Annotated in this window: 36 protein-coding genes, 1 tRNA gene and 7 pseudogenes; 29 read left to right on the plus strand and 15 right to left on the minus strand. The window is 36.8% G+C overall.

What is annotated here, in order from left to right:
• On the plus strand, window positions 1-597 hold a 597-nt coding region (locus ACFIMW_RS06155; protein WP_375608515.1), incomplete at its 5' end, for a toprim domain-containing protein.
• The gene (locus ACFIMW_RS06160; protein ID WP_375608514.1) at window positions 594-860 is read left to right on the plus strand and encodes a hypothetical protein; all 267 of its coding nucleotides are present in this window, start codon (window positions 594-596) and stop codon (window positions 858-860) included. The genes ACFIMW_RS06155 and ACFIMW_RS06160, both read left to right, overlap by 4 nt.
• 723 nt (window positions 861-1,583) lie before the next feature.
• Here ACFIMW_RS06160 and ACFIMW_RS06165 read toward each other — a convergent pair.
• The 5 genes and pseudogenes from ACFIMW_RS06165 to ACFIMW_RS06185 all read right to left on the minus strand — a co-directional run bounded on the left by ACFIMW_RS06165 (window position 1,584) and on the right by ACFIMW_RS06185 (window position 8,631).
• The gene (locus ACFIMW_RS06165; RefSeq protein ID WP_375608517.1) at window positions 1,584-2,174 is read right to left on the minus strand and encodes a DNA-3-methyladenine glycosylase I; all 591 of its coding nucleotides are present in this window, start codon (window positions 2,172-2,174) and stop codon (window positions 1,584-1,586) included.
• 8 nt (window positions 2,175-2,182) lie between these two features.
• A pseudogene (locus tag ACFIMW_RS06170) lies at window positions 2,183-2,412 on the minus strand (Arm DNA-binding domain-containing protein); the annotation flags it as partial.
• Between the two features lie 178 nt (window positions 2,413-2,590).
• On the minus strand, window positions 2,591-4,021 hold the full coding sequence (xseA, locus tag ACFIMW_RS06175) for an exodeoxyribonuclease VII large subunit (protein WP_375608513.1): 1,431 nt from the start codon (window positions 4,019-4,021) through the stop codon (window positions 2,591-2,593).
• Between the two features lie 461 nt (window positions 4,022-4,482).
• Window positions 4,483-6,114, minus strand: a complete 1,632-nt coding sequence (locus ACFIMW_RS06180) for an ABC transporter substrate-binding protein (RefSeq protein WP_375607284.1) — start codon at window positions 6,112-6,114, stop codon at window positions 4,483-4,485.
• A gap of 891 nt (window positions 6,115-7,005) precedes the next feature.
• Window positions 7,006-8,631 (minus strand): ABC transporter substrate-binding protein, encoded by a 1,626-nt coding sequence (locus ACFIMW_RS06185; protein ID WP_375617366.1) that lies wholly within the window; start codon window positions 8,629-8,631, stop codon window positions 7,006-7,008.
• Between the two features lie 1,087 nt (window positions 8,632-9,718).
• Here ACFIMW_RS06185 and ACFIMW_RS06190 point away from each other — a divergent pair.
• A complete protein-coding gene (locus ACFIMW_RS06190; protein ID WP_375607286.1) occupies window positions 9,719-10,003 on the plus strand; it encodes a DUF6460 domain-containing protein in 285 nt (94 codons plus the stop codon).
• 22 nt (window positions 10,004-10,025) lie between these two features.
• On the opposite strand, the gene ACFIMW_RS06195 is transcribed toward ACFIMW_RS06190, so the two are convergent.
• The 3 genes from ACFIMW_RS06195 to ACFIMW_RS06205 form a co-directional block, all read right to left on the minus strand.
• Window positions 10,026-10,835 (minus strand): TIGR02186 family protein, encoded by an 810-nt coding sequence (locus ACFIMW_RS06195; RefSeq protein ID WP_375608511.1) that lies wholly within the window; start codon window positions 10,833-10,835, stop codon window positions 10,026-10,028.
• 2 nt (window positions 10,836-10,837) lie between these two features.
• A complete protein-coding gene (locus tag ACFIMW_RS06200; protein WP_375607288.1) occupies window positions 10,838-11,758 on the minus strand; it encodes a sulfite exporter TauE/SafE family protein in 921 nt (306 codons plus the stop codon).
• A 182-nt stretch (window positions 11,759-11,940) separates the two neighbouring features.
• On the minus strand, window positions 11,941-12,756 hold the full coding sequence (locus ACFIMW_RS06205) for a hypothetical protein (RefSeq protein WP_375608510.1): 816 nt from the start codon (window positions 12,754-12,756) through the stop codon (window positions 11,941-11,943).
• Window positions 12,757-13,269: 513 nt separating this feature from the next.
• On the opposite strand from ACFIMW_RS06205, the gene ACFIMW_RS06210 reads away from it, so the two are divergent.
• From ACFIMW_RS06210 to ACFIMW_RS06240, 7 genes are all read left to right on the plus strand, one after another.
• Window positions 13,270-14,016, plus strand: coding sequence for an electron transfer flavoprotein subunit beta/FixA family protein (locus tag ACFIMW_RS06210; protein ID WP_375607290.1), 747 nt, complete (start codon window positions 13,270-13,272; stop codon window positions 14,014-14,016).
• Between the two features lie 51 nt (window positions 14,017-14,067).
• Window positions 14,068-14,988: an electron transfer flavoprotein subunit alpha/FixB family protein gene (locus tag ACFIMW_RS06215; RefSeq protein ID WP_375608509.1), complete on the plus strand. Its 921-nt coding sequence runs from the start codon at window positions 14,068-14,070 to the stop codon at window positions 14,986-14,988.
• A 3-nt stretch (window positions 14,989-14,991) separates the two neighbouring features.
• On the plus strand, window positions 14,992-16,653 hold the full coding sequence (locus ACFIMW_RS06220) for a 4Fe-4S dicluster domain-containing protein (protein ID WP_375608508.1): 1,662 nt from the start codon (window positions 14,992-14,994) through the stop codon (window positions 16,651-16,653).
• Window positions 16,654-18,756: 2,103 nt separating this feature from the next.
• Window positions 18,757-19,644 carry a 16S rRNA (cytidine(1402)-2'-O)-methyltransferase gene (gene rsmI, locus ACFIMW_RS06225; protein WP_375607293.1) on the plus strand — a complete coding sequence of 296 codons (888 nt, stop codon included), beginning with the start codon at window positions 18,757-18,759 and terminating at the stop codon, window positions 19,642-19,644.
• A gap of 10 nt (window positions 19,645-19,654) precedes the next feature.
• On the plus strand, window positions 19,655-20,023 hold the full coding sequence (locus ACFIMW_RS06230; RefSeq protein ID WP_375607304.1) for a YraN family protein: 369 nt from the start codon (window positions 19,655-19,657) through the stop codon (window positions 20,021-20,023).
• 105 nt (window positions 20,024-20,128) lie between these two features.
• Window positions 20,129-20,374, plus strand: coding sequence for a hypothetical protein (locus ACFIMW_RS06235; protein WP_375607294.1), 246 nt, complete (start codon window positions 20,129-20,131; stop codon window positions 20,372-20,374).
• Between the two features lie 55 nt (window positions 20,375-20,429).
• Window positions 20,430-21,221 (plus strand): pyrroline-5-carboxylate reductase, encoded by a 792-nt coding sequence (locus tag ACFIMW_RS06240; RefSeq protein WP_375608507.1) that lies wholly within the window; start codon window positions 20,430-20,432, stop codon window positions 21,219-21,221.
• Between the two features lie 481 nt (window positions 21,222-21,702).
• Here ACFIMW_RS06240 and ACFIMW_RS06245 read toward each other — a convergent pair whose 3' ends face one another.
• Window positions 21,703-22,764 carry an Mrp/NBP35 family ATP-binding protein gene (locus ACFIMW_RS06245; RefSeq protein ID WP_375608506.1) on the minus strand — a complete coding sequence of 354 codons (1,062 nt, stop codon included), beginning with the start codon at window positions 22,762-22,764 and terminating at the stop codon, window positions 21,703-21,705.
• A gap of 584 nt (window positions 22,765-23,348) precedes the next feature.
• Between ACFIMW_RS06245 and rpmH the strand changes: the two genes are divergently transcribed.
• The 9 genes and pseudogenes from rpmH (at window position 23,349) to ACFIMW_RS06290 (ending at window position 30,811) form a co-directional block, all read left to right on the plus strand.
• Window positions 23,349-23,483 (plus strand): 50S ribosomal protein L34, encoded by a 135-nt coding sequence (gene rpmH, locus ACFIMW_RS06250; protein WP_005864709.1) that lies wholly within the window; start codon window positions 23,349-23,351, stop codon window positions 23,481-23,483.
• Window positions 23,484-23,600: 117 nt separating this feature from the next.
• Window positions 23,601-23,990, plus strand: coding sequence for a ribonuclease P protein component (gene rnpA, locus ACFIMW_RS06255; protein WP_375608505.1), 390 nt, complete (start codon window positions 23,601-23,603; stop codon window positions 23,988-23,990).
• On the plus strand, window positions 23,980-25,815 hold the full coding sequence (yidC, locus tag ACFIMW_RS06260) for a membrane protein insertase YidC (protein WP_375608504.1): 1,836 nt from the start codon (window positions 23,980-23,982) through the stop codon (window positions 25,813-25,815). Before rnpA ends, yidC begins: the two co-directional genes overlap by 11 nt.
• Window positions 25,815-26,459 carry a ribosome biogenesis GTP-binding protein YihA/YsxC gene (gene yihA / locus ACFIMW_RS06265; protein WP_375608503.1) on the plus strand — a complete coding sequence of 215 codons (645 nt, stop codon included), beginning with the start codon at window positions 25,815-25,817 and terminating at the stop codon, window positions 26,457-26,459. The genes yidC and yihA overlap by 1 nt, the downstream gene beginning before the upstream one ends.
• 144 nt (window positions 26,460-26,603) lie before the next feature.
• On the plus strand, window positions 26,604-27,296 hold the full coding sequence (locus ACFIMW_RS06270) for a glutathione S-transferase family protein (protein ID WP_375608502.1): 693 nt from the start codon (window positions 26,604-26,606) through the stop codon (window positions 27,294-27,296).
• Window positions 27,297-27,848: 552 nt separating this feature from the next.
• A pseudogene (locus ACFIMW_RS06275) lies at window positions 27,849-28,029 on the plus strand (integrase); the annotation flags it as partial.
• Window positions 28,030-29,145: 1,116 nt separating this feature from the next.
• Entirely contained in the window at window positions 29,146-29,958 is an 813-nt protein-coding gene (gene dapB / locus ACFIMW_RS06280) for a 4-hydroxy-tetrahydrodipicolinate reductase (RefSeq protein WP_375608501.1), read from the plus strand.
• 28 nt (window positions 29,959-29,986) lie between these two features.
• Window positions 29,987-30,607: a 2,3-bisphosphoglycerate-dependent phosphoglycerate mutase gene (locus tag ACFIMW_RS06285; RefSeq protein WP_375608500.1), complete on the plus strand. Its 621-nt coding sequence runs from the start codon at window positions 29,987-29,989 to the stop codon at window positions 30,605-30,607.
• 119 nt (window positions 30,608-30,726) lie between these two features.
• Window positions 30,727-30,811 (plus strand) — tRNA-Leu (locus ACFIMW_RS06290).
• Window positions 30,812-30,914: 103 nt separating this feature from the next.
• Here ACFIMW_RS06290 and ACFIMW_RS06295 read toward each other — a convergent pair.
• Both ACFIMW_RS06295 and ACFIMW_RS06300 read right to left on the minus strand, forming a co-directional pair.
• A pseudogene (locus ACFIMW_RS06295) lies at window positions 30,915-31,112 on the minus strand (helix-turn-helix transcriptional regulator).
• Between the two features lie 244 nt (window positions 31,113-31,356).
• Window positions 31,357-31,701, minus strand: coding sequence for a DUF488 family protein (locus ACFIMW_RS06300; protein ID WP_375614133.1), 345 nt, complete (start codon window positions 31,699-31,701; stop codon window positions 31,357-31,359).
• A gap of 165 nt (window positions 31,702-31,866) precedes the next feature.
• Here ACFIMW_RS06300 and ACFIMW_RS06305 point away from each other — a divergent pair.
• The 6 genes and pseudogenes from ACFIMW_RS06305 to ACFIMW_RS06330 form a co-directional block, all read left to right on the plus strand.
• Window positions 31,867-32,721: pseudogene (locus ACFIMW_RS06305) on the plus strand (tyrosine-type recombinase/integrase); the annotation flags it as partial.
• A gap of 255 nt (window positions 32,722-32,976) precedes the next feature.
• Window positions 32,977-33,738 (plus strand): hypothetical protein, encoded by a 762-nt coding sequence (locus ACFIMW_RS06310; RefSeq protein WP_375608498.1) that lies wholly within the window; start codon window positions 32,977-32,979, stop codon window positions 33,736-33,738.
• Window positions 33,728-34,105 carry a hypothetical protein gene (locus tag ACFIMW_RS06315; RefSeq protein ID WP_375608497.1) on the plus strand — a complete coding sequence of 126 codons (378 nt, stop codon included), beginning with the start codon at window positions 33,728-33,730 and terminating at the stop codon, window positions 34,103-34,105. Before ACFIMW_RS06310 ends, ACFIMW_RS06315 begins: the two co-directional genes overlap by 11 nt.
• Window positions 34,078-34,509, plus strand: coding sequence for a hypothetical protein (locus ACFIMW_RS06320; RefSeq protein ID WP_375608496.1), 432 nt, complete (start codon window positions 34,078-34,080; stop codon window positions 34,507-34,509). Before ACFIMW_RS06315 ends, ACFIMW_RS06320 begins: the two co-directional genes overlap by 28 nt.
• A gap of 529 nt (window positions 34,510-35,038) precedes the next feature.
• Window positions 35,039-35,548: pseudogene (locus ACFIMW_RS06325) on the plus strand (autotransporter outer membrane beta-barrel domain-containing protein); the annotation flags it as partial.
• Between the two features lie 1,080 nt (window positions 35,549-36,628).
• Window positions 36,629-39,591, plus strand: a pseudogene (locus tag ACFIMW_RS06330) (autotransporter outer membrane beta-barrel domain-containing protein).
• 1,628 nt (window positions 39,592-41,219) lie between these two features.
• On the opposite strand, the pseudogene ACFIMW_RS06335 reads toward ACFIMW_RS06330, so the two are convergent.
• A pseudogene (locus ACFIMW_RS06335) lies at window positions 41,220-41,856 on the minus strand (integrase); the annotation flags it as partial.
• A gap of 1,194 nt (window positions 41,857-43,050) precedes the next feature.
• Between ACFIMW_RS06335 and ACFIMW_RS06340 the strand changes: the two are divergent.
• The 4 genes from ACFIMW_RS06340 to ACFIMW_RS06355 all read left to right on the plus strand — a co-directional run bounded on the left by ACFIMW_RS06340 (window position 43,051) and on the right by ACFIMW_RS06355 (window position 53,820).
• Window positions 43,051-45,504: an autotransporter outer membrane beta-barrel domain-containing protein gene (locus ACFIMW_RS06340; RefSeq protein ID WP_375608495.1), complete on the plus strand. Its 2,454-nt coding sequence runs from the start codon at window positions 43,051-43,053 to the stop codon at window positions 45,502-45,504.
• Window positions 45,505-46,027: 523 nt separating this feature from the next.
• Window positions 46,028-48,451, plus strand: a complete 2,424-nt coding sequence (locus tag ACFIMW_RS06345; protein WP_375608494.1) for an autotransporter outer membrane beta-barrel domain-containing protein — start codon at window positions 46,028-46,030, stop codon at window positions 48,449-48,451.
• A 145-nt stretch (window positions 48,452-48,596) separates the two neighbouring features.
• Complete coding sequence (locus tag ACFIMW_RS06350; protein ID WP_375608493.1) at window positions 48,597-50,543, plus strand: autotransporter outer membrane beta-barrel domain-containing protein; 1,947 nt, start codon at window positions 48,597-48,599, stop codon at window positions 50,541-50,543.
• A 136-nt stretch (window positions 50,544-50,679) separates the two neighbouring features.
• Window positions 50,680-53,820 carry an autotransporter outer membrane beta-barrel domain-containing protein gene (locus tag ACFIMW_RS06355; RefSeq protein ID WP_375608492.1) on the plus strand — a complete coding sequence of 1,047 codons (3,141 nt, stop codon included), beginning with the start codon at window positions 50,680-50,682 and terminating at the stop codon, window positions 53,818-53,820.
• Between the two features lie 919 nt (window positions 53,821-54,739).
• Here ACFIMW_RS06355 and ACFIMW_RS06360 read toward each other — a convergent pair.
• The 3 genes from ACFIMW_RS06360 to ACFIMW_RS06370 form a co-directional block, all read right to left on the minus strand.
• Window positions 54,740-55,144 carry a flagellar protein FlgN gene (locus tag ACFIMW_RS06360; RefSeq protein ID WP_375608491.1) on the minus strand — a complete coding sequence of 135 codons (405 nt, stop codon included), beginning with the start codon at window positions 55,142-55,144 and terminating at the stop codon, window positions 54,740-54,742.
• Window positions 55,145-57,076: 1,932 nt separating this feature from the next.
• On the minus strand, window positions 57,077-57,196 hold the full coding sequence (locus tag ACFIMW_RS06365) for a hypothetical protein (protein ID WP_375608490.1): 120 nt from the start codon (window positions 57,194-57,196) through the stop codon (window positions 57,077-57,079).
• A 125-nt stretch (window positions 57,197-57,321) separates the two neighbouring features.
• Window positions 57,322-57,591 carry an EexN family lipoprotein gene (locus tag ACFIMW_RS06370; protein WP_375608489.1) on the minus strand — a complete coding sequence of 90 codons (270 nt, stop codon included), beginning with the start codon at window positions 57,589-57,591 and terminating at the stop codon, window positions 57,322-57,324.
• Between the last annotated feature and the right edge of the window lie 80 nt (window positions 57,592-57,671).

The raw sequence follows: 57,671 nt of genomic DNA on the forward strand, positions 1-57,671 counted from the left end.
GCAGAGAAAGCAAAAGTAATTTGGCAACAAAGCCAACCAATCAAAAATACTTTAGCAGAAACCTATTTACGCATGCGGAGGATCACATGTGATTTGCCTGCTGATTTACGCTTTCATAGCAAATGTCCACACCCCTCTGGGGGTACATTGCCCGCGTTGATTGCTCTTGTTAAGGGGGCTGGCTCTTTTGCCATTCATAGAACCTTTTTAAAAGACAATGGCTGCAAAACAGATCAAAAACCAGCAAAAGCCATGTTGGGATCTGTCACTGGTAGTGCTGTGCATTTAAGTCAAGCCAATCCAAAACATCTGGTCATTTGTGAGGGCATTGAAACCGGTCTGGCTCTACTGTCTGGGTTGTTATCAGAGCCCGTGAATTTATGGGCGTCCCTTTCAACCCATGGCATGATGCATGTGAATTTACCTCCTACAAAAGCCCGTCTCACCATTGCAATGGATGGAGATGATGCGGAGCGTAAAGCAGGTTTTAACCTCGCTGCGCGTGCCTATAGACAAGGCTTTGAGGTCTTTATGATGCAAGCCCCCTACGGTCTAGATTTCAATGATTTTTTGATACTGAAAGGTATAAATAAATGAGAGAGAATAAAAATAATATTGTAGAGAACAACAATCAAAATGTTTCATTTAATGATAACGATAATGTTTCTTTAAATGATAAGACTTGTTTAAAAGCTATTCCTAGTGAAATGAAGTTTTTTGAACCAACATCACTTTCTTCATCACACATATCAAAATATATTATATCAAAAACTTCCAAAATCAAAGAGCACCGTTACTCTTTAAGCCATATTGCGCCATTTTACCTTTTAAACAAGAAAAAGTACGCAAAACCCTCTTAACAAGACAGTGTATTTCATTTGGCATTTTCTAAGGTATGCAATTGTATAATATATCTTGTACATTGACCACGTTTCACTTAACGGTAAATCCATTGAGCACCCCCATCTTTACGCTTATGGAGTAACAAGCCGGCACCATCATTAATATTTGCCAGCTCGTGGGTATTGCGACAGCCCTTGACACTAGAGAGGGTTCATAAGAGCCATTTTTATCCTTTCTTTTACAGTTTTTACCAACACGCCAGCCCCGCTTGTAATGTGCAAGCAAGTGATTTGATTGATTCAACATAAACAACTTTGAAATGAAAGAATTCTACGATATTCGAGACTCTCATTCAACATACAAAACAATGAATTATCATTATAAATCAATTCGTTGTATAAAGGTACCCCCTCTATCCACTATTTTTAAGAGAAAACACCAAATATTCATCATATCCAACAATGGTCTTACGACAATTAATCTTGAACAGACAAGACATCACCATTATCTAACTCGAAATACATGATAATTAGATATCACTTCTTTTTGCATCTGTTTTTTCATCTTCAAAATTATCGCTTTGTCGTTTTGATTGCCAACAACCGTAAAAAATCATCAATCTTGTATAAGTTTGTATATTTCAATTATCTTATACAATGGAGTGCATAATCTGTACATTTATTAAATAATTCAATTATTAGCCTATTGATCATTGCTTTCACGAACGCGACTTTACCAATTTATCGACAAAAACATCCTTCAAGATGATCATTGACAATCCCTACGGACTGCATAAAAGCATAACAAATCGTTGGACCAATAAATGTCCAACCACGTTTCTTCAAGTCTTGAGAAAGACGAAGAGAAGCAGGTGTTATGGGATGAGCCAACAGTGTTTGAAAGTCTATCTTTTCATAATGTTCTGATTGTGGTGGCTGAAAAGACCAAAAATAGTCGGACAAACTCCCCCACTCTATTATAATTTCTTGTGCTCTAAGTGCATTATTAAGTACTGATCGAATTTTTCCTTGATGGCGAACAATATCTTTGTTCTGCATCAACATTTGCACCTTTAACTCATCATAATGAGCAATTTTTTCAAAATCAAAATGATCAAATGCAATGCGAAAAGAAGAGCGTTTTTTTAAAATTGTCAACCAAGAAAGTCCAGCTTGAAAACCTTCAAGACAAATTTTTTCAAACAAACAAATATCCTCTACAACAGGCTTTCCCCATTCATTATCATGATAAGCACAATAAAGTGGATCAGTTCCGGCCCATGCGCAACGAATTTTTCCATCCACTCCCTTAAGAAGACCTTCCGCAAGCATGGCACTCACCGTAAAACAGAACGCCACCCAGTTGCACATTCACGGGCTCGTTTAAAAAAAACATCTCTCAAAGAGCACCCACTTCCATTTCACGGCGTCGATCATGAATGGTATAACGATAAAACCATTGAGCGCCCCCATCTTTACGTTTGTGAAGAAGCAAGCCAGCACCATCATTATATTTGCCATCCCCCAATAGTGCAACAGACCTTGCATTAAAACGGTTCATAAGAGCCATTTTTAGTCCTTTCTTGTACAGTTTTTACCCTCATGGGGCCCCATGTAATGTGCAAGCAAGTGGTTTTGATTGATTCAAGATACACATATTTGCAATGAGAGAATCATACGTTATTCGGAGCTCTAATTCAATATGAATAGTGCTAAATTATCTAATATAAATCAATATGTTGTTGTATTCAAAAGAGGGTTCCTTGATCATCGCTAGACGATTTTATTTGCTTGTGTTTTGAACGTTTAGCAGAAACAGGCTCTTGTGTTGCAACACTGATATCACCATCAAAAAAACGTAAATTTATTTGCCCCGTTTCAGGAATCTGTACCAACCGTTTGATGGGCTTATTCTCTTTCCCCAAAGCCAAAACAAAGCCGCGCTCCAAAATATTCTGATACGAAGTGCTTCTTAAAAGCCTAGAGGCTACCTCTAACCCAGCCCGTTGTTTTTCAACATTGCGCACAAAAGCACGCTGAAGACGTGCAGTATATTCCTTCATATTGTGTTCTGCTTTTTCAGTATTAAGTAAACGCAGTGAAAAACGCACACCAAATGCATAAAAAGAAAAACGTTTTTTATCATAGCTTACACAAAGAGCACGCTGCAAACGACCTGAAATTTCATCAAAACCTCGCCGTGGTAGAGCAAAAAGTTGATCAGCAGTCGGAAGAGCTCTTAGAGTAGCACGCAGTTTTTGTCGATAAAAATCAAAATAACGCGCAAGTCCCGTACGCAAACGTGCACCAAGCGATACCACTAGCACCTCGAGATCAAGCTTAACAGGAACAGCCCGCTCTGCTGCGGCTGTGGGAGTTGGAGCGCGCCAATCAGCCACATAATCAATCAAGGTCCAATCCGTTTCATGCCCAACAGCAGAAATAACAGGAAGAGAAGAGTTATAAACAGCACGAACAACGGCTTCGTCATTAAATCCCCACAAATCTTCTAAACTTCCCCCTCCCCGCGCAACAATAAGAAGATCAGGCTTAGGAACAACGCCTCCTAAAGGCAACGCATTAAAACCTTCAACAGCAACAGCCACTTCCCTCCCACTTGTTTCCCCCTGAACACGTACAGGCCAAACCAAAACATGCAAAGGAAAACGATCGGATATACGGTGAATAATATCACGAATAACAGCACCTGTTGGTGATGTTACAACGCCTATAATTCGGGGCATATAAGGCAAAGTTTTTTTCTTTGCTTCATCAAATAAGCCTTCTTCTAAAAACTTTTTCTTACGATTTTCAAGAAGTGTCATCAAAGCACCAACCCCTGTTGGTTCAAGAGCTTCAATGACAATTTGATATTTTGATGATCCTGGATACGTCGTAAGTTTACCAACAGCGACCACTTCCATCCCTTCTTCAGGAGGAAATTTGAGCTTTTCCATCACTCCACGCCAAATAACAGCTTCCAACCGCGCCTTATCATCTTTTAAAGCAAAATAAGCATGTCCTGAAGCATGAGCACCACGGTAACCTGATATCTCCCCACGCACCCGTACATAACCAAACTTCTCCTCAACAACACGCTTTAAAGCCCCTGCTATTTCGGAAACAGTAAATTCCGCAACATTCGTTGCACTTATTTTTTCATCAAATAAATTTGCCATTTTTCAATTCACAGAAATTGAAATATTAAGTCTTAACATTCACACAAACACATTTTTAATTTTAATGAAATTAACCTCCTCCCAACATCTCAAAGGATGGAGATTTCTACCAATCCACCGGACTAGCTTCTCACGGGGCAAGTTCCACTTGCTGACCACTCATGCGGTTTCCTGCATAGGTGCAACAGCCCAAACCCTGCCCTGTACTGATCACGGTATCTAAAAACACTTAATATGTAAAGCTTTTCATGCCTTATATCACCGCTCTAAACAACAGTGTTTTATGGCGTGATAGGATAAAAGAGCTCTTTAAATAGCGTATCTTGAAATTACATTCTATACACAACATATCAATGCGTTACCGATAAGCTTCAACGTTTTGCAAAATTCTTACCCCCCATACAAAACGCTGAAGTTATCATGATTTCATTCTTGTTGTATTTTACAGCATTAAAATCCACTTATTTTTCAATTGCACTATAAAAAATACGTGGAGCACTATTCCAAACCCATTTTTTGACATCAGGTGTCATCGCTATCGTATGATACGTCTGATAAATAAAAGCATAGGGTCCTTTCTGCATAAATTCACGTTGCAAATCAGCATACATTTGCGCCCGTTTTTGTGGATCTTTTTCAAATAAAGCATCCTGAACCTTTTGATTCATCGTTTCATCCAAATACCCATGGCACCAACTAGGATAGGCGGTATTTTTTGCCTCAAACCGATTATCCGGATTGTAAATAAGACGTGAAGCCATTGTATGAGGATCAGCAGAATCATTATTCCATCCGAAAAAAATCGTATCAAAAGCACGTGCAGAGAGTTTTGAAAATAATTGCGTCCCCACAAAACGTTCAATTTTAAAGCGCACTCCCACTTTTTTTGCATTATCTTGGAGAGACTGAGCAATAGGCAAAGCAAAAGGATAAGGAGATGCCCCTGCAAAAATATTGGCCTCAAAACCATCTGGGTAACCAGCCTCAGTTAACAGCTGCTTTGCTTTTTGCAGATCAAGTTTAAAGGGTTGTCCTTCTTTTTCGTCCAAAGCTCCAAGATTACCAAGAGGAATAAAGCTTGCCCGTGGAACACCAACATCTTTAAGAAGCGTCTTACCGAGTCCTTCATAGTCAATAAGATAATGCATCGCCAAACGCACTTTTTCATTAGCAAAAATTGGATTCGTCACATTAAATCCCCATATGATTACAGATGGCTCTAATACTCTTGCAACTTTAATATCCGTTGTAGCTTGGAGATCTGCTAAATCCTCTGGCAACAAATTACGTGCAACATCGATATCGTGTTTTTGCAACAATAAACGTTGTGTTCCAGGCTCCGCAACATGGCGAATTAAAATCTTATTTAATTTAGGTGCCTCACCCCAATAATTGGAGCTTGCACGCAACAAAATCCCTTCTCCAGGACGCCAGCTACTTATCTGATAAGGACCAACACAGGCAGAATGGCTTGCCAAATACCGATTTCCCAGATCACCATCTTGTTCATGTTTCATAATTGTCTCTCGATCCAACAAGGCAAGAGTACGACTAGTGGCAAAATGGCTAAGAATGAGCTCTGCTGGATAAGGTTTATCAAATTTCATCACCACCGTTTTCTCATCCGGTGCTTGAAAAGCCTCATCAACATTTTGTTCTGTAATACCATATTCATTAAATGTCGCCGCAGTAGCCATCTTCAATTTAACAACCCGCTTCATGCTCCAAACAAGATCATAAGCATTAGCAGAACGACCATCGTTGAACTTCAAACCATCACGCAAATGAAAAGTGATCACCGTTTTCTGATCATCACTTAAAACATCCCAGCTTTTGGCCAAAGAAGGAATAACTTTAGCTGCATTATCTTTAGCGGGGTCAACTAAATTATCACAAACATTGACAAGAACTTCATTCCCATAACGATCATTGATTTGCGCTGGATCAAATGTACTAATTGAATCGAGATTCCACCCCATCACAAGAGTATCAGCGGGTGTTTTTGCTGGAACCTGTTGTACAACCATCCCCAGTGCTATAAAAGCAGAAACCAGAGAGCTGCTCCTTTTCAATATTTTTCTTTTCAAGCTCATAGACTTTTCCTTTTAAAGTTTATTGTATAAATTTTCCACGCAACACAAACATATTTAAATAATAAAATGAGACGATACATAAACGCCTCAAACAAAGTATTCAAACTTTCAAATACCACTACTTACCAATCACTCCTCCTGCCCACCCTTATAAGCTAAACCAAAACGTGCAATGGCAAACACTTTTGCTATACAATAAACGCTTACCAGTAACAGAGCCTATTCATGAGAGCATAATGCTACGATTAAAGACTAACAAACCTCTATTGTTTTTCTCTCTTGTTAAACAAGTTTCCCCTTGTTTTTTCTGACGTTTTTTTAATGTCATCAAAGCACCCCCTGTTGGTTCAAGTGTTTTAATAATAAAAAGCCTTCATCATAATTTAACGTTTCGATCAAACAGAAAAATTCATCAATTTGCCAAGTACAACGACTTTTATTCCTTCTTCAAAAGGAAACTTGCAATTTCTCATCACTCCCCGTAAAATAACACCCTCCAATTGGCATCTTACCATCTTTCAAAGTAAGAAACATAGACACCATAAAAACTGATATTCCTCGTACCTTCTCCATAATAAAACTTTTATTCACCATTGCAAAGTCTTTGCTTCTTCAGCAATGCTAAAATTCCGCGACATTTGTTGCACTGATTTTTGAGCAAATAAATTTACCACTTTTCACTTCACAGAAGTTGAAATATTCAGTTTTAACATCCATACCAACACATCTTTAATGAAAATGACACATCCCTTTTAAAATAGAAATATTCAACAACATATCCAATCATTCCCCATGATCTCCAGCGTATTACAAAGTTCTTGAACACTATGCAAAACGCTGAAGTTATTATGATTTCATTTTTGTTGTATTTTACAATATTTAAAGACACACTTATTTTTCAATTTTACTATAAAAAATTTGTGGCGCACTATTCCAAACCCACTTTTTGATATCAGGTGTCATCGCGATAACGCTATATTTTTGAAAGATAAACGCATAAGGTCCTTTTTGCATCAGTTCACGTTGTAAATCAGCATAAAGTTGCGCTCGTTTTTGCGGATCTTTTTGAAATAACGCCTCTTCAACTTTTTGATTCATCTTGGCATCAAAATACCCATGCTGCCAACTAGGATAGGCGGTATTTTTTGCCTCAAACCGATTATCAGGGTTATAAACAAGACGTGAAGCCATTGTATGGGGATCCGCAGAATCGTTATTCCATCCGACAAAAATCGTATCAAAAGCCCGAGCATAAAGTTTGGAAAACAACTGTGTACCTGCCAAACGCTCAATTTTAAGACGCACCCCTGCCTGTGCGGCACTATCTTGAAGTGACTGAGCAACCAACAGCCTATAAGGAGCATTTGAGACAAGAAAATTTGCCTCAAATCCGTTCGGATAACCGGCCTCTGCTAAAAGCTGCTTGGCTTTTGCAACATCAAATGTAAAGGGTTGTCCTTCTTTTTCATCCAGAGCCCCAAAGTTACCAAGAGGAATAAAACTTGCCCGTGGAACACCAATCCCTTTGAGAAGATTCTTGCCAAGACCTTCATAGTCAATAAGATAACGCATCGCCAAGCGTACTTTTTCCTTAGCAAAAATGGGATTTGTCATGTTAAATCCCCAATACATCATGGATGGCTCTAACACTTCTTCGATTTTAACATCTGTTGTTTTTTGCAGATCAGCAAGATCTTCAGGGGACAAATCACGAGCAACATCAATATCGTGCTTTTGCAACAATAAACGTTGTGTTCCAGGCTCCATAACATGACGAATGAGAATCTGCTTCAATTTAGGCGCCTCGCCCCAATAATGGGAACTCGCACGTAACAAAAGAGCTTCTCCAGGGCGCCAACTGCTTAACTGATAAGGACCAACACAAGCAGCATGACTCTTCAAATACTGATTTCCCAGATCGCCATCTTTTTCGTGCTTCATAATTGTCTTACGATCAAGCAAAGCTGTTGCTGGACTTGCAACAATATTATTAAGAATAAGCTCTGCTGGATAAGGCTTATCAAATTTCATCACCACTGTTTTTTCATCAGGGGCTTGCAAAGCATCATCAACATTTTGCTCTGTAATTCCATATTCATTAAAAATTGCCGCATTGGTCATCTTCAATTTGACAATCCGCTTCATACCCCAAACAAGATCATTGGCATTGGCTGATCTGCCATCATTAAACTTCAAACTATCACGCAAATGAAAAGTAATCACCGTACTGTGATCATCCCCTGAAACATCCCAATGTGTAGCTAATGCCGGAACCATTTTAGCAGGATCATCCGTTGCGGTACTGACCAAACTATCACAAACATTGCGGACAATTTCACTTCCATAAACATCACTAAGTTGAGCGGGATCAAATGTACTAATTGAATCAATATTCCAAGCCATCACAAGGGTGTCAGCAGGAGTTTTTGCTGAAACCTGTTGTGCAACCATCCCCAGTGCTATAAAAGCAGAAACAAGAGAGCTGCTATTCTTTAATATTTTTTTCTTCAAGTTCATAGACTTTTCCTTTTAAAGTTTATTATATAAATTTCCCACACAACAAGCACATGCTTAATAATAAGGTTAGATGATCCATAAGCGCCTCAAACAAAGTATTAAAACCTTCAAACAACACCACTTACCAACCACGCCTTCTGCCCATACCTATAAGCCAAGACAAACCAAAACACGCAACAACAAACACTCTGACATACAATGCCCCCCATAACAGAGCTTATTCATGATGTCATAACGCCTACGATTGAAGACTATAAAACCACTATTTTCTCTCTTTTGTTGGGCAAGTGCGTCTCTTCTTTCCTCTCGTCTTTTTATGCCATCAAAAGACTCTTCCTCGTTAGCTTAAGCGCCTTAATAACAAAGAGCTCTAATAACAATTTGACATTTTAACAAAACAGAAAAATTCACCCATCAACCGACATGATCTCCTCCCCCTACAAGAGGAATTTTGAATTTTTCCATAATCCTCTGCCAAATAACAGCTTTTAAATTACATTTTATTTCTAAATAAAAGGAGCATGGGCTCCCCCCTGATATTCCTTTACACACCCGCACATAACAAAACTTTTTCCCACATCGTATTTTAAATACCTTTGCTCCTCTAACAACACTTACTTCATTGCTTACATTTTTTCAGCAAAAAATATCTTTTCAATGCACTAAGGTTGAAATACCTAAATATAATACCTATATAAGCATACCCTTATCAGAATAGATAGTCTTTTTTTAAGTAAAATGCCTTGAAATATTATTTCAATACACAACAATAATAAATCCGTTATAAAATCTTCAATAGACTAGAACTCTTATCCTAATACGAAATATCGAAACGCTACAAGAACTCCCCTACAAGTTCTCAGAAACGAAAGGATATCTCTTCATTTAATGAAAAAAGCGCCATGAAAATATCGCAAAAAAGGCAAGAGAACGCGCGTATATTTTAAAGCACTGATATTACACCAGTACTAAGGTAATAAACTCCAAAAAAGTAAGAAAAAATAAAAAATCTTTCTCCTTTATAACAAAGACATCACTGTACTATGATGATACAATGAAAAAACAAGATATTTGAAAGTATATTAAAATGAACCGAAAGAAAAAATTGTCAGATTCTTTTCGTGCTTTTCTTGGAGGCACATTAAGCCACCATGTTAGTTTAAAATTGCTCATCCTTTCATTTTTTATTGGCATCATAATGAATTTTTTGGGATGGACACCCAAAAGTCTCATACAGAAAATTATAGATTTTTTTCAGTCTCTATGGGCAACAGGATTTATAACGCTCACAAACTTCTTTCATATCACCATGACGGGAGCGATTGTTGTTGTGCCTATCTTTCTTATCTTACGCATTTTTCATAAAAAATAAAAGCCTCAACATTTTCCTTGCGCTAGTCTTTTCGAAAAATCAAACGACATAAAAATCCTGTGGTAACAGCAATGATCACCGCAACAATAGCATATAAGAAACGATACTTATGTGCTGCGTAAAAAATTGTATAAGCGATATGTGCTTTAACAATTTCAAGAGTCGTTGTTGTACTATCAATAAACTGACCATCACGAAAAAGATAAGCACGAACCTTATAATGTCCAACAGGAATATTGGTTGGTAAACGAAAATGTGCAGTAAAAAGCGTGTCAGAACCAAAACGAACACCCCCTACTTCCTCATAATAAAGGCTTTTGGCTTTTTGCAGTTTTATAAGTTCATCGCGAAAGATCTGTATTTTTTTCTGATCTTTTTCATCCGTCTGCAATGGCAAATAAAGTAATCCTAACCCCAAGCGTTTATAATCTTCAACACTCGTAATATCGTCAATTTCACGTGTTGTGACCATAGAGTAAAAAAGAGGAACCTTTTTAAAAATAAGAGAATCTGTATTAACCCAAACACCGGCATTACGTTTTTTTTCTCGCATCACCATTGTCCGATCTTGTCCCTCCAAGCTCACAACAACATCATAACGGTTTTGTCGAGCATATAACGGATCAATATTTTCCAAAACACCAGCAATATAAAGATCACGACCAGCAAAATTTGCATCCACAGTAATCGTATTTGTTGTTACGATAATTTGAACAGTTTCGTGATCAACTTGATCAACGAATGTCGCTGTCGTCCCAACATGTGACCATGTAGAAAAAGAAACAAAACAAAAGCAACTTGTAATGATGCATAAAGAAAATAATCTACCCATTTTTATCTCATAAGAATATCCAGAGAGAAAAGATTATCGGGGCGTATAAATAATTGAAAAGCAAGACGCATACACACAATCAACACCAAAAACGCAAGTGCCATACGCAATTGTTCCGCCTTTAACTTCCGTCCAGCCCGTGTTCCATATTGCGCACCAATACTTCCTCCCAGCATTAATAAAAAAGCCAGGACAATATCAACGGACTGATGAGTCATACTTTGTAAAACTGTCGTGAAAGAAGACACAAATGTGATCTGAAAAAGTGAAGTTCCAATCACCACATTGGTTGGAACACGCAGAAGGTAAATCAATGCTGGTACCATAAAGAACCCCCCACCAATTCCCATAATAGAAGACAACAACCCTACAATGAGACCAATCCCTAAAACTGGAATAATGCTGACATAGATCATAGATGTCCGAAAACGCATTTTTAACGGTAAGCGATGAATCCAGTTATGTCGACCAGCAAGACGAATATTGGCTTTTCCTGCCTTACGCTTGCGCATCATATCATACCAACTTTCAACAATCATCAAGCTTCCTACACTTCCAAGAAGAATCACATAAAGAAGAGAAATCATTAAGTCTAATTGACCTAATTTTTTCAAAACAGAGAAAATCTGAATCCCGATTAAAGATCCCCCCCCTCCTCCAATCGCCAAAAGAATACCAAGTTTGATATCGAGCGTACGTCTTCTAAAATGGGTAATCGCTCCTGTTACAGATGACGCAATCATCTGATTTGCACCTGTTCCAACAGCAATAGCAGGAGGGATATTATAAAAAATCAATAAAGGAGTGATAAGAAAACCGCCCCCAATTCCAAAAAGACCAGAAAAAAAACCAGCAACGACTCCCATACCAATCAAAATCAGCATATTGAGAGACATTTCAGCAATTGGTAAATAAATACTCACTTACAGAACCTTCAAGATAATCTGAGGCTTTTTAACAATTGAGAGAATCTTTCTCCAATTATCCTCTTTTCCAATAATCTCTGTTGCGTGTTTAAAAGGATAATTTTAATTGCTATACAACTTTCGCATAATCCACGAATGCGCAATACATTTCATATCTATTAACATCAACATCATAAAAACTAAAAAAAACGCGCTCCTTTTAAAACGCTGTAAAGACATAACGTTATCGCTACCATAAATGCAACGGTTAAAAAACAAAGAACACTTTTTTTTACCAAATGAGATAAAAACGAAACACTCTCTTGAGACTGCGCCTTTAAAGAAGAAAAATCGTTCTCAATGCCACGATTAGGTGCCTGAATACCCATATCCTTTTTTTCTATCGAAGCACACTCTACGGCTCCCTCAACCTTTTTAAAAGAAGGCTTCATAGTATCACTTGGCAAAGAGCCTTTATTTTCTTTCTGCGCCACATTTTTAACATTTGTTTGGAGTGGAATTATACCGTTTTGTCTCGAAAAATTTTGAACCTTTTGAAGTGATAAGCGTTCTTTATTTCCCTCATATTCCATATGAGCAAGTTTTTGTACAACAGAATCAGGTGATTTTGAACGAGACACCGGTCGTGTTACCGCTGCTTCTTCTAAGCTCTTTTTTTCACTCTGTAAACTTTGAACAATTGTTTTAATCTGCTCTAAAGATTCGAAAAGCTTTTTTTCTCTTTGACGACGGATATAATATTCAGCCAAAATGGCCCGACTAATATCATCTAAGTAAGATTTAAAATGCTCTTCTAAAGCCCCCTGCTCTATCAAAGAACGGGAAGAATGCTTCATTTGCATTTGTGCATGAACAGTGCGTAATTTTTGAGCAATATCCGACATCGTTACATCCATAGGCGCATCCGTTCTCTCCTTCTGTTCAATAAAAGAAGAGAATTTATCATTCCTAACCTGATTGATCGGCTGGTTGATCGTATGACCCTTCGTATTCACAAACGCTTACCCCTCATTAACCTTTTTGAAAAGAATCGCACAAATGATGAATAAAGTGTGCTCTATTTTAGTAAATAGAGCTTTAAGAACGCCCAAAAACTTTTTTGTTAGAAATATTTCGCCCCAATCTTTATTTAAAATATTTGAAAGAAAAATCTCTATTTTTTTGTCCTCAAGATTTGAAGAGCAAAATCATTCCCCCATTTTTATTTTTTTCACTTAATTTTTTCATTGCCTAAAGCCCCTGATGCGCCATCATAAACAGAGCATATAAAATGAAAAAAATATTCTCATAAGACAGAGTGATTTTTTTACTTTTTATTCAAGCAAATAAGGCAATTATGGCAATGCAGAAGATATGAAGATTGAAAATGACAACAAGAAAGTACAAGTAAACGTAAAAAAAGCTTATATGAAAGAAAACACAAGTTATAAATAAGACTTCATTCTAAACAATTTTGTTTCTTATGACTATTGCTATAAACTTGTAATCATACAACAAAGAGGATCATCATGAAAATAATTGTCGCTATCAAACGTGTTGTTGATTATAACATCAAAATACGTGTCAAACCCGATAGCACAGGCGTTGATCTGTCTCACGTAAAAATGTCTATGAATCCTTTTGATGAGATAGCCGTAGAGGAAGCAATTCGCCAGAAAGAATCCGGTAAAGTTTCAGAAGTTATTCTTGTTTCAATCGGACCAGAAGCAGCCCAAGAAACTCTACGAACAGGACTTGCAATGGGGGCTGATCGCGCACTTCTTGTCACCACGGATCAAACACTTGAACCCTTAGCAATTGCTAAGATTCTCAAAGCCATAGTTGATGAAGAAAAACCTGATATGGTCTTTTTAGGAAAACAAGCGATTGATGACGATAGCAACCAAACAGGACAAATGCTCGCCGCTCTTCTTGGGTGGGGACAGGCAACTTTTGCCTCACATTTTAACATAGAAAATGGGCATGCTACAGTTATTCGTGAAGTTGATAATGGAACACAAACCCTTTCTCTTCCCCTTCCCATGGTTATGACCGCCGATCTACGGCTCAATGAACCGCGCTACACCTCTCTCCCTAATATTATGAAAGCAAAAAAGAAAACCATTGAACAAAAAGCGCTGACTGATCTTGGCATCGATACGAAAGCACGCTTAACAATTTTAAGCGTTGAAGAACCCAAACCCCGTCAATCCGGTATTAAAGTAGCTAATGTAGGAGAGCTTGTCAGTGCGCTAAAACAAAAGAACTGCATTTAATATTCTCTCCACTAGAGTAAAAGCAACACTTACATAAAAGGGTAAAAACTTATGGCAATTCTTTTACTGGCCGATCATAATACAGAAGAAACAGCAAAAGTACTCACCGCTGCACGCGTACTCAGTAATGATATCGATATTCTGGTTTGCGGAGAAAAAATTCAAACGATAGCGGAAAACAGTGCTAAACTTGATGGTGTGCGGCAAGTTCTTATTGCAAAAGCAGACTATTTAGCCCATCAACTTGCCGAGCCTATGGCAGATACAATTCTCACGTTAGCAAATGATTATGATGTGATCATGGCAGCATCCAACAGTACTGGGAAAAATGTGATGCCGCGCGTAGCAGCTCTTCTTGATCTTATGCAAATTTCAGATATTACCGCCATTCTTTCACCCGATACCTTCAAACGACCAATTTATGCAGGCAATGCATTTGAAACTGTACGAACCAATGATTATAAAAAAATTATAACAGTTCGCACCGCTTCTTTCACCCCAACGCCTTCCCAAAATAATTCTGCTCCCATTAAAACAATAACACCAGCTCCCAATCCAAATCTTTCTTCTTTCGTAAAAGCAGAGACAAACAAAAGTGATCGTCCTGATCTCACCTCAGCCCGTGTTATTATATCAGGCGGGCGTGGTCTTGGTTCTCAAGAGAAATTTATGGCCCTGCTTCTTCCTCTTGCAAACAAATTAAATGCTGCTTTAGGTGCCAGCCGCGCAGCAGTGGATGCAGGCTATGCTCCCAATGATTGGCAAATTGGACAAACAGGAAAGGTCGTTGCCCCTGAACTCTATATCGCCGTTGGCATTTCCGGTGCAATCCAGCATTTAGCCGGTATAATGGATGCACAAATTATTGTTGCCATTAATAACGATGAAGAAGCTCCCATCATGCAAATTGCCGATTACACCCTTGTAGGTGATCTCCACCAAATTATTCCAGAATTGGAGAAAGCTTTATAAGCCATGAAAACACCTCTACATGACCAACGTGAAAGTATGAAGTTTGACATAGTCATTGTCGGAGCAGGACCTGCAGGGCTTTCTGCCGCAATTCGTTTGAAACAAATTAATCCTGAGCTTTCTGTCACAATTGTTGAAAAAGGGACCGAAGTTGGTGCCCATATTCTCTCTGGCGCAGTTATTGACCCCATTGGTATCGATACACTCTTACCAGAATGGCGAAATGACAATGATCATCCCTTCACGACCCCTGTTACCCATGACCAGTTTTTTTTTCTAAAGCCTCAAAAAGCTACAATATTTCCCAATATTCTGCATCCCAAAATCTTATCAAATGACGGATGTTATATCGTTTCGCTTGGAAACGTTTGCCGCTGGTTAAGCAAAAAAGCTGAAGCATTGGGTGTTGAAATCTATCCTGGTTTTGCCGTAACACAGATTATCCAAAACGATAACAAAGCGATTATTGGTGTTCTCACCGGTGATATGGGGCTTAACAAAGATGGAACTCCTGGAAAAAATTATATGCCTGGTATGGCTTTATTGGCAAAATATACTTTAATTGCGGAAGGAGCACGCGGCTCAATTGCAAAACAACTGATACAACATTTCAACCTTAGCAAAAATCGTGAACCACAAAAATTTGGTCTTGGTCTCAAAGAGCTCTGGGAAATTGATCCCAACAAACACCAACGCGGTTTAGTACAACATTTCACAGGTTGGCCCTTAGACAATAATACCGGTGGTGGTGGCTTTATTTATCACCAAGAAAACAATATCATTTCTGTCGGTTTTGTTGTGCACTTAGATTACAAAAATCCTTATCTTTCTCCCTTTGAAGAATTTCAACGTTTTAAAACACATCCAAAACTCTATAAAATCTTTAAAGGTGCAAAGCGTCTTTCCTATGGTGCACGTGTTATCAGCGAAGGAGGTTGGCAATCTGTACCAAAACTCACCTTTCCTGGTGGGGCACTTATTGGCTGCTCTGCTGGATTTGTCAATGTTCCTCGTATCAAAGGATCACACAATGCCATCTTATCTGGCATATTAGCTGCCGATAAAATCGCTACCGCTCTTGCTCAAGGGCGTGCCCATGATGAGGTTAAAGAAATCGAAGAACAATGGCGAAAAGGGCTCATTGGCAAAGATCTTTATAAAGTGCGAAATGCCAAACCGCTCTGGGCAAAATATGGGACAAAATATGGAATTAAACTTGCTGGTTTTGATATGTGGTGGCAACAACTGTTCGGATTTTCCTTATTTAAAACACTCTCCCATGGAAAGGAAGATTATGCATGCCTTGAACCAGCAGAAAAATTTCAACCCATTTCTTACCCAAAACCAGATGGCGTTATAACCTTTGATCGCCTTTCAAGTGTTGCCCTTTCCAATACGCATCATGAAGAAAATCAACCTTGCCATTTAAAAATAGCCTCATTAAAAAAGCAAAAGGACTCTGAATATGCAATCTACGGAGGACCTTCCACAAACTATTGCCCCGCCGCTGTCTACGAGTGGCTAGAGGATAATGATCATCTGACTTATATGATAAACGCTTCAAATTGCATACATTGTAAAACATGCGACATCAAAGATCCGAACCAAAATATCACTTGGATCTGTCCGCAAGGCAATGAAGGCCCCTTCTATCCCAATATGTAATTTCCCAATGTATAATCATTGTTCATTCTCCTAAAATTGAAATATACAAAACGCAATGGATAAAAATATTTCCCTCAGATCAGAAATCTATCAATTACCTTCCTGCATACGTTCTTTCACAATGTAAAAAGAACTCTATTCTCAATATAAAAGACTCTCTCCACCGTATAACTTTTTTCAATAGAAAAACATAACATATTTTTATAAAAAATTTTTTATCTTAATAACAAAACAAGAATGAAGATATCTTAACCATTCTGCTATAAAAATACAGACACTACTCTCAACAGTCTGTACAAAGACAAAGCTGTAGCTCCACTTTGCTCCCTCCCCCATGATTCAAAATGTTTTTAGCCTCCTCATAAGAAAACTCAATCGTTTCAAAAAGCCAAGAATAAAACCCATGGAGATATGCTTCGAGTTTGTTTTATCTCCTATCCTTTGCCAAACAATTTTCACTAAAGAAAACCACGGATGAATGTAGAAAAAATAAAATATTGCATACACAGAGCATGCTTATTTAATCACTCTCAATATGTTTCTACTGATAAAGACATCCCAAAATCTGAGTATCACATCAACTTTTTACGCTCAAATCAAGGGGGGCTATACATTGTCTTGCATCTAACCTTTACAGATGTAATGCAAAGAATGTGTAAAAACACCATAAGAATAAAAAGCCATAAGCGCTATCATTATTGGAAATAATATCTGACAAAGCCCAAATGTCTTTCCAATTCATGACCATTCTATTACGCGTTTTATAGTGTATTTTCTTTATAAAGCTTGTACTTTCGCTGTAACTTGTAAATCAACATCCAAATCGAACACAAGCGGCATATATGTAAAGAAAGATAAAGGTGAATGAAAGCGAGTCATTCCAGCTTTTGTATCCTGAGCAAAAATCTTGCATATTCTATTTGAGTAATTCCTGAAACGAAAAGACTGCTTCATTGAGTAAGAATATGAAGTCTGAAAGGAAGAAATTCGTTTCCATCTTTATCATCATCTTTGTCATGCGGTTTTACGACTTTCAAAAACATAACACTATCTTTTAAAAAGAGAGATCACATATTGTCCCTGCTTTTATGACCTGCATTTTTTATAGGAGCATATCCTTCAAAAAAATAAAACGCCTAAAATTAAAACAGACTTGTGTTGTTTATTTATGGATTTATTTTTAAAAGATAGCTCTCAAGACATATCGAACAATTCTTTCGTGACAAATCTTGAGAAAAATATCACGTATTCTCGTCAATGAATAGTTCCATAACGCAATAAAAAGTATAAACCGGCAGCATCACTTTCTTTGCTAACTCCAATGTTGCGATAGCCTTTGCTTTAAGAGAGCTCAAAAAGGCATTTTACTCCTTTTTTACTCGTCTTTAACGACACACAAATCCTCCTTGTGATGCACATAAATGATTTTGATTCATTGATGATAAAAGGCGTTAAAATGAGATAATTTTACGATATTTAAGGCGCCTACTCTATAGGCAAAAAATAATAAATTATCCATTATAAATCAAATAATTAAGATAAAAATAAATCTTAAAAGTTTTTAAGATATTCTTTATATCTGTTAAGGGAGAAGAGAATAGGACAAAATGAAATATTTTTCTAAGAAAGGCTTATATTTGATCAATAACGATATAGCGAGTTGTTTGTGTTTTAAAAGGATCTGCTTACGTTTACTCAGAAGAACAGTTTGAATATCAATGGAGTATTTGAAAGATGGGCGTTATGGAAATAATCGAGAAAGTTTAGCTTGTAAAAGAGCACAACCAAGCGTGAAATATAGGCACAGGTAAAATTGTTTTTTGTTCTCGAAGGAAAAACTTTATAGAAAATTATAGAGCTGATAAGATATTGGCTACATCTGGAATCTGTTTTTTTGAAAAAGATCATGCTGAAAAACAGATGATAATGTTAGTGAATATGAAGGTAAAACTATTGTATTGTGGGAGTATCAACTATTCGAGCAAAGTAAGCCTTTGTAATGATAAAAAATGTACTGGTAAAAAATGAACAAAAATGGCTTATAAAGCTTATGAGTATGAATAAAAATCTTGTGTGAGGGGAATTTGATGAAAAGAAAAGAGCATGTGTGAAAGAGCATATTTTATAGGTGCGCATGCTTATTCTGCCCCCGTTATAGAACCAGGGCTTTATCTTGTAGCAACGCCTATCGGAAATCTTGCAGATATTACGCTTCGTGCTTTGCAAGTGCTTGCAGGAATTGATATTTTAGCGTGTGAAGATACGCGGGTAACACGTGTTTTGTTGCAACGTTATGGTATTCAGAAAAAAACTTTTCTCTATCATGAACATAATGCGCAAAAAGCGGGTCCGAAGCTCTTAGCCGCTTTGGCAGAAAACAAAACGGTAGCGCTTGTTTCCGATGCGGGAACGCCACTTATTTCTGATCCCGGATTTCGATTGGTAGAAAAGGCACGTAAAGCTGGTCATAAAATTATTCCGATCCCTGGAGCATCAGCTCTTTTAGCCGCTCTTATACCGACAGGGCTTCCTACGGATAGCTTTTTCTTTGCAGGTTTTTTGAGTGCACGCAAGCGACAGCGTCAAAAACGATTGGAACAATTAAAAGAGATTCCAGCGACTTTGATTTTTTATGAATCACCGCATCGTCTTGTTGAAACTTTACAGGATATGGTCACGCTTTTTTCGGCTGATCGACCTGCCGCAATTTGTCGTGAATTAACAAAAAAATTTGAAACAGTGGATGCTTCCAATTTGGGGAATTTGTTGGAATCTTACAAAAAACAATCACATATTCGTGGAGAAATTGTTGTACTTGTTGGAGAATCATCATCTTCTTTAAACGTAATGAGTGATCAAGAAGTTGATGAAATGTTATTAGAACTCTCGCGGACACATTCTGCTGCTCAGGCAGCAGCTTTGGTTGCAAAAAAGACCGGTTTTAAAAAGCAGGAACTTTTTCAGCGGTTAAATTTTTTAAAAAATGCATAAAATTAAGACTATACAAAAAAAACAGAGACAAAAGTCTTTTTATCGAGGAGTTCGTGCAGAAAAATTGGCAGCATGGTGGTTGCGTTGCAAAGGGTTTCACATTGCCGAAATGCGTTTTAAAACAAAATGTGGTGAAATTGATTTAATTGCACGACGTGGAAATTTGGTTTTAATCGTTGAAGTCAAAGCGCGTTCAACATTAGCCGAAGCAATGGAAGCAGTTTCTCGAATAAATGAAAAGCGAATTGAGGCAGCAGCCGATATTTGGCTAGCACGGCAAAAGGATTATGCCTTTTTGTCTGTACGTTTTGATTTGATTGCAGTTTTACCTTGGCGTTGGCCACAGCATATCCCCGCATTTTTTACATCTAATAAATAAGAGGAGGCACCAATTTTAACCATACCCAATAAAAAACGTTTCGTTTTTATATGCATATGCGTTAAAAAGTGTGTAACAATTTGAGCACTATATAAGGAGCGAAATATGGATGATTATGAAAAGTTTGCAACAGGTTTGCTCATTGTTTTTGGAGCGCTAATTATTGGTGGTTTAATGGCAATGCATATTGTTCTTATGAATAAACCAGGTTTTTTATTTGCATTAGCCGCAGCTATTGTTGGTTGGTTTTCTGCTTTTGCTGTTCTATTTGACAAACCAAAAGTCTATTTGGGCTTGATTATTCTTGCTATTTTATGTGTTGCTTCCTCAATTAGCATCTATGTTAGTTAAAACACATAAACTGTTAATTGAGATTCCTTTTAAAATATAAAAATGAGGAAGAGAAATGAAACTTGGCTTTTTGGGAACGGGCACAATCAGTGCTTCAATGGTCAATGGCCTCATGACAAGCACCTTTGACGTTTCTTCCATTATTGTTTCACCTCGCAATGCACAAACAGCAGAGCATCTTTCATGCACATATGATAAGGTTATGATTGCTGAAAATAACCAAATGTTGCTCGATGTGAGTGATTACGTTTTTCTTTGCTTGCCTAACCAAATTGCAGAAAACGTTTTGCGTTCTCTTCGCTTTCGTCCAGAACAGCTGGTTATTTCCGTACTTGCTATGGCAAAAGCAGCAGAAGTAGAAGAATGGATCAACCATAAAGTTTATCGTGCTGTTCCTCTACCTTTTGTTGCAGAGTGTAAAAATTTGACACCAATTTATCCCGATCATCCCTTTTTACGCGCTCTATTTGATGCATTGGGGGGTACATTGGTGCTGGATAAGGAAGAGCAGTTTAATCTTTTTATGACTGCTGGTTCACTTATGGGCATATATTTTAATTTTATAGAAACAGCCCATCAATGGTTTATAACACAGGGGTTAAAACAACAGCAATCAGCAGAATTTCTTACCATGATGTTTGGTAATCTTACAGATGAAATGCGTAAAATTATAGCAACGGATTGTGCTACATCTCTCGATTTTGTACTCCTTGAAAAAGAGTTTTCAACAAAGGGGGGAACAAATGAATTTTTGTCAAATTGTTTTTCTCATCAAGGGGGAAGACGTGCTTTAACAACAGCTATTGAAGCTACTTTTCAAAAAATAAATGCTTCTAAAAAGGCTTGACCAGCATTTTTTATCCTCTCAATAAGAGAAAGTTATTGATATTTTCATTGAGTTTTTCTTGAATATGGTTTGATAACATTACCTGCTATACATATTTCAAGAGCAAGATAAATGGGCTTTTTAAACACCCATCCCTTTAATTTAAGTAGATAGGGATAAATTTTCCGATTAATCTTCAAGATGCTTTTATCGCAAAAAAGTGATTGTTAAATATTTTTTACAACCTTTTACCATTTCCCTAAATTATTTTTATTTTCTATCTTCTTCTTTTCGCACCAATGCCAATATTTTTCCACCTCACTGCTCCAGCCGCTCCGATTGAGTTCCCCTTCAGATTACCCAAGTGCATGGCTCATTTTTTGTTTGTTTCACCTCTCGTACTCCACTCAAGCATTAAGGTTCCCTCTTTTCCTTACAAAAAAGCAACATTTTTCTGTCTTTCGTGATTGCATTTTACAAATTCTTTTAAATAAACATATATTCAAAAGAGTTGATTTTTTATTTGATCAACAATTGTACGATACAGTTTAGCAAGCTCTTCACTAGACTTAGCAACAAAAATAGGGACGCCCTCATCTGAAGACAATCGTAAAGCTGGATCAAGCGGTATTTCTGCTAAGAAAGGGACCTCTCGACGTTCTGCTTCTGCCCGTGCACCACCATAGCCAAAAATATCGTAGCGTTTTCCTGTATCAGGAGCGATAAAACAACTCATATTCTCAATGAGTCCTAAAATAGGAACATTGACTTTCATGAACATTTCTATCGCTTTACGCGCATCAACTAAAGCAAGATCCTGAGGTGTAGAAACAACCAACGCACCCGTTAATTGTACCTGTTGCGCAAGCGTTAATTGTGCATCCCCTGTACCTGGCGGCATATCAACGACTAAAACGTCCAAAGGCCCCCATACAACATCTCGTAACAATTGCGTTACAGCTGCCATAACCATAGGACCACGCCATACCACCGGCTTTTCTTCCTCCACCAAAAATCCCATCGACATCAATTTAAGTCCAAATTTTTCAAGAGGTTGAATCTTTTTTTCTCCAATAAGCTGTGGTTTTTGATTAACAAGTCCTGTCAAACGTGGCAACGAAGGACCATAAATATCAGCATCCATCACCCCCGTCTTGAAACCAGAATCTTGTAAAGCTAAGGCGATATTTATTGCCATCGTAGATTTCCCGACCCCTCCTTTTCCAGAAGCAACAGCAATCACATGCCTCACACCTTCTATGGGCATTTTGATCGGTAAGAGATTTGCTCTCCGACTAGGTGCTGTCTTTGTTATTTTTTCTGCTGTAAGTGTAACAACAGCAGATTTCACTCCCTCCAAAGCACATACCACCTTTTCAGCAGAACGACGCAATGATTCCCATTTTTGCACACCTCCATCAGGAACTGTAATGGAAAAGAAAACCTTACCATCAGCAATCAATATTTCTGAAAGAAGACCCAACGACACAATATCGCTTTCAAGATCTGGTCCTTTGACTGTACGTAATACGTTGCGGACAGCCTCACTTGTGATAAGATCCATGTTCTTTCCTCTCTATAAAAATACCAGCAAATATAAGCATAAGAACGAAAAATACTTACAAGGTTCATCACCTGATAATTTTCTACTTTACTCAGCATTATAAAGTATACATCTCTTATCTCTTTAAAAATATGAAACCATCCTTAAAATAAAGAAGCTCAAACATAAAATCTGCTATAAAATCCTATCAATCACATTTGTGCTACAACCACTTTAATGAATATTCTGATAAAAATTTTGTAAAAACAAAAACTGAAAAAAACTCTTAATCTTAAAGGATATTTTAAATTGAGCATACAGTAATCAGTCACACCTTCTTTAATTCTTTAAGGCCCTAGCCATTTATGTTCTGTAGATTCAATCGTTATTTTCTAACACTCCTACAGTATTGTAAAAAAGCGTTACAAATAGTTATAAGGTGTTTTGTATTCTTTCAAGAGAGAGAAAAACAATCTAAGATTGACTTTTTTTATATTTTTCCTTATGGGTTAACAGCCGTATGATAGGATAAAATTGTTTATCTCGCGCATAACTACTCATAAAACGAAGATTAAGAAGGGCCGCACTCCGCGGTATTTAAATAAATGAAACGTACTTACCAACCCTCTAAACTTGTCCGTAAACGCCGCCATGGGTTTCGTGCACGCATGGCCACAGCTGGAGGACGTAAAGTTATTGCTGCAAGACGTGCTCGTGGACGTAAACGGCTTTCTGCTTAACCATTTAAATTTTCACAACCGTTGAGGATTGCTCATCGTTTCTTCGTTGTGAAACTTTTATTATGAACCTACAATGTCTGCTTGCAGGCATTTAATGAAATTGCGAAATATTCTTTTATGAAGAAAAAACATCCCTGCCGTATTCGCAAAAGAGCAGACTTTTTGGCTGTCCGTACAGGAGAAAAACGACGTGGTCCTTTATTTTTGCTCGAAGTTAAATCTCGTGAACAAACAACAGAAAGAAAAGATTCTCTTTTTGCACGTGTAGGCTTCACTGTTACTCGTAAAAACGGTAATGCTGTGAAACGTAATCGTATTAAAAGGCGCTTGCGTGAGGCCGTGAGAGTTGGTGTAACAAACCACATGGAAGCAGGAACAGACTATGTCATTGTAGCGTACCGTGATGTGTTACATGCACCTTTTACATCCTTGATTAGTGAATTAAATCGGCGAATAAAACCAAAAATAAAACATCAGCAACAACAAGGGTGTACGGATGGAATATAACCGCAATTTCTTTATCGCTATTGGCTTATCTTTCGTAGTGCTCATCGCATGGCAATTTCTTCATGTTGCTCCCAAACAAGCAAAGTTACAAAAACAACAAATCATCGCACAGCAATTGTCAAAACAACAATCAGCCCTTTCTACTACCACGACAGATTTTTCTGATGATATCTCAACGTATCAAGCTACATCTATCATCGAACAGCCCATGACACCTGAAATCCGGAAAGCTGTATTGGACAAAACAGAGCGTATTACGATCAAAACCAATGAATTGGAAGGCTCTATTAATCTTGTTGGTGCACAATTTGATGATCTTCACCTCAAAAAATATCGTTTAACAGTCGACAAAAAATCACCGGAAATCGATTTGCTAAATCCTAAAGGCTTCAAAACAACCTATCTTGCTGAGTTTGGTTTTACCAGCGCATCTTTGCCAGCAAAGGCTTTGCCACAATCTGATACACAATGGAAAATAGAGGGAAACAACACAACCCTGACCCCTTCAACACCCATCACTTTAATTTATAATAATGGGCAGGGACAAATCTTCCGGCGGACCCTTTCTGTTGATAATCATTTCATGTTTACCATTGAGGATTCTATCAGCAATGAAAGTGATCAACCAATACATCTCTCGTCCTATGCCCGCGTTGCACGTGCAGCACCACCAGAACATACAAATGCAACCTATTTACTTCATGAAGGTATGATAGGTATTGCAGGAGATTCGCTCAAAACTGAAAAATATAAAACCTTAGCAGAGCTTGACCCAAATCCTGATAATGGGCAAAAAAGCATGACTTTTTCCAAAGTAACAGGAGGTTGGATTGGTATTACCGATAAATATTGGGCTGTAGCAGTTATTCCCCCGCAAAATAAAGAATATACAAGCCGTTTTATTTATTTTGATCGTTTGCAAACGCATTATCAGTCTGACTTGCTAGGGTCGCTTTTAACGATTGCCCCAAATGAAACAAAAACTGTTACAAATCGTCTTTTTGCTGGTGCAAAACAAGTTGAAATTATTAATAATTATCAAAATGACCTAAAAATTAAAAAGTTTGCTCTTTTAATTGATTGGGGCTGGTTTGATTTCATCACCAAACCAATGTTTGCCCTCATTGATATTCTTTATAAGCAAACAGGAAATTTTGGTATCGCCATCCTTCTTGTCACAGTGCTCTTAAAAACACTTCTTTTCCCTCTAGCCAATAAATCTTATAAATCTATGGCGCGTATGAAACTTATACAACCGCGGTTGTTAGAAATAAAAGAAAAATATCCCGATGACCGAACCAAGCAGCAACAGGCAATAATAGATCTGTATAAAACTGAAAAAATTAATCCTCTTGCCGGTTGTTGGCCGATGTTGGTTCAATTTCCAATATTCTTTGCTCTTTATAAAGTTCTCTATATCACCATTGAAATGCGCCATGCACCTTTCTTTGGCTGGATTCAAGATTTAGCGGCACCTGATCCAACATCTCTTTTTAACTTGTTTGGTCTCTTGCCATACACAACGCCAACATTTCTTATGATTGGTGCATGGCCTTTGATTATGGGAATAACGATGTTTTTACAAATGCGTATGAATCCCGCTCCTCAAGACCAAACTCAAGCGATAATCTTCACATGGATGCCTGTCATCTTTACTTTTATGCTCGCCTCTTTTCCTGTTGGTCTTGTCATCTATTGGGCATGGAACAATATACTATCAATAATCCAGCAAAGTATCATGATGACACGCCAAGGTGTCAAAATTGAACTTTTTGATAATCTGAAATCCATGTGGAGAAAATCACCCAAAAAAGAAGTGCATTAATGACAAGAGATTCTTCCCTTTCTGGAATTTTTTCTCGCAATTGGATTTTTATTCGTGGTGTACCAGCAATACACTTTCTTCCCCCTGAAGGACCACCAGAAATTGCATTTGCAGGACGTTCCAATGTTGGAAAATCATCTTTAATCAACGCGCTCGTCCAACAAAAAAGCTTAGCACGTACCTCAAACACACCAGGACGGACTCAAGAGCTTAATTATTTTGTACCCGATGGTTTCAGTGGGCAGCTAGGAGATCTTCCCCCTCTAGCATTAGTAGATATGCCTGGCTATGGCTTCGCTGCTGCTCCTAAAAATCTGGTTGATGCGTGGACAAATTTGATTTTTAGTTATTTACGGGGACGCACAACGCTAAAACGTGTGTATATCCTGATTGATTCACGCCACGGAATTAAAAATAATGATGAAGAGGTTCTTGCTCTTCTTGATAAAGCCGCTGTTTCTTATCAAATTGTTTTGACAAAAAGTGATAAAATCAAATCAAAAGCCTTAGAAAAATTAATTATGATCACACAAACAAAGCTTCTCAAGCGCCCAGCAGCTTACCCTGAGCTTCTTGTAACCTCTTCAGAAAAAGCTCTCGGTTTGGAAGAATTACGTGCTGCCATTTTGCAAACCATCGCATAAGAGAATGTATTCCTATTATTAATAATTTATTAATCATAATTACTAGCTGCTGCTAATGATCTTGTACTTCTCGTCAAGCATCTTTATAAATAAAAAGCCATTACTTGAAAGAATTCCCATCAACTATATTTGATAATGTAAATTATGCTGACACTTTTTCACTCTCCCCTATCCACTGCCTCACGCTTTATACGCCTCATTCTCGGGGAATATGGTCTAAATACGCAACTGATTGAAGAATATGAATGGGCTAGGAGGCACGAATTTCTAGCCCTCAATCCTGCTGGTTATGTTCCTGTTTTTCTTGATGAACACGAAGTTCCATTATCAGGTCCTCTTGTTATCTGCGAATATTTAGACGAAACACATGGAAGTTTACGACAAGAAAATAAGCTCTTTCCGGAAAATCCTTTAGAGCGTGCGGAAGTACGCCGTCTCAATGATTGGTTCTTAAATAAATTCGAAAATGAAGCAACGCGCCATATCGTACGAGAACGAATCCACAAACGTGAAATGCCACTTGCCATTGGCGGTGGTGCTCCTAATTCACAAATTTTACGCAATGCGCGTGCCAATATTTTACCCCATATGAACTATCTCAATTGGCTTTGTGCCTCTCGCGATAGCTTAGTGGGTTCTACCTTGTCCTATGCAGACCTAGCAGCCGCAGCCTCTATTTCTGTACTTGACTTTCTAGGAGAAATTGACTGGGAACAATCTCCTGCTGCCAAAGACTGGTATATGCGAATTAAATCACGTCCTTCTTTTCGTTCTCTTTTAACAGATCGCGTCCGCGGAATCGTTGCAAGTACTCACTATGCTGATCTTGATTTCTAACCACCTTTCACCAACAAAAGTAAAAGCGATATTTTATCTAAAGGATACTTCTAGGTTTATAAATTTTTATGCATATGTACAAACAATGCAATAATACATTGATTTATAGTCTTACTTGAAAAGAGAATAAGACGCCACCATGATATTTTCTCAGTTCAAAACTCCTTATAATGCATCAAAAAAAATCACTTTCTCGTCCTGTTACATAAAAAATCAGCACAAGGAAAAAAAGGATTTTTAAATACTCTAGTTAAAAACAAGAGCTGTAGCACCATTGCAAGTGTGGTCAGTAACATAACAATACTTAGGCATGCTATTCTCTATTCTGCTCAATATATGAAAAAGTGCATTGCATAGCATGCCTATTATTTACTCTATAAAGCGTTGATTTATAATCATAATTCTCTGTCTTGTATGTTGAATTAGAATCCCGAATATCATAGGATTCTCTCATCCCAAACCTGTTCCATGTTGAATCAATCAAAACTATTCGCTTGCACGTTACAAGCGGGGTTAGCGTGTAGATAAAAAACTATTAAGAAAGGACTAAAAATGCCTCTTATGAACCGTCTTAATGCAAAATCTGTTGCAACATTGGAAGCTGGCAAAATGTGTGATGATGCCGGCTTGTTATTTCATAAGCGTAAAGATGGGAATGCTCAATGGATTTACCGTTATACTATTCACGGGCGATCACCGTAAAATGGGCTTGAGAGTGTTGAGAGATGTTTCTTGCTCTATATTGATCTCCTCCCCACACCTAAAAGAACGGATATTCCTACCAGCCACCGGACTATCAACAATCCAGCTTCTCACGGGCAAATTCCACCTCCTGACCACTCATGCGGTTCACTTCATAGGCTCTACAGGCAAGTCCTACCCCTGAACACTGATCACGATATCTAAAAAACACTTAATATGTAAAGCTTTTCATACCTTATATCACCGCTCTAAACAACAGGGTTGTAGGGCATAATAGGATAAAAAAACCGCCATGCGTCTTTACAACATAACAATTTTTTTAACTGACTTCCTTAAAAGGCAAAGAATCCGATTAACTCCCGTGTATAAACAATTCGACTTCTTATTGATCTCTTGTTTTTGCCCCCTTTTATGTGATTTTATTTATAAGATAACAGATTAATCTACAATATAAATAATCGCTTTTTTAACTTGAATCATGAACCTCAAATACTTTTTTCCCATTACCCGCCTCACATTTGCATCAATCAAAATCTTTTTCTTATGCGTTGCAAATGGGATTAGCGTATGGAAAAAATATTAAAGAAAAAATAAAATAAAAATACCGATGAATTGTTTCAAATGCCAAGAGCTGTTGCTACATTGAAGGCTAGCAAAGTACATGATAGTGCCTATTTTCTCTTTTATGAAGCATAAAGACCGTAGTGCAGAATAGACTTTATATTATTCATGGAAGCTCTCTCATTATACTCTTCACAAGCACTATCATAAAATGAGTTTAGAAGCATTGAGACACATTTTTTTAAAGCAAGCGCATAAATTGACAACATAAGCATATTTATTTTAGGGTATCTTGTTTGCATGAGGGACGTGCCCCCATTAAAGAACGCGAGATACAAAAGCGTAAAGTAATGCGTAATCTCCATTAGAGCTTTATAAGCAAGCCTTACCTAGAAATATCCACCACGCGTTGTAACAAAAAATATCTCTCTATAAATTTATAAATCTTATATCACGGTCGTGTTTTTACAGCACAAAAAATAAATTAAAGTAGAAAAATTTTTTTCTATAAACAAAAAGAACCGTTGGAAAGAAAGTAAGAATTTGCCTATACTACGCGCAGTCAAAGTATCATAAGGAGACAAAAATGCGCCTTACAGTTGTTGGTGCGAATGGGAGAATGGGGCGTGAACTCATTACAGTAATCGAGCATAGGAAAGATGTAGAGCTTTGTGCTGTTCTTGTACGTAAAGATTCACCTTTTGTAGGAAAAGATGCGAGTACATTAATTGGTTCAGATTCTCTTGGGATTCTCATCACTGATGATCCCCAAAAGGCCTTTTCTAACACAGAAGGTATTTTAGATTTTTCACAACCACAAGCCAGTATTCTTTATGCTCACTATGCTGCTCAAAAAGGTCTTGTTCACATTATTGGCACCACAGGATTTAGCAAAACAGAAGAAGAAAAAATTGCGAATTTTTCGAAATATACAACAATTGTCAAATCCGGCAATATGAGTCTTGGAATAAATCTTTTAGCCAACCTTGTAAAGAAAGCCGCTAAAACGTTAGAAACCGATGATTTTGATATCGAAATTTATGAAATGCATCACGCTAACAAAGTTGATGCCCCTTCTGGAACAGCCCTTCTTCTTGGACAAGCTGCCGCTGAGGGTCGCAATGTTATGCTTCAAAATGTGCGTGTTAATGAACGCAATGGCTATACAGGTAAACGCAAAAAAGGTACCATTGGCTTTTCCTGTTCACGTGGTGGAACAGTTGTTGGTGAACACAGTGTCATTTTTGCCGGTTCCAATGAGCGCATTATTCTTTCACATACAGCGCAAGAACGCTCTATCTTTGCCAATGGCGCATTAAAAGCAGCTTTGTGGGCAAAAAATCATGAAAACGGTCTTTATTCAATGCTCGATGTTTTGGGATTGAACAATGAATTTTAAACGATCAATGTAACGTAGGAAAATCATAATGGGACGCACACTTGTACTTATCCGTCATGGACAGAGTGAATGGAATCTCAAAAATCTTTTCACCGGTTGGAAAGATCCTGATTTGACAGAAAAAGGTCACGCAGAAGCAATAGAAGCAGGAAAAAATCTTAAAGCAGCTGGTTTAAAATTTGATATTGCTTATACGTCAGCCTTACAGCGCGCACAAAAAACGGCTAGGCATATTTTAGAGCAAATGGGTCAATCTGACTTGCAATTGATAAAGACCCCTGCATTAAATGAACGCAATTATGGTGATCTTGCAGGTTTGAATAAAGATGCAGTGCGTCAACAATGGGGAGAAAAACAAGTCCAGATCTGGCGCCGCTCCTATACAACTGCCCCCCCGAATGGAGAAAGCCTCCGCGACACCGGTGCACGCATTTGGCCTTATTATCTTTATCATATCCAGCCTCATATTTTGCGCTCTCAAACAGTTTTGATCGCAGCGCATGGAAACTCTCTTCGTGCTCTTATGATGGCACTTGAAGATCTAAATGGCGAAGAAATTATATCTCAAGAATTAGCGACCGGCATTCCTATTATTTACACATTTAATCCCGATTCAACCATTTCATCAAAGACAATCATCACATCTTAAACTTCTAAAATCATGATCTCCTTCACACAAAAAATTTAATGCTATCGTTTTAAGCTGAAAAAATAAATTCTATAATTTTATTGACAGAACTGCTTCACAAGCTTAGATGAATTTTATGAGCCCAGATGGCGGAATTGGTAGACGCGCAGGTTTCAGGTACCTGTGCCGCAAGGCGTGGAGGTTCGAGTCCTCTTTTGGGCACCACTTTTTTATCTTTAACATATTAAAATATATAGATTTATTATTATTTAAATAGAAATTTTTAGTTTACCCTTTAGACCACCTTCTACAGTTTATACAATTTCACCTAATTTGTTCTTATTTGCTCCTTATTTTTCTTTGGAGTGAATGCTAAAACTCTTTTTTCCTCTACCTTACTGCTCTTCCTAGCTTATAGGGTTGAGGAAACTTCTCGCACCCAATTGAGAACCGTTGTTGTCGATACGCTAAAAAGCTGGGCACATTCACGTATTGTTACATATTTATTGCCATCATCAAATATCATATCATTTCATTACCTTTCTCTTTTTCATGTTACTTAAATGGGCGTAAGTGCTGAAAACTAAAGGACGCATCTCCATATTTTAAAAGTTTGTAGATTTATTTTTTAAATGTGTTTAATTTCACATTTCCAATCTTCTAACTCAGTGAGAGCTAAGGTAATTTTCCCTCTGTGACACATACACACATCAGTTTCAAAGCAAGTAATTGCAACACGTCTTTTATCTAAAAAAGTTTGTATAATTTTCCTATTGCATGAGAATTGTTCTTAAGTGTTGTATTTTGATAGTTTTCAAAAAGACGTTTATAATCTTGATTTTTTTTAAATTTCGTCGTTTTTCAGAAGCAATTCCAAGTTCAGGCATATGAATATATTCAATATCAATATTTCTTACAGCTTTCTCTAATTGTCCCTTTGAAAATCCACGTTTTCTACTTATAAGATTTTTACGAACAACACATAAAATCTTAATATTATTTTTCATAAGAAAATTAAGATAATTCTCGAGTAATTTCCCCTCATAACCAATGGTAAAAAAACAAAATTTTTCATCTTTAGTAAGCGGTAGGATAGTATATTCTATACAACACATTGATTTATAATGATAATTTACTATTTTGTATATTTAATGAGAGTCCCGAATATAGTAAGATTTTCTTATTCTAAACCCTCTCAGATTGAATCAATTCATATCACTTGCTTGCACGTCACAAGCGGGGCTGGCGTATGGGTAAAAACTGTACAAGAAAGAACTAAAATGGCTCTTATGAACCGTTTTAAGTGCCAAGAGCTGTCGCAACACCAGCGAGCTGGCAAAGTGTGTGATGGTGCCGGCTTGCTTCTCCATAAACGTAAAAATGGAGATGCTCAATGGCTTTATCGTTATACCATTCACGGGCGCCGTCGTGAAATGGCCTTGAGTGCTTTAAGACATGTCTCTTTAAAAAAAGCCCGTGAATTAGCAAACCAATGGCGTTCTGTTTTGCATGAGGGACGTGATCCCATTAAAGAACGTGAGAAACAAAAGCGTGAGGCAATAAGCAATCTCCATTATTTAAAAGATATTGCTTTAGATGCTTTTGAAAGTCGTAAAGCTGAATTAAAAGGAGATGGTAAAGATGGGCGTTGGTTTTCGCCTTTAAAACTTCATATTTTACCAAAACTAGGCTGTTTACCCGTTTCAGAGATTACGCAAACCGAGATACGCAATGTTCTTGCCCCCATTTGGCATACAAAAGCTGCAACAGCTTGTAGAGCTCTTAATCGTCTTAATCTTTTTCTCAAACATGCTGCTGCTTTAGGTTTGGATGTTGATTTACAAGCAAAAGAAAAAGCACGCGCACTCTTAGGAAAACAACTCCATAAAGTAAAAAACATGCCAGCAATAGATTGGAAAGATGTGCCGACTTTTTATCAAACTCTTTGTAAAAAAACAACTATGACACAACTGGTTTTACGTCTCCTTATTCTGACAGGCATTCGTACTTATCCTGTACGTTATATTCATAAGGATCAGGCTGAAGGTAATCTATGGACAATCCCTGCTGAGTATATGAAAGGAAGGCAGGATGCTACAACAGAATTTCGCAAAATCTTATCATCTGAAGCATTGTTGCTGAATATTCATTTTATATTTAGAAAAAAAATTTAATGTTAAATAACTAAGCTAAAAAAAGAATTTTTATTTAAAATACATTTAAATTGAATATAAATTATTCATATAATTTATATTATCATATACTTTAATTTGCCAGATAAAAATAAACAAAATAAAAGAAATTAGGTATTTTATTGAAAACTATCCATTTTCACTCCTTCTTATGAAAGAGGGGGGAATGAATATTGGGAACTTTTAAAGAGAAGACTGATGACTAAAAAATTCCTTCTATCCTGCACGGTAGTTGCAGCCGTTGTACTTTCTGGTATCCATCTTAATGCACATGCTAAAAATCTCGAAATTTCAGAAAGTAAAACAGAAGTTTCCAACAAAACCTATGAGATTATTTGCACAAAAAAAGGTGGTAAAATTATCGGCAAACATTTAACCATAATTGGAAATAAAGAAACAAACACTAACACAAATATGCACGCTATAACAACTGAAGGTTCTAACACTGCAATTGAATTACTAGATGACACAATCATTAAAGGAACTGATTCTAGCATTTTCTTCGGTCTTAAAGCAAAAAATGGTGCTACACTGAAAATGACCGGTGGAACTATTACAGTTTCCAACACTGGCGCTAATTTCTTAGATAGTAAGAGCACTGAAAACAAGCTAAAAGATATCACAATATCAAATAGCAAAGCACCACTATCCAGTGGTGTAGTTGCGTACAACAACAGTCAAGTTACTTTAGAAAATGTAAAAGTAACTAATGCGATGAATAGCATTACTGCAAATAATAAATCTGAAATCACAATATTGGGAGGAATATTTAATACCATAAAAGTAGCAATATCTTCTTACAAATGTTCAAGCTACATCATCCCATGGCACTGGACTCCATGCAAGAGATACAGAATCCACGATAAAAATGACGGGAGGAACCATAATCACAGAAAAAATAGTATTACTTGCAGAAAACGGCAGCATAACCAAAATGAGCGGAGGAACAGTGCTTGCTAAAAAAGATGCATTTGTTGTAAATAATAATGGACATATCGATGTAACAGATGTTTCTGCTACAGCAGAAAACAGAGGTATAATATTTGAAAAATCTAAGAACAATAGAACATCAGAAATTAATTTGACCAATACAAAACTTAATATTGTAAATGGTACTGGAATTAATGCAAACGAGTCAACTGGTAAAGCCAAGCTAAAAAATTCAGAAATCCATGCCGATGTTTTATTATTAACCAAAACTTCAACGAAAAAAAATAACTTCACTTTTACACTAAACGCTGATCACTCTATCTTAAACGGCAGGGTGAGCAACGAAAAAAATTCAAAACAATCTTTAATTTGCAAAACAATACGAAATGGATCCTGAAAACGAGCACAAATAAAAAGAGTCAGAATGAAGAATCACTTGATATTGCTCAAAGGGCACGTTCTGATGTCTCTGTCCTTAACATCAATGACAGCTCTATTGTTTTTGAAAAGCCAAAAGAAAGTCATTATCACACATTGCACATAGGATCTGACAGACTAAATACTAAAAAAGTCTACAATGCTACAGGAAGAGCAGAAATTCATTTCAATGTTGAATGGAACGATAATACTGCCATAAACAAACAAAAAGCTGACCGTCTTCTGATCCATGGTGATGTTTCAGGTACCACACTGATTTATGTAACTGGGCATTTAGAAAAAGACAATATTAAAACAGATACTTCTTCTCTTACCAGTGTACGTGGTCTTTCACTCATTCAAGTTTCTGGAAAAATAAATTAAAACTCTTTCAAACTTGCAAAGAACTACATCACAATAAGTGGTTCACCTTATAAATATATACTGAAAGCTTATGAACCAACATCAAACCATAGTAAAACAAATGCTGAAAAAAACCTTTTAGAAGAAAATAAGAATTTTTGGGATTTTCGCTTACAACCAGTGCTCTCTGATACCGATTCAGCAGTAAAAACTGTTATTCCATAATTAGCCCGCTATGTAATAATGCAAAATATTTTTTCTATACTCACTTCATTGATAACGCAAAAAATACTTTTTGAGCCAATAATGGATTAAAGCATTAGGAATAAGCCATAAAAAACAAAATGCTTTCTTCCTCTACACTTACGGAAACACAAGACCCTTATTTTCTGAGTGTGGATCTTTTAAATGCGATCATGGTACTGATATTTTCTATGATGCAACACAAGAAGATTTTAAAGCATCAACACAGTATGGTAAAAACACAACCTTAATATTGGGAGCTTGAGCCTATAGTCAATTATCTCTCACTCCAAAAGATGTAGGGGATGCAGACAAGAGTACGTTCAACAAATACTCAATCACAGCTTATAAGAGTGTAGAGCATAACAAAGGTTTCTATATGGATACACTCTTCTCTTATAACATTGGGAAAGAAAACATTTCTGCAAATTTTGCAAAAAATACCATTAAAGTCAATGATATAAAAATGTTAATTGCCTCAACAAAAATTGATCAAAAATTCGCAACGAATATTAAAAGACTAACGTTTGCTCCACAGGAACAGCTTGTTTATCAGCGTCTAATCTTTAACGTCATTGAAAATGCTGATAATTTAAAATTGATATCGGCGAACCTTGCCTATATGCAAATTGGTGGACGCGAAACAAAAACAATTATTAATATCGAAAAAAATCGTGCTCTTTTTTTTGGGAAAGTAAACTTACTTCAAACTTTTAGTGATGATGTTAAAATACAGGCTGGCGATATATTTTCCCTTGATTCAGCGAATTTTGCCATTGAAAGAGGGTTTGATATCAATGCACAATTATCTCGATAATTTAGTCCTTCATGGTGATATAAACTATCAAAAAAACTGCAACAACCGGTATATTCGGAACAAACTTTTCAGGAGAAATACGCTATTAGTTTTAAACAAAAAGGTATCATACTCTACCACCTTTTCGCTTTATAAATCCTAATTACTCCACGCTATCCCCTTCGTTTTCCATCAAGAAAAAATGTAAGGTATTTTTATCTAGAATATATAAAAATCCCCAATTAATGAAAGCAGCGTCCTTTTAATAAAAGCGCAATTTTATTAATCAAACCCCCATGCATTTCAAAGCTTCAACAGAAAGCTCTTTATTAATTACGTTTTTAAACTTAAAATATGTCTTTTTTACCGACCTCAATAAGATAAGCGCTTATTAAAAACTTTCTCCTCATCAGAAATCTCCAACAAATTTTGCTATCCATATAATATTAAAAAAAGAGAAAATATAAAAAGCTGTAAACGATAGAGTAAAAAAATATCTTTTCGTATTCAGTAAAAATATCTTCAAATAATTATCATAAAATAACTCAAGAATCATAAGGATATTCAGTATTTCTCAAAAATTATTTTTATTAATTTATCACGCTATAACAAATAATCACATTAGAGATGACAAATGAATAAACTCATTTAATAAAAAATAAACTATGTATAATATGATTTTTTGTGCAAATTACTTAAAAGCTTTTACAAAGAAACAAAAATAACTTACTCAACATGTAATAGCACTAAGAACAACAATTCATTTTCTATTCTTCTTATGAAGTTGGTGGGGGGAATGAATATTGGGGACTTCAAAGGAGAATACGGATGTATAAAAAATCCCTTTTATCATATACAGCAACAGTTGCGATCATACTCTCTAGAATCCATTTCAATGCACATGCTGAAACTCTTAAATCCTCAGGAGCAGAGTAAGAAGTTACGGGAAAGACCGGAGAAACCTATGAAATTATTCACGCAGAAAAAGGTGGAAAAATCAACGGTGAAAATTTAAGTGTAACCGGAAATAAAGACACCAATGACAACTCAAATCCTTCCATCTTACCACCCGCTGCTGTAACAGCTGAAGGTGAGAACAGTATGATCACATTAACGGGGGATAAAACAACCATTAAAGGAACTGATTCTTCCATTTACTTAGGTATTATAGCAAAAGATAGCGCTACATTTCAAATGACTGGGGGAAGCATTACCGCTTCCAACATTGGTGCTTACTTCAGTAAGAACAAAGAAAGCAAACTAGAAAATGTGACGATATCAAGTGATAAAAATGATGCACCACTACTCGTTGGGGTAGAAGCAAACCAAAGTACAGTCACTTTACAAAATGTAAACGTGAAACAAATACATAATGCCATAGTCGCAGATAATAACTCTACAATAACAGTCTCTGGAGGATCATTTGAGACAGACGGTGCAACAATATATGCTCAAAACGGCATATGCTCAAAACGGCAGCAACATTACTTTAACCAACGATGCACAAATTACATCATCTGATGGAAATGGGCTCTACGCAAAAGATGAAAACTCCCAAATCACAATGGTAGGAGGAACAGTAGCAGCAAAAAATACACATTTTACATTGTATGCAGAAGAAAAGGGACTAATCGATACTACGAATGTTACTCTAACAACAGATGATGAAGAAACCGGCGCATTTGCCTTTGGTTTGAAAAGTAGAATTGAATTGCGCGGCAATACAATAATTAAAAATACTTTTGACGATCTTGAAGCCATTGATGGTGGAAAAATCACTGGTGGAAAAACAATCAATACAGCCCCCCACAACGCGCGCACTGGTGTACGGACCAGCAGTTCTAGTAGTGAAATTACTTTAAAAGAGAATACAATCATTCAAAATATTGCTGTCGGTCTTTCTGCAATTGGGGATAGCACAATTACAATGAGTCATGGTGAAACAAGTGTAAATCCAAAATCTACTCATCCTAATATCTCATCCAATGCACAACAGAGTGAGAAAAAAACAATATAGAAGCAAAAAAATTGCACTACATGTAGCTAATGGCGGACATATTGATATAGCAAATACTTCTGCAACTGCAGAAAACGCTGGTATGCAATTCTTTACTCCCTATGATCCAGATGATATTACGCAACAAAATTTTCGAGACAATGAAATTACTGTAACCAATACAGATCTTAACGTTAAAAATGATGCTGGAATTCTCATTGGGGGTTTTCACCACCCAAGACAATAATAATGATGTTCCCGATCTATCAATTGGTACGGTTAATCTCAAAAATTCAAAAGTCAGTGCCGATGTTTTGTTAGGTGATGGTCTCATTATAGAACCAAAAAATTGCGAAAATCAATATACTAAAGCAATTCCCAATGGCGCTTTTACATTAAACGCAGATCATTCTGTTTTAGAAGGCAGAGCAAAAATTGCTAAAGACAGAAATGTACATTTTGATCTACAAAATCAAACAAGATCTACAAAATCAAACAAAATGGATCGTAAAAACAAGCGTAACAGAACTCAATGAAAATGGAGAACTCGTTGATATCGCTCAAAGATCACGTTCTGATGTTTCTGTACTTAATCTTAATAACAGTTCTATTGTTTTTGATGGACTGGTAGACTATCATTATCACACATTGCATATAGGCTCTGGTAAAACCAGACACGCAAGTGGTCTACAACGCAACAGGAGATGCAAAGATTTACTTCAACACTGCTTGGAGTGATGGTCTTGCAAGTGCGGATCAAAGAACCGATAGACTTCTCATTTACGGTGATGTTTCAGGCTCTACAACAGTTTATATTAAAAGCGATTCAGGGGATAGAAATAGCGTAGTAAATGCTTCTAATCCTTCGAATACAGGTGGACTTGCGCTCATCCAAGTTTCAGGAAAAGCACAGAAAGACTCTTTCAAACTCGTCAATGGCTATACCACAAAAAATCATTTGCCTTATAAATATACGCTGACTGCCTATGGCCCAGAGTCAAGCCATGGTAAAGCCAATATTGACCAAAATCTCTTTGATGAAAAGAATGAAAATTTCTGGGATTTCCGCTTACACAAAGACTTTCTTGACCCTTATTCAACTGTAGAAAAACTTGTTCCACAAACAGCAAGCTATATCGTTATGCCGAATGCTCTCTTTCACACTGGATTAACCGATATAGCTAAACAAAACGAGTTTTTAGCCAGCATGAGAGTATCAACCATAGGAAAAGAAGAAGGGATAAAGAACGCATTCTTCTTATACACCTATGAGAATACAGCAACCTTATCTTCCAAGCGCAGTCCTCTGGAATACGGGTATAGCGCTAATATTCGCTATGCTTCTCTCCAAGCCGGTGTTGCATTGGCAACCTTAGAAGGGCAAAACACCACAACACATCTGGGACTAGGAGGAACCTATGGACGCCTCTCTTTCACTCCAAAAGATATGGAAGATGCAGCTAAAAGCACGTTGGATAAATGGGCCGTTACTACCTATGGAAGCGTGTAACATAACAGTGGTTTCTACATTGATACACTTTTATCCTATGGCATCCTAAAAGGAAATATCGCCAATGCCATCAGAGGAAACACCGCAAAATTAAAAAATGCAAAAGCACTGAGTGTTTCTGCCACTATCGATAAACAATTTGTAACAGGTCTTGAAGGCGTCACATTCGAACCACAAACACAGCTGGTTTATCAACATTTAATGTTTGACACTCTTGTAGATGTCGATAACTTAAAAATTGATATGAAAAACCCTTCCCAATGGTTGGCGCGAATTGGTGGACGTATAACAAAAACTGTCTCCACTCAAAACAACCTTCCTCTTTCTTTCTATGGAAAAGTAAACCTTCTCAAAACATTTGGTGATGATAGTACCATCCAGAGTGGCAGAGACTTTGATCTTGATCCTACAGGAACCTCTCTCGAAGGTGACGTTGGCATCAATGCACAACTTTCTCAAAATCTCTCACTTCATGGTGATGTCAGTTATCAACAAAAACTGCAAAAAACGGGTATATCTGGAGCAAGCTTTTCAGGAGGAATACGCTATCAGTTTTAAATCAAAACTGCAAAAACAGTTTATTCATTCTATTAAATTTAACAAAAAGGCAGTATAATATGCTGCCTTTTTTATATAAAATCTATTTTTTTCCTGAAGGGTTTTCTTTTTCACTTAAATACGCTTTTTCTCTCTCTTTACACGAGTCGCATAGCACATTTTGTTATCAAATTTTCCCATAAAACTAAAAAAGTGTATTTTTAGATAATATAAAGGAAACAACATTGGAAAAGATAATGATAAAAGAAGTTCTTTATTCATACCCTTGATATGTTTATCCTCTTGTTTGTTCAATCAATTAACTTAACACCACCTATAAGGATTCATTTAGATTTCCATGTACTGTTCTTTTAGGCAAACAGTTTTGAGAATATTTATCCCTCTCATCTACCAAGCTCATCTTACTAAGAGAACTAAGAGAAAATAAAACGATAGAAAAACTGCTAAAACCAGTATAATAGGAGTGATTTTTAAGCACAATATGATGTTATCAATCTTAAAATGATACTGTAAAAGCAGTACTTAGTTATTCTGTTTTCTCTATTTTTTAACGCATAACCCTATTTCTCTAATAATGGGGTAAGTCGTAAAGCTATTAAATTTTATAAAAATAATAATATCTTTAAATAATTTTTCATTTCATAATTAATTTATAATTAAAATATAAAATCTATAAATTTAACTTTATAAGTTATTTTTATTAAAAAAATAAATATAACTCGATATTATTATTTTTTAAGTCATAAATAGAAGCTAAGAAATATTTTTATATAAAAAATATTCTATCGTGCACAGCAGCTGTAACAATTTTACTATTTTCTACCCATAAAGCAGAAACTAAGTTCCTTGAAACTCATGGTGCAAAAAACATATCCAACAAAACTTATGAGACACTTCATGCAACAGATGGTGAAAAAATCATCAATAAACATTTAACAATAACGAGAAAATGGCAATACAAATCGGCCTGCTGTCTCTAAAAATGCTTCTACTTTAGTATAAACTGAGGAAACTAACAGTGAATCGAATTACTAAACGACACAACTATTATAAAGTATAATGCAATTCATTGATTTATAAAGAATGTTCATTGTTTTGCATGTTGAATGAGAGCCCTAAAGACCGTAAGATCCCCTCATTACAAACCTTGTTCCATGTTGAATCAATCAAAACCATATCTCTTGCAACGTCACAAGCAGGTGATCATGTGGATAAAAAACTGTTAAGACAAGACTAAAAAGCCCTTTTATATACTGTCTCAAATACCAAGGCTGTCTGCAACATTGGGAGCTTGCAAAGTGTCTCATGAGCTTGCTTTTTTATCAAGCGTAAAGGGGCGTGTGTGTTTATTCACAAGCGTAAAGATGGGAGTGCTCAATGAATTTACCATTATACTATTCACGAGCGTCGGCGCAAAATGGGTGTAACATACCTTGAAAGATATTTCTTTAAGAAGCGTTTTTTCACATTAACTTAAGCTTTAAAGCAATTTAAAAGATGTAAGTATTGTAAAAAATGCTTCTAATCCTTTAAGTACAGGTGGACTTTTGCTTATACAAGCTTATGGGAAAATGACAGAAAACTCTTTCAAGCTTACCAATGGCTATATTATAAGAAAGAATGTACCTAATAAGTAAACGCAAAGCCAAATGTGCCATAGTTGTTTTTTGACAAAGCGTTTTATAAAAAGCCGAACCATCTTTCCAGTATATTGATGGTTTTATGGCGTTGTTTTCCTAAGAGAGCTTTTGTTTTTTCTATTGTCTGTAAATCAACATTCAGCCCCAAAGCAACTGCATGTTTAAGAGAAATATTAAGACGATTCAGTACACCACGAGCTGCTCCAGTTTTTATATGCCCAATAGTGGAAAGGGTATTGCGTATATCTCTGTTTGTGTAATCTCTGAAACGAGCAGACAGCCTAATTTTGGAAGAATATGAAGGGGTAAAGTAAAAATCTGTTCCCATCTTTCTCATCTCTTTTTAGTTCAGCTTTACAGCTTTCAAAAGCATCTAGAGCGATGTCTTTTTAATAATGGAGATTACACATTGCTTCACGCTTTTGTTTTTCACGTTCTTTAAGGGGGGCACACCTCTCCTATAAAACAGAACACGCCACACCAAATACACTTGCATTGCACATTCACAGGCTTTCTTTAAAGAGACATCTCTCAAAGCACCCAAGCCCATTTCACGGCAGTGTCCGTGAAGGGTATAACGATAAAGCCATTGAACACTTCCATCTTTACACTTGTGAAGTAACAAGCCAGCACCATCACACTACATTCCCAGCTCGTGGATGTTGCGGGGCAGCCCTTGGCCCTTGAAACGGTTCATTAAGAGCCATTTTTAGTCCTTTTTTATATAATTTTGGTCCACATGCTTGCTCCACTTAGGACATGCAAGAAAAACTTGATTGCTTCAATATAAGGAGATTTGAAATGAGAGAATCTTACGATATTCAGGACTCTCATTCAAGGTGAATAACACTATATTATCATTATAAATCAAAGTATTATACCTATAAATAAACACTGACTAGCTATGTAGAATAAAACCATAAAAAACGAATATCAAGCAACACCTATTTAATAATAAGAATGAAAGATTACGAAATTTTTACTTACTCAAAGCATTTCTTAACACTGATTCTAGCACAAAGCGACCCGACATCGTAAAACAAATGACGATACATTGATTTATAAAAATAATTATTCATTTTGCATGTTAAATGAGAGTCTCGAATATCCTAATTTTTATTATTTCAAACCTGTTCTATACTGAATCAATCAAATTTTTCTTGCATGTCCTAAGTGGAGCAAGCATGTGGACCAAAATTATATAAGGAAGGCCTAAAAATGCCTATAATGAACCACCTCAAGTGCCAAGGGCTGTCTGGCAACATTAGGAACCGGTAAAGTGTGTGTTGATGCCGGTTTGCTCTTTTATTAAGCGTTAAGATAATGGGGCTTAAGGGCTTTACCATTATAGCATTCATGGACACCATCGCGAAATGGTCTTTGGTGTCTTAAAACATATCTCTTTAAAGAAAGCCTGTGAACATCGCCCTTCATTTCTTCTTCCATATTAAAGAAATATCTGCTGAAATTTTGGTGAATGCATAAAACAATATCTCCCATCACAACGCTATAAAGCTTTTATAAAGATTATCTTTAATAGACAATTTTTAAATATCGTGCTTCTTTCGCAGATCATGCTTCATAGTGTTTTTAGTATAAACTTACCAAACTAGATTTTATGCAGTTCATTTTTTACTGCTTTTCATAATCATCGAAAAAAGCTTTTCTGAAATAAAAATCCAAATTATAGAAAACACCATAATATAATTTGTTTTGTTGTTTACAATAAAAACATAATGATATAAAAGTTGGTTGGGTACTTGCGCCATCAGGGGAGTGAAGTAAGCATCAAAGCATACCAAATACTAAAGGCATATCTATGTGTAAGAAATATATTTATAAGAAAAATTTTTTGTTATGTACAATTGCTGGAACTTTCATTTTTTCTCATTTCGGTTCAACTTATGCAAATACACAACCTCCTGAAATTATTAATGAGTTTGAGCTGGGTAAAGGAGAGGAAAAGACTCTTAATAATGTTTTTATCCGCAATAAGAAAACTGGGGTTTCTACGACTGAAAAAGCGATTGCCACAATTACAAACTCAACAATACACACAGAGTCAGTTGCTTTTTCCGCATCAAAAGGTGGGCAAATTCACGCGAAAAGAATTGATGCGAATTCAATATACAAAGGTTTAGAAACTAAAAACGGTATAATCAATATTGAAGATTCAATCATAACCGTTCAAAGAGCTGGAGGGGGCGGTATCGTTCTTTATGAAACCCCAAAAAGTGACGTAAAAGAAGGTGAAAATGTTGTCAATAGGATTAATCTTACCAAGAGCAAACTTCTTGTGAAAGATGGTGTCGGTATTCGGGGTCCTTATGGTTCAAAATCTGTTGCTGAAATTTCCCTTAAAGATTCGGAAATTCGGGCTGATGTTTTATTGAGAAATAAAACCAGACGTAAATATTATGATGACGATACTCTTCCTGTCTCTCTTACATTAACCGCGAATAATTCGATTCTAGAAGGAAGAGCAAGAACCTTAAAAATAAATACAACGACTCTTTCTCTGATCAACAACAGCAAATGGTACTTAAAAGTCAGTCAAGAGGACTCAGATACTGATTTTAATACTTTTAATTTCGATCTCAGTGACCTTAAACAACGAGCACTTTCTACTGTTTCAGTACTAAATCTTAATAATAGCTCTATTATATTTAACGCACCGTCTGCTAATGTAACATCTGCTTTGGGAAAGGGGCAATATCAGATCTTGAGTGTAGGGAAAACTGCTGAGGTTTATGAATCACGAGACAATATGGTCCCTACTGTAGAAACAGCCTATTATGCAACGGGTAATGCAAGGTTGTATTTCAATACCGAGTGGAGTGATGGTTTAGAAACAGAACAACAAAAAACTGACCGCCTTCTTATTCATGGAAATATCTCTGGAACCACAACAATTTATTTTAATCATCTTTCAAACAATAGAAAATCAGAGACTGAGGATTCCCTTCCCTTAAACGCACGGGGACTTTCACTCATTCAAGTCTCTGGACAAGCAAATGAAACATCCTTCAAGCTGGCAAATGGCTATGTCACAATGGCGGGATTGCCTTATCAATATGTACTCAACGTTTATGGGCCAACCTCAAGTCGTGGAAAAGCAGAGAGCACACAAAGCCTCTTGGGAAGTGTATCTCAGGAATCAGAAGAAAACACCCTTAAAGACTACACAAGCTATGTTATAAACGGAAATGCTCTTGAAGGGATTTTAAAAGATAAAAAAAATGCGCAAGATGAAGATTTCTGGGATTTCCGCTTGCAAAGTGCTACACTTGATAATGAAGGAAAGATTAGAGCCCTTGTTCCTCAAGTGGCAAGCTATTTGGTGTTGCCCAGCGCTGTATTTTCCACAGGACTTTCTGATGTAAGCAATCAAAATGCATTATTAGACGATATGCGAACAACAGCATCGGAAACAAAAAATCATAAAAATAAAGGGCTTTTCTTATCTTCTTATGGCAATAAGATGACATTATCCTCTAGCCGCACTCCATTGCAATATGGTTATGGTGCTGATGTTCACTATGCTGCTTTACAAGCAGGCGTTACATTAGCAGCACTAGAAGAACAAAACATCGCCGTAAATTTGGGTCTTTTGGGTACATATGGGAGATTGTCCTTCACTCCAAAAGATATGGAAGGTGCTGATAAAAGTACACTCAATAAATGGTCTCTTACTGCATATAGTCGCTTCCACCATAATAATGGCTTCTACGTCAATGCGCTCTTCTCTTATGGAATTCTCAAGGGAAATGTCACTACAGCTCTTATAGGCAAGACGGCAGAATTAACTGACGCTGATACATTTAGCGTATCAGCAACCATTGGACAAAAATTTGAAACCAGTACGAAAGGATTGGCCTTTGAACCACACGCTCAAGTTGTTTATCAAAGTCTTATGCTTGGCATACTCTCAGATGTTGATGGTTTTGATGTGAATATGGGCAATCCCCATCAATGGTTGGTGCGTGTTGGTGGACGCTTAACGCAAACAACGCTTCCTACTGAGGGAGGTGGTATTTTCTCTTTCTATGGTAAATTGAATATTGTTAAGGCTTTTTCTAACAATGCCACCATACAGATTGGGGATACGTTCCACTTTGATTCTATGGGATCTGCCATTGAAGGTGGACTTGGTGTGAATGCACAATTATCACAAAATATTGCCTTTCATGCTGATGTTAATTATCAACAGAAACTTCAAAAAGCTGGTGTATCTGGAATAAATGTGTCTGGTGGAATACGCTACCACTTTTAAAAATTTCTGATCGTTATTTTTAAAATATAAGCAGCGCTGAAATAGAAACAGCGCTGCTTAGTTTTGTAAATCGTAAAAAGTGCCATCGGTTGAAAAATTGTTAAGTATTTACCCAAAAAAGAAATATTTTGACTTTTTTAGTTATATTTAGACAGCGTAACGAATTACTTATTCTTTATACAGAAAAAATCTACTCAAAATTTTTCACAAGCGTAATAATATATCTTTCATCTTAATTCTAAAAAACTCTCATGATAATAAGCTCTATTCGCTGAAGGTGAATTCATAGCATTGTTTGAACATGGATTTACTAAATCTATGTTTTTGGGGAATGTTTTTCACTAATCTACATTAGCAGATCAAAAGTGTTCCCAAAGCAAATCTTCAAACTATAGAGAACACCACATAATATTTCGTTTTGTTCTTTACATAAAAAACATTATGATATAAAAATCGTTAAAGTACTTGCGCCATCAGGGGAATGAAGTAAGCATCAAAGCATACCAATACTAAAGGCATATCTATGTGTAAGAAATTTATTTATAAGAAAAATCTTTTGTTATGTACAATTGCTGGAACTTTCATTTTTTCTCATTTCGGTTCAACTTATGCAAATACACAACCTTCTATAATGAGCGTGGTTCGTGCGGATAAGGCAGAAGAAGAAAAGGTCTTAAAAAATGTTTTTGTCCGTAGTAACTATAATGCAGTCGTCGCTGATGACAAAGCCTTTATTATCATTAAAAACTCAACAATGCGCTCCAATAGTGTTTTGCTTTCTGCAGCCACAGGTGGACGCATTCATGCTAAAGAAATTGTGGGAAAAGCAGGAACGCATGGTTTAGAAATTGCCAATGGGACAATCCATGTTGAAGATTCAATCATAACCGTCACAGGACATCATAAAAATTATGGTATTCGTTTTGACTACATCTCAGATTCTTACGTAAAAGAGGGAGAACAGGTCGTCAATAAGGCGATTTTTACCAACACAAAACTTTTGATGTCAGATGGTATTGGTATTGCGGGACCGTATTCGTCTAAATCTGTTGCTGAGGTTTTTCTTAAAAATTCAGAAATTCGTGCTGATATGTTGTTGAAGAATAAAAGCGTACCGGAGGATACTAAGCCTAAGACTCTCGTATTAACCGCTGATGATTCAATTATGGAAGGAAAAGTAAAAACCTTTACTGAAAATACGACGATTTTTACTCTGAACAATGGCAGCAAGTGGCACTTGAAAATTAGTCCATTTGAAGTAGAAGACGAATACAGCTCATCTCATTCGTACAAACTCATTGACATTAAACAACGAGCACAATCTGTTGTTTCAATTCTAAACCTTAATGACAGCTCTATCATATTTAATACCCCGCATGATTTAGTAGAAAACCATTATCAAACCTTAAATGTGGGAAGACATCCACAAAAAGCAGAGCAAAACAGAAGCTCCGATGCAGCAACAGTTTACAATGCAACAGGCGAGGCAAGAATTTACTTTAATACCAAATGGAGTAATGGTCTTACAAAAGAACAACAAAGAACTGACCGTGTTCTCATTCGTGGTGATGTCTCAGGTACCACAAAGATCTATTTCAATAATCTTTCAAAGCATGCAGAATCATCCAATGAAGAAGCAGATGATTCAATTGCTTTAAATATGCGTGGGCTCTCACTCATTCAAGTATCTGGGCAAGCAAATGAGGATTCCTTCAAACTTGCCCATGGCTACACCACAATGGGGGGCTTACCTTATAAATATATACTCAATGGCTATGGACCAACCTCCAGCCTTGGGAAAGCCGATAGTGCACAAAGTCATTTAAGCGGAAGAGCGCAAGAATCAAAAGAAAAAGATGCACAAGATACCAATGCATCAGCCATTGGAAAGGAAAACAACGTACAAGTGCTCTTGGAAGAAGATGAAAATTTCTGGGATTTCCGCTTGCAAAATGCAACCCTCGATGATGAAGGAAAAATCAAAGCTCTTGTTCCGCAGATGGCAAGCTATTTGGTGATGAGTAACGCACTGTTCTCCACTGGATTAGCTGATGTAAGCAATCAAAATACACTGTTAGATAATATGCACTCAACAGTTTTGGGATTAGAAGGTCATAAAAAGAAAGGGATCTTCTTATCAACTTATGGCAGCAAGGTCACATTATCTTCCAGCCGTAGTTCATTGGAATATGGTTATGGTGCGGATGTTCATTATGCTGCTTTACAAGCAGGCATGACATTAGCAACGCTAGAAAATCAAAACATTACCGCGAATTTTGGTCTTTTAGGTACCTATGGAAAGCTCTCTTTTACGCCAAAGGATATGGAAGGCTGTGACAAAAGCACTCTGGAGAAGCGCTCTTTGACGGCCTATGGTGATCTCCAGCATGACAATGGTCTCTATGTTAACGCACTTTTCTCTTATGGCATTTTAAACGGGCATATTACGACAGCCCTTATCGGCAACACCACAGAGTTAAAAAATACGGATATATTGAATATATCAGCGACCATTGGACAAAAACTAGCGACCGGTGTTGAAGGATTGGCCTTTGAACCACAAGCGCAACTTATTTATCAACATATTGCCTTTGGAACACTTTCAGATGTCGATGGTTTCCAGGTTAATATAAAGCCCCCCCATCAATGGTTGGTTCGTATTGGAGGGCGTTTAGCAAAAATAATACTTCCCTCTGAAAACGATCGTGTTCTTTCTTTTTATGGTAAATTGAACGTCATTAAAGCTTTTGGTGAGAAAAACACAATTGATATTGTTGATTCTTTCCATCTCGATTCTATGGGCTCTTCTCTTGAAGGGGGACTTGGTGTTAACGCGCAACTTTCCCAAAATTTCGCACTTCATGCTGACGTTAATTACCAACATAAACTCCAAAAAGCTGGAATCTCTGGAATTAATTTTTCCGGTGGAATGCGTTATCGCTTTTAGAAATCTTAGCTTTCTCTTTTGACACATAAGCAGCGCTGAAATGTAAGCAGTGCTGCTTATCTTTGTCACATTACAAAAAATTGTAATGTGTCAAAGAGTGGTTCATTTTTATTTAAAAAAGAAAAATATCTTAAGGGACATTTCTATGCGTAGAAATTTTTTGTTATGTACAACTGCTTGTACTTTGTTTTTTTCTTCTTTTACCTTCACATCTACCAGCACCGCCTCTAGCCTAAGCCCTGAGGAACGCCATGCCCTTGAGGAAATTATCAAATTACCTCAACAATATCGCCATGCCATTGATTTAATAAACACACCAACACAAGCGGAAAAAAATCTTGAAAAGATAGCCTCTGGCGCCATGATGGAAGATAATGCGCACTTCAACCAAGCACTTGAAAATCATATGGATCGTGTAAGAGATACAATTAACAGCTCTTTTGCAGGTGCAGGTCGTTATGGTTCTGGTGCTCATATAAACGTGGTGAACCGTGAAATGGATAATATACGTGCCCAAACCATGGCAAACAAACACCATCAAGATATGCAAATCATGATGCAAGCTAATGTGCAGCTTGACCAATTACGTCAGAACAGGTTGATAAAGGCAGAAAATTTATTACGTGGTTACAACAAAGCAGTTTCCGATGCTGCAAAGGCAGCAAAAATTCTTGATGCTGATAATCAACGGCGTATTAATGCCGCGCGCCAACAATGGACAACACAAAACAATCGCGATTGGCACAAACTGCAAAATAAAGCAGAAATATTACATAAAGCAGCACAAGTAGATAGTGCGTTACAAGGACAAAACAAAGAACTTTCTGATGCTTTACGCAAAGCAGTATTAGAGACTTTGAACGCGGATGGAATAACCAACGTGGAGAGAAAAGAAAAAACATCCCCTCCTCCAAAGGACACTTCATCCACAAGAACAAAGCATGGAATTACACGGCCTACAATAAATGAGAATTCGCAGTCTCATCTTGATCCTAAAACGAACACCACTCCCTCAGTATCGAAAACGACTCTTGACACCCCCTCAGAAGCTCATGCGAAATTACTCTCAAAGGATGATAGCACCGCTACCGCTGATACACAGAACATCTCTAAACTTACAGCGGATAAAGCAATGCCTACTTCTCTTGATGAAACAGAAAAAAGAACAACTCTTACAGCACAAGTAGAAAGTTCTTTAACTATGCCTATTGCGATGTTTGCTGTTGGAGTTGCTGATGTTAACAATCAAAATATCTTGTTAGACAATATGCAAATAACAATGTTTGAACCCAAAGATCATCAAGAGAGAGGAATTTTCTTATCTACTTATGGCAATAAGAGTGCGTTTTCTTCCAAAGCTCCTACAAAACAAGATGGCGTTCAAGCGGATATCCGCTATGCTGCCTTGCAAGCAGGTGCAACATTAATAGCGCTAGAAGATCAAAACATCAGCACCAATTTTGGTTTTTTCGGAACATATGGGAAATTGTCTTTTGCTCCTAAAAACAAAGAAAGCTCTCTTAAGAAGATGCTTGATAAATGGTCCCTCACCACATATGGAAATATCCAGCATGACAGTGGCATCTATGCAAGTGCATTTCTCTCTTATGGAATGTTCAAAGACAATATTACCGCAGGTAACATCAAGCATACCCTAAAAGTAAATAATAGAAAAACATTAGGGGCTGCTGCAACTGTTGGTCAAAAACTATCAACCAGTTTTGAAGGTGTCATCCTAGAACCGCAAGTACAACTTGTTTATCAACGTCTCCTGCTTGGCTCTTTCTCAGATGAAGATAACTCTAAAATGAATATCAGAAAACCTGATCAATGGTTGCTTCGTATTGGCGGACGTTTAACGCAAAACAAAGGTCATGCCGTTTCCTTCTATAGCAGACTGAATATGACCAAAACTTTTAGTAAAAGCTTTCCGCTTGCTGCTATGGGATCTTTAATTGAAGGTGGTGTTGGTATTCACGCACACTTATCACAAAATATTCAGCTTCATAGTGATCTCAGCTATCAACATAAATTCAAAAAAGTTGGCATATCTGGAATAAGTATTTCCTGCGGAATGCGCTATCACTTTTAAAAATACTTGTATTCCTTATCTTGAAATATGAATAGATCTCATTATGTTTCGTTTTGTCTCTTACAAAAGAGACATAATGAGGTCAAAGTTTTACTTTTTATGAGAGAGGGGGGAAATATTTTAGGAATACATCCATATGAAAAAAAGCTTCTTACTATACACAGTTTCCGGAGTTCTGTTTTGTTCTTCCACCAGTTTGTCTTATGCTATTCATGCTATGACTCCAACGATAGATCTCTCTTCTCCCCCGACAACATCTGACTCTACAAGAACGATCATCCCCCCTCATCTTACCGGAGATGAACCTACAAAGTCTACTCCTACAAGAATTGTCGCTCCTCACATGCAACTTGGAGAAAAATTAAGGAGATATACGCGCTCTTCATATGGAGAAACGACACATTCTTTAACACACCCCCAACCATCTGAACACCCTACAAAGCCTACTCCCTCTACAGACTCTTCTGAAAAAATTAACACTCCCCCAACAAAAATGGAAGTAAAGTCTCGAAGACGTTCAGGAGCCCCCACCTCTTCTACAGACTCGTCCAGCGAAAAGACGCCTCCAAATTCTGCTGTCTCTTCACAATCAGAAGCGACACAATCTGCACCCAATTTACAACCAACACCTGCAAACTCTGACCCCACAAATTCGGGACTTACAAAACCAACAAAAGAGCAATCACCAGAGCCTCAAGGATCAGAACCCAGACAGCGAATACTTTTAAGACCAGAAGCGGATACACAAAAAGTATCTAAAAACTCTGAACCTCAAAAATCAGAATCTACAAGACCAACAGCAGAACAATCACCGACGCCTAATACATCAAAGTTCTCAGCAATATCTGTCAGACCAGATGCTGGAAAATCGACATCACAGGGTGCATCAGAATCTGTAAAACAAGTGCCCACACAATCTGCATCTGCACAAAAAATATCTGAAAAATCAGAGCTTACACAACCAATATCCCCCATAAAACAGCCTGAAAATCCGGCAAAAATTGAGGATATAAGCGCTGGAGTTGAAGCTAAAAACGGTAAGAACATAACTCTGCATAACAAAAAAATTCAAGACAGGGTGATTGCTATCCATGCAGAGGGGAGTAATTCCAAAGTCAACCTCATAGGAGGAATAATTGATGCGGGTTTTGTTGCACTAAGTGTATCAGATGGTGGAGAAATTGATGCCACTGGTATTACTGCAACAGCAGAAACAACTGGTTTGACCAACATAGAGGGGATAATCAATCTTAAAGATTCAAGCCTCCATGTCACAGGAAATTATGAAGCGAATGGTATTGTTTTCCGCAATAATCCATATCGTGCCTCTAGGAAACGGTATACACGCAATGCTGAAAAAAATGTCAACACCGTTCAAGAACAAGATATTGCGAGTAAAATAAATCTAGAGAATACGAAGCTTCTCGTTGACCATGGAGTTGGTATCAACCTTTATGGAGCAAACACAAACGGTGAAGTTAGCCTTAAAAATTCAAAAATTCATGCCGATGTTTTATTAAAAAATATACAAAACGAAAGCGGATCCACAAACACCCTTACACTGGTTGCGGATCACTCTTCTTTAGAAGGTCGGGTAAGAACTTCTCAAAATAATAGAACAATTTTTGATCTAAAAGAAGAGACAAAATGGTTCTTAAAGCCAAATAAAAACGCCGTAAATAATGATAATGTTTCAGATGATGATACTGCTTTAGATGACTATAGACAGTTTGGTCTTGATGAAAAATCATATTCTAACCTTTCTGTATTGCGCCTTACAAACAGCGCCATTATGTTTGAGAAGCCCATGGAGAGACATTACCAAACTTTATTTATAGGGTCTAATCTTTCGCAAGAAGATGAAACAGCTCACACAGCAGCAGTTTATAGTGCAACAGGTATTGCAGAGATTTATGTCAACACGCAATGGAACAAACATTCTCCTATCACTGAGCAACAAACTGATCGCCTTGTGATTAATGGTGATGTCTCAGGGAATACTGTTGTTCACATTAATCTGCAAGAAACAGATAAAAAAATAACCGATAGCGCTGCTGTTTGGGGAGAACACATGGCGTCACTCCCTTTAGGAACCCATGGAATTTCAATCATTCAAGTTTCCGGACAAGCAAATGAAAATTCCTTCACATTAGCAGGAAACTATATGACAATAGGTGGACAACCTTATAAATATGTACTCAAAGGCTATAAACCTGGAACATCTCATGAGAGCCAAAGTCTTTTGGGCAACAATAGTAATTTCTGGGATTTCCGCTTACAGAATGCCTATATTGATAACGATAAAAAAGTTCGAGCGCTTTTACCACAGGTGGCAAACTATTTAACCCTGCCTAATACTTTATTTTCTGCTGGATTTGCTGATGTAAACAATCAAAACACATTGTTAGATGCTATGCGGACAACAGTATTTGGAGCAGAAGATAATAAAAAGAATAATCTCTTTTTCTCCTCTTACGGCGAAAAAGTCTCTTTATCTTCCAACCGCAATCCACTGCGCTATGGTTATGATGCTGATGTAAACTATGGAGCTTTACAATTGGGGATCATATTAGCCGCCTTAGAAAGTAAAGACATAAGCACACATTTTGGTCTTTTAGGAACGTACGGAAAGCTTTCCTTTACGCCAAAAGAAATGCAAGATTCTGAAAAGACAACGCTTGATAAATGGTCACTTACCGCTTATAGCGGCATCCAGCATAGCAATGGTATATATGTCAACGCTCTTCTTTCTTACGGAACCTTAAAAGGAAATATTACCACAGCTCTTGTTGGGAATGCCGCAAAATTGGATGGTACCGAGATGCTTAATATATCTGCAACCATTGGTCAGAAATTAGCAACCGATACAAAAGGACTGGTCTTTGAACCACAAGCTCAATTCATTTATCAAAATCTCATGTTTGATATTTTCTCAGATACCAATGGCTTAAAAGTAGACATGGGCAATCCACATCAATGGTTGATCCGTTTTGGTGGACGTTTAACAAAAACGATAATGACTGTTGAAGAAAACAAAGCTGTTTCCTTCTATGGTAAAATGAATGTTATCAGAACTTTTGGCGATGGTAAAACAATAAAAATTGCTGATACTTTTCATGTTGATCCTACCGGCTCTTCAGTTGAGGGAGGCATGGGGGTGAATGCATATCTTTCTCAAAATATTGTACTAAACGCCGATATCAGCTATCGGCAGAAACTGCAAAAAGCCGGTGTATCTGGCACCAATTTGTCTGGCGGAATACGTTATCGTTTCTAAAAGCAGAAAGCAAACTTAAATAAAAAAGCAGCATAAAGTGCTGCTTTTTTATTGAAACTCATATTTTTTAAATTCTCAAAAATCATTATCACATCAAAAAAGATATTAACTTATAATGCTTTTTTTCATATTGAATAAAAAACCGAATACCATAGTACTTTCTCACTTCTAACCTGTTCCATGTTTTAACAACAAAAACCATTCGCTTGCACATCACAAGCAGGAGCGTTGGTGTATAGATAAAAACTATTTAAGAAAGGACTAAAAATGCCTCTTATGAACCGTCTCAAGTGCCAAGGACTGTCGCAATATTGGAAGCTGAAAATAGTGTGATGGTTCCGGGTTACAACCACTGATATAAATGTGTCTCCTAAATACACTTAATTTGTGATTTATGTAATAGATAATCAATTGATTTATAATGAATAAATAATATTTTTTTAACTTTTACGCAGATTCCAGAAACTCACTACTTCATATCACCACACCTTAAAGGGCAGTACTCCATGAGGCTTATAGGTAATATTCATGAGCATACTCTAAAAAGACTTAATGTGTAAAACCTGACATTACCACATGTCAAAGGAAGCTGTTTCATAAGACATCATGGGATGTCCTAAATATTCTCTTGACCTCCTCCCAAAACTAAAAAATGAAGTTCCCTATCCTCTCAATCTGTAAACAATCCGCCTTCTCTTAAACGGCTTTCACTTGGCTTCCCACAGCGTGCAGTTGATATCATCACACCTCAAAGGAGGCTATTTTAAAGACATTATTTTCGGCACAACAAAACGATAATAATTTAAATACCTCAACGCGTTTAAAACATGGACACTCAACAAACACATTCTTTATTCAAACCAGCGCTCTATCTCATCATTGTCATCACTTAGAACAACCGATATTGATCAATTTTGGATTATTCCTCTGTTTCTTTTACACGGCCAGATATTTGCATGGCTCGCGAAAGATCATTGACTGCATCTAAATGCGTTTGAAGCAATTTACTATTACGCTGTAATTTTTCTTGTAAATCAGACAACAAACTTTCGACCTCATTCTCAATATCTTGATTCATGTAGCGCTTCACATCACTCATGGATTTATTAAGATCACGCAAACCACGTATTTTACATAAATTGATTTCTTCGTAATCTGGAACACCACTGCTCTCTAGCATATTGCTTTCATAATCAACCACTTGTGCTAATCCTTTAACAGCAGCAACAAATTTTGTCATCGCCCAATCACGATCAATAAGATTATTATCAAGAACTTTTGCTTTTGCTGCAAAACTATCATCACCATATTGCACTACAGACATTTTTATTTCCCCTTCAACTATATTGTTCAATCTTACTTTTAAATGAGGGAGATTAAACAGTTTCTCTTTTAATGCAGATACACGCATTTGAACTCGTGGTGCGAACATTCCTCAGACAACAGCACAACAATCCTCAAAAGCGTATACCACTTCAATTTTCAACGCATTTTCTGAAATATTTCTTCTTTGCTCCAAAACCATTATTGCTGCTATACTTATTCACTAAAATGCTCTAAACTTAAACTTCCACGCAACAATACCGAAACTTCTACATTTGCTCTATCTATTTCGCTTTGCCTATTTTACCACCACCAAGCCTTCAACAGAAAACAATAATAATCTGCCTCTCTCCTTGGCCATAAAAACTATCTGCCAACAAAACCTTGCCGCATATAAAAACTTAAGCCCATTAAAAATTTCAGCATTTTACCGATAGCAGCTTTTTACCCTCCATAACCTTATAGCTTCCTCTGCACCTAAACCAGCATACCCTCTGGCACCCCATAAGATGGCACCCTACAAGATTAGTGCACCTATTCAAAAAGATACATCTCCCCACCCTGCTCTTTCTGCATACATGCAATCTCTTGCACAAAACACAAAAAGAATGCTCTTTTAAACAGATCCGCCATATAGTAACATTAAAAAAGACATCCTAAATAGCTAAACAGCTATCAATCTCCCTTTTTCAATTATCATTCGCTTTTCTTTGCAACTAATTACTATATAAGATTTTTTGAACCTTTTCAAGAGTTTCTTAAGCATTCAGTCCGATACGCCTTCAATCCCATAACGCTTAACTCCCCCCATATTGATATTTTCAGAATTTCACATCATCTTCCTATAGATGACTTCACCCCATAACGTACAGTTCGCTCTTAATATTGCTGCTTTACATACGCTGCGGATATAAAAACATTAAAATAATCGTCTTATAATCAAAGTACAATTTCTGCTACAAACTTTCTCTTATTTTCAACCTTCTCAATAAGGCTTTTTCTTTCATATAAATCAATATATTGATTTATATGGATAATTCATTATCTTGTATGCTCAATAAAAATCTTAAAGATCATAGAATTATCGCATTTCAAATCTATTCCATGTTGAGTAAATTAAAATCTCTTGCTTGTACATCACAAATAGAACCTGACGTATCGATAAAATACACAGCAACAAATGTCTCTTATGCCCCCTCTCAAAAGCTAAGAGCTCTCGTAAATATTGGGAAAAATATATAATGATGCAGGCTTGCTCCTTTATTAAGTGTAAAGATGGTAGCACTCTAGAAATTTTATATTATTTATGGAAGCTTCACTATTATACTATTCACGAGCACCATTGTAAAATGGACTTACCGTGAGAGATCTTTCTTTAAAACACGCCCATAAATATGCAACGCAAATATATTCCTACATTCCATTATGATCTTTTTTCGAATACCCTTACCCTCTTCCCTGTTCTCTTGAAAAGCATAATGAGAACACACTAAACTCCAAACTTTGTTGGCGTTTCATGAAAGCATACGTAGCATACACCTGTACGCATACTTTAAATATAAGCCTCTTTTCACTCGTAAACATTGTGAAGCTTTTGTATTAATATTAGCACAACACTGTTTAAAGAAGTGGTATGATAAAAAACTGCTCTTATTGCACCCTAAGTTTCTGTATCGAAGGGGTAGTGGTTGTTTCTACAAGCCAATTTGCTAAACGAGAATGAAAACTATAGAAACATATCCCAAGTCCAGCTTGTTGCATAGATCGTAATATGCTGTCCCATAGAGAAAACCTCCTTAAAGGAAAGGAGGTTTTCCATTTACTGAAATAAACATTCTTTGATATTTAAGACAAAATTCTCTCTCTTGAAAGGAGCAAGAACAATATTATCACAATTACTTCTGGTTATACCTTCACACCTATCCCTTTTTCCTCAGACTTTCAAAGTCTGAGCACAATTTTTAACCTCCAAAAGAAGTTTTTTACCCGCTCTGTCTAGATTCTCACAATTTTGCGATTTCTGCATAGATAACTGACCTAAGAAACACTTCATTTCCCATTTATAGCGTAATTTTTTATCTTTCTTAAACTCTTCTACACTATAGATTTTTCTTTATAACCAGAAACTCCAAGCCCCATGCAAAGCAGCAATACTGTTATAATGACTTTATTCATGATTTAATTTTCTTCCTTTTTCTCTTCAGTTTTTTGCTCATCATCATGTACAAAGCTTGCCCCAGGCCAATCTCGTGCATGAATCTCACGATACGCTTTGTCTGCGTTTTTACAATTTTGAGAATCTAAACTTCCTGACATCATACATTTCATTGCCCATTCTTCGAGTAATTTTGGATCTTTTTTAAAGTCTGCTATACTGTAAGTTTTTTCACAACCAGCAGTGACAATCCCCACGCAAAGCAATAGTGCTGTTATAATGATCTTGTTCATAAATAAATTCCCCTTTTTTCTTTCAGTTTTGTAAGGTTTGAGCACAATTGCCCCATTAAAGTTACATATTTTGCCAATTG

The sequence above is a fragment of the Bartonella sp. AC329YNZD genome (genome assembly GCF_042196685.1).
Taxonomy (GTDB): domain Bacteria; phylum Pseudomonadota; class Alphaproteobacteria; order Rhizobiales; family Rhizobiaceae; genus Bartonella.

Coding starts and splice junctions, on each gene's coding strand:
- ACFIMW_RS06160 (WP_375608514.1), top strand. CDS start 594: ATGAGAGAGAATAAAAATAATATTGTAGAGAACAACAATCAAAATGTT.
- ACFIMW_RS06165 (WP_375608517.1), bottom strand. CDS start 2,174: ATGCTTGCGGAAGGTCTTCTTAAGGGAGTGGATGGAAAAATTCGTTGC.
- xseA (WP_375608513.1), bottom strand. CDS start 4,021: ATGGCAAATTTATTTGATGAAAAAATAAGTGCAACGAATGTTGCGGAA.
- ACFIMW_RS06180 (WP_375607284.1), bottom strand. CDS start 6,114: ATGAGCTTGAAAAGAAAAATATTGAAAAGGAGCAGCTCTCTGGTTTCT.
- ACFIMW_RS06185 (WP_375617366.1), bottom strand. CDS start 8,631: ATGAACTTGAAGAAAAAAATATTAAAGAATAGCAGCTCTCTTGTTTCT.
- ACFIMW_RS06190 (WP_375607286.1), top strand. CDS start 9,719: ATGAACCGAAAGAAAAAATTGTCAGATTCTTTTCGTGCTTTTCTTGGA.
- ACFIMW_RS06195 (WP_375608511.1), bottom strand. CDS start 10,835: ATGGGTAGATTATTTTCTTTATGCATCATTACAAGTTGCTTTTGTTTT.
- ACFIMW_RS06210 (WP_375607290.1), top strand. CDS start 13,270: ATGAAAATAATTGTCGCTATCAAACGTGTTGTTGATTATAACATCAAA.
- ACFIMW_RS06215 (WP_375608509.1), top strand. CDS start 14,068: ATGGCAATTCTTTTACTGGCCGATCATAATACAGAAGAAACAGCAAAA.
- ACFIMW_RS06220 (WP_375608508.1), top strand. CDS start 14,992: ATGAAAACACCTCTACATGACCAACGTGAAAGTATGAAGTTTGACATA.
- rsmI (WP_375607293.1), top strand. CDS start 18,757: ATGTGTGAAAGAGCATATTTTATAGGTGCGCATGCTTATTCTGCCCCC.
- ACFIMW_RS06235 (WP_375607294.1), top strand. CDS start 20,129: ATGGATGATTATGAAAAGTTTGCAACAGGTTTGCTCATTGTTTTTGGA.
- ACFIMW_RS06240 (WP_375608507.1), top strand. CDS start 20,430: ATGAAACTTGGCTTTTTGGGAACGGGCACAATCAGTGCTTCAATGGTC.
- ACFIMW_RS06245 (WP_375608506.1), bottom strand. CDS start 22,764: ATGGATCTTATCACAAGTGAGGCTGTCCGCAACGTATTACGTACAGTC.
- rpmH (WP_005864709.1), top strand. CDS start 23,349: ATGAAACGTACTTACCAACCCTCTAAACTTGTCCGTAAACGCCGCCAT.
- rnpA (WP_375608505.1), top strand. CDS start 23,601: ATGAAGAAAAAACATCCCTGCCGTATTCGCAAAAGAGCAGACTTTTTG.
- yidC (WP_375608504.1), top strand. CDS start 23,980: ATGGAATATAACCGCAATTTCTTTATCGCTATTGGCTTATCTTTCGTA.
- yihA (WP_375608503.1), top strand. CDS start 25,815: ATGACAAGAGATTCTTCCCTTTCTGGAATTTTTTCTCGCAATTGGATT.
- ACFIMW_RS06270 (WP_375608502.1), top strand. CDS start 26,604: ATGCTGACACTTTTTCACTCTCCCCTATCCACTGCCTCACGCTTTATA.
- dapB (WP_375608501.1), top strand. CDS start 29,146: ATGCGCCTTACAGTTGTTGGTGCGAATGGGAGAATGGGGCGTGAACTC.
- ACFIMW_RS06285 (WP_375608500.1), top strand. CDS start 29,987: ATGGGACGCACACTTGTACTTATCCGTCATGGACAGAGTGAATGGAAT.
- ACFIMW_RS06300 (WP_375614133.1), bottom strand. CDS start 31,701: ATGTGTTGTATAGAATATACTATCCTACCGCTTACTAAAGATGAAAAA.
- ACFIMW_RS06310 (WP_375608498.1), top strand. CDS start 32,977: ATGACTAAAAAATTCCTTCTATCCTGCACGGTAGTTGCAGCCGTTGTA.
- ACFIMW_RS06340 (WP_375608495.1), top strand. CDS start 43,051: ATGTGTAAGAAATATATTTATAAGAAAAATTTTTTGTTATGTACAATT.
- ACFIMW_RS06345 (WP_375608494.1), top strand. CDS start 46,028: ATGTGTAAGAAATTTATTTATAAGAAAAATCTTTTGTTATGTACAATT.
- ACFIMW_RS06350 (WP_375608493.1), top strand. CDS start 48,597: ATGCGTAGAAATTTTTTGTTATGTACAACTGCTTGTACTTTGTTTTTT.
- ACFIMW_RS06355 (WP_375608492.1), top strand. CDS start 50,680: ATGAAAAAAAGCTTCTTACTATACACAGTTTCCGGAGTTCTGTTTTGT.
- ACFIMW_RS06360 (WP_375608491.1), bottom strand. CDS start 55,144: ATGTCTGTAGTGCAATATGGTGATGATAGTTTTGCAGCAAAAGCAAAA.
- ACFIMW_RS06365 (WP_375608490.1), bottom strand. CDS start 57,196: ATGAAGTGTTTCTTAGGTCAGTTATCTATGCAGAAATCGCAAAATTGT.
- ACFIMW_RS06370 (WP_375608489.1), bottom strand. CDS start 57,591: ATGAACAAGATCATTATAACAGCACTATTGCTTTGCGTGGGGATTGTC.